The 56,478-nt window shown below is 70.0% G+C and carries 54 protein-coding genes, 1 rRNA gene and 1 pseudogene (1 of these 56 only partly in view); 29 read left to right on the top strand and 27 right to left on the bottom strand.

All coding sequences use genetic code 11. The features are described 5' to 3' along the window. From qcrA to ctaE, 3 genes are all read right to left on the bottom strand, one after another. Positions 1-132, bottom strand: the beginning of a protein-coding gene (gene qcrA / locus E1202_RS05140; protein WP_132681396.1) for a cytochrome bc1 complex Rieske iron-sulfur subunit. It extends 999 nt beyond the left edge of the window; only the first 132 of its 1,131 coding nucleotides appear in the window; the start codon lies at positions 130-132; its stop codon lies off the left edge, out of view. Next, the gene (gene qcrC / locus E1202_RS05135) at positions 129-935 is read right to left on the bottom strand and encodes a cytochrome bc1 complex diheme cytochrome c subunit (RefSeq protein WP_132681395.1); all 807 of its coding nucleotides are present in this window, start codon (positions 933-935) and stop codon (positions 129-131) included. The genes qcrA and qcrC overlap by 4 nt, the downstream gene beginning before the upstream one ends. A gap of 88 nt (positions 936-1,023) precedes the next feature. Next, a complete protein-coding gene (gene ctaE / locus E1202_RS05130) occupies positions 1,024-1,635 on the bottom strand; it encodes an aa3-type cytochrome oxidase subunit III (protein WP_132672553.1) in 612 nt (203 codons plus the stop codon). Between the two features lie 86 nt (positions 1,636-1,721). Between ctaE and E1202_RS05125 the strand changes: the two genes are divergently transcribed. From E1202_RS05125 to trpD, 3 genes are all read left to right on the top strand, one after another. Continuing rightward, entirely contained in the window at positions 1,722-2,159 is a 438-nt protein-coding gene (locus E1202_RS05125) for a hypothetical protein (RefSeq protein ID WP_408006086.1), read from the top strand. A gap of 119 nt (positions 2,160-2,278) precedes the next feature. Then, complete coding sequence (locus E1202_RS05120) at positions 2,279-2,686, top strand: hypothetical protein (protein ID WP_132681394.1); 408 nt, start codon at positions 2,279-2,281, stop codon at positions 2,684-2,686. A gap of 202 nt (positions 2,687-2,888) precedes the next feature. Continuing rightward, a complete protein-coding gene (trpD, locus tag E1202_RS05115; RefSeq protein ID WP_207918471.1) occupies positions 2,889-3,923 on the top strand; it encodes an anthranilate phosphoribosyltransferase in 1,035 nt (344 codons plus the stop codon). 230 nt (positions 3,924-4,153) lie between these two features. Here trpD and E1202_RS05110 read toward each other — a convergent pair whose 3' ends face one another. The 3 genes from E1202_RS05110 to ctaC form a co-directional block, all read right to left on the bottom strand. Beyond that, positions 4,154-4,438, bottom strand: a complete 285-nt coding sequence (locus E1202_RS05110; RefSeq protein ID WP_132681392.1) for an Lrp/AsnC family transcriptional regulator — start codon at positions 4,436-4,438, stop codon at positions 4,154-4,156. Positions 4,439-4,537: 99 nt separating this feature from the next. Next, positions 4,538-4,936: a cytochrome c oxidase subunit 4 gene (locus tag E1202_RS05105; protein ID WP_132672549.1), complete on the bottom strand. Its 399-nt coding sequence runs from the start codon at positions 4,934-4,936 to the stop codon at positions 4,538-4,540. 42 nt (positions 4,937-4,978) lie between these two features. Continuing rightward, positions 4,979-5,917, bottom strand: coding sequence for an aa3-type cytochrome oxidase subunit II (gene ctaC, locus E1202_RS05100; protein ID WP_207918470.1), 939 nt, complete (start codon positions 5,915-5,917; stop codon positions 4,979-4,981). Positions 5,918-6,358: 441 nt separating this feature from the next. On the opposite strand from ctaC, the gene asnB reads away from it, so the two are divergent. Next, positions 6,359-8,287, top strand: a complete 1,929-nt coding sequence (asnB, locus tag E1202_RS05095) for an asparagine synthase (glutamine-hydrolyzing) (RefSeq protein ID WP_132681391.1) — start codon at positions 6,359-6,361, stop codon at positions 8,285-8,287. Between the two features lie 75 nt (positions 8,288-8,362). Here the strand turns inward: asnB and E1202_RS05090 are convergent. The 3 genes and pseudogenes from E1202_RS05090 to E1202_RS05080 form a co-directional block, all read right to left on the bottom strand. Continuing rightward, positions 8,363-8,872 (bottom strand): annotated as a pseudogene (locus E1202_RS05090) (M23 family metallopeptidase); the annotation flags it as partial. Positions 8,873-8,939: 67 nt separating this feature from the next. Further along, the gene (locus E1202_RS05085; RefSeq protein WP_132681389.1) at positions 8,940-10,520 is read right to left on the bottom strand and encodes a glycoside hydrolase family 13 protein; all 1,581 of its coding nucleotides are present in this window, start codon (positions 10,518-10,520) and stop codon (positions 8,940-8,942) included. A 62-nt stretch (positions 10,521-10,582) separates the two neighbouring features. After that, positions 10,583-11,602 (bottom strand): LacI family DNA-binding transcriptional regulator, encoded by a 1,020-nt coding sequence (locus tag E1202_RS05080; protein WP_132681388.1) that lies wholly within the window; start codon positions 11,600-11,602, stop codon positions 10,583-10,585. 191 nt (positions 11,603-11,793) lie between these two features. On the opposite strand from E1202_RS05080, the gene E1202_RS05075 reads away from it, so the two are divergent. The 5 genes from E1202_RS05075 (at position 11,794) to E1202_RS05055 (ending at position 16,678) form a co-directional block, all read left to right on the top strand. Continuing rightward, positions 11,794-13,029: an extracellular solute-binding protein gene (locus E1202_RS05075; RefSeq protein WP_132681387.1), complete on the top strand. Its 1,236-nt coding sequence runs from the start codon at positions 11,794-11,796 to the stop codon at positions 13,027-13,029. 2 nt (positions 13,030-13,031) lie between these two features. Then, positions 13,032-13,949, top strand: a complete 918-nt coding sequence (locus E1202_RS05070) for a carbohydrate ABC transporter permease (protein WP_132681386.1) — start codon at positions 13,032-13,034, stop codon at positions 13,947-13,949. Further along, positions 13,949-14,845 (top strand): sugar ABC transporter permease, encoded by an 897-nt coding sequence (locus E1202_RS05065; RefSeq protein WP_132681385.1) that lies wholly within the window; start codon positions 13,949-13,951, stop codon positions 14,843-14,845. Before E1202_RS05070 ends, E1202_RS05065 begins: the two co-directional genes overlap by 1 nt. 125 nt (positions 14,846-14,970) lie before the next feature. After that, the gene (gene mmuM / locus E1202_RS05060; protein ID WP_132681384.1) at positions 14,971-15,864 is read left to right on the top strand and encodes a homocysteine S-methyltransferase; all 894 of its coding nucleotides are present in this window, start codon (positions 14,971-14,973) and stop codon (positions 15,862-15,864) included. A 52-nt stretch (positions 15,865-15,916) separates the two neighbouring features. Continuing rightward, positions 15,917-16,678: a class I SAM-dependent methyltransferase gene (locus E1202_RS05055; RefSeq protein ID WP_132681383.1), complete on the top strand. Its 762-nt coding sequence runs from the start codon at positions 15,917-15,919 to the stop codon at positions 16,676-16,678. 46 nt (positions 16,679-16,724) lie between these two features. Here E1202_RS05055 and E1202_RS05050 read toward each other — a convergent pair whose 3' ends face one another. From E1202_RS05050 to E1202_RS05040, 3 genes are all read right to left on the bottom strand, one after another. After that, positions 16,725-17,900: a YncE family protein gene (locus tag E1202_RS05050; protein ID WP_132681382.1), complete on the bottom strand. Its 1,176-nt coding sequence runs from the start codon at positions 17,898-17,900 to the stop codon at positions 16,725-16,727. Positions 17,901-18,022: 122 nt separating this feature from the next. Further along, positions 18,023-19,471: an alpha-amylase gene (locus E1202_RS05045; protein WP_132681381.1), complete on the bottom strand. Its 1,449-nt coding sequence runs from the start codon at positions 19,469-19,471 to the stop codon at positions 18,023-18,025. A gap of 145 nt (positions 19,472-19,616) precedes the next feature. Then, positions 19,617-20,552 carry a carbohydrate kinase family protein gene (locus E1202_RS05040; protein WP_132681516.1) on the bottom strand — a complete coding sequence of 312 codons (936 nt, stop codon included), beginning with the start codon at positions 20,550-20,552 and terminating at the stop codon, positions 19,617-19,619. Positions 20,553-20,707: 155 nt separating this feature from the next. On the opposite strand from E1202_RS05040, the gene E1202_RS05035 reads away from it, so the two are divergent. Further along, positions 20,708-20,923, top strand: a complete 216-nt coding sequence (locus tag E1202_RS05035) for an RNA-binding S4 domain-containing protein (protein ID WP_132681380.1) — start codon at positions 20,708-20,710, stop codon at positions 20,921-20,923. Between the two features lie 59 nt (positions 20,924-20,982). Here E1202_RS05035 and E1202_RS05030 read toward each other — a convergent pair whose 3' ends face one another. Further along, positions 20,983-21,348: a HesB/IscA family protein gene (locus E1202_RS05030; RefSeq protein WP_132620441.1), complete on the bottom strand. Its 366-nt coding sequence runs from the start codon at positions 21,346-21,348 to the stop codon at positions 20,983-20,985. Between the two features lie 211 nt (positions 21,349-21,559). Between E1202_RS05030 and E1202_RS05025 the strand changes: the two genes are divergently transcribed. Together E1202_RS05025 and E1202_RS05020 are read left to right on the top strand one after the other, a co-directional pair. Then, positions 21,560-22,198, top strand: coding sequence for a DUF3043 domain-containing protein (locus tag E1202_RS05025; protein WP_132681379.1), 639 nt, complete (start codon positions 21,560-21,562; stop codon positions 22,196-22,198). Positions 22,199-22,347: 149 nt separating this feature from the next. Next, positions 22,348-23,487: a glycerol dehydrogenase gene (locus E1202_RS05020; RefSeq protein WP_132681378.1), complete on the top strand. Its 1,140-nt coding sequence runs from the start codon at positions 22,348-22,350 to the stop codon at positions 23,485-23,487. 4 nt (positions 23,488-23,491) lie between these two features. On the opposite strand, the gene E1202_RS05015 is transcribed toward E1202_RS05020, so the two are convergent. Beyond that, positions 23,492-23,911 (bottom strand): cytidine deaminase, encoded by a 420-nt coding sequence (locus tag E1202_RS05015; RefSeq protein WP_132681377.1) that lies wholly within the window; start codon positions 23,909-23,911, stop codon positions 23,492-23,494. A 214-nt stretch (positions 23,912-24,125) separates the two neighbouring features. On the opposite strand from E1202_RS05015, the gene cobU reads away from it, so the two are divergent. Genes cobU through cobS form a run of 3 tightly spaced genes read left to right on the top strand, consistent with a single transcriptional unit; the run spans position 24,126 to position 26,519 of the window. Beyond that, complete coding sequence (gene cobU, locus E1202_RS05010) at positions 24,126-24,665, top strand: bifunctional adenosylcobinamide kinase/adenosylcobinamide-phosphate guanylyltransferase (RefSeq protein WP_235877715.1); 540 nt, start codon at positions 24,126-24,128, stop codon at positions 24,663-24,665. A gap of 49 nt (positions 24,666-24,714) precedes the next feature. Beyond that, entirely contained in the window at positions 24,715-25,788 is a 1,074-nt protein-coding gene (cobT, locus tag E1202_RS05005; protein WP_132681375.1) for a nicotinate-nucleotide--dimethylbenzimidazole phosphoribosyltransferase, read from the top strand. Continuing rightward, positions 25,785-26,519, top strand: coding sequence for an adenosylcobinamide-GDP ribazoletransferase (gene cobS / locus E1202_RS05000; protein ID WP_235877713.1), 735 nt, complete (start codon positions 25,785-25,787; stop codon positions 26,517-26,519). Before cobT ends, cobS begins: the two co-directional genes overlap by 4 nt. Positions 26,520-26,523: 4 nt before the next feature. Here the strand turns inward: cobS and E1202_RS04995 are convergent, their stop codons facing one another. Further along, positions 26,524-27,444, bottom strand: coding sequence for an AraC family transcriptional regulator (locus tag E1202_RS04995; protein ID WP_132681374.1), 921 nt, complete (start codon positions 27,442-27,444; stop codon positions 26,524-26,526). Positions 27,445-27,526: 82 nt separating this feature from the next. Between E1202_RS04995 and E1202_RS04990 the strand changes: the two genes are divergently transcribed. Then, positions 27,527-27,943 carry a pyridoxamine 5'-phosphate oxidase family protein gene (locus E1202_RS04990; protein ID WP_132681373.1) on the top strand — a complete coding sequence of 139 codons (417 nt, stop codon included), beginning with the start codon at positions 27,527-27,529 and terminating at the stop codon, positions 27,941-27,943. A 52-nt stretch (positions 27,944-27,995) separates the two neighbouring features. On the opposite strand, the gene E1202_RS04985 is transcribed toward E1202_RS04990, so the two are convergent. Further along, complete coding sequence (locus E1202_RS04985) at positions 27,996-29,099, bottom strand: branched-chain amino acid aminotransferase (RefSeq protein WP_132681372.1); 1,104 nt, start codon at positions 29,097-29,099, stop codon at positions 27,996-27,998. 135 nt (positions 29,100-29,234) lie between these two features. Between E1202_RS04985 and E1202_RS04980 the strand changes: the two genes are divergently transcribed. After that, a complete protein-coding gene (locus E1202_RS04980; protein WP_132681371.1) occupies positions 29,235-29,531 on the top strand; it encodes a hypothetical protein in 297 nt (98 codons plus the stop codon). A 192-nt stretch (positions 29,532-29,723) separates the two neighbouring features. Here the strand turns inward: E1202_RS04980 and E1202_RS04975 are convergent, their stop codons facing one another. Next, a complete protein-coding gene (locus tag E1202_RS04975) occupies positions 29,724-30,389 on the bottom strand; it encodes a DUF402 domain-containing protein (RefSeq protein WP_235877711.1) in 666 nt (221 codons plus the stop codon). A gap of 7 nt (positions 30,390-30,396) precedes the next feature. Continuing rightward, on the bottom strand, positions 30,397-31,653 hold the full coding sequence (locus E1202_RS04970; RefSeq protein ID WP_132681370.1) for an APC family permease: 1,257 nt from the start codon (positions 31,651-31,653) through the stop codon (positions 30,397-30,399). A 191-nt stretch (positions 31,654-31,844) separates the two neighbouring features. Between E1202_RS04970 and E1202_RS04965 the strand changes: the two genes are divergently transcribed. Further along, positions 31,845-33,332: a leucyl aminopeptidase gene (locus E1202_RS04965; protein ID WP_132681369.1), complete on the top strand. Its 1,488-nt coding sequence runs from the start codon at positions 31,845-31,847 to the stop codon at positions 33,330-33,332. A 180-nt stretch (positions 33,333-33,512) separates the two neighbouring features. Beyond that, on the top strand, positions 33,513-34,013 hold the full coding sequence (locus E1202_RS04960) for an OsmC family protein (protein ID WP_132681368.1): 501 nt from the start codon (positions 33,513-33,515) through the stop codon (positions 34,011-34,013). A 76-nt stretch (positions 34,014-34,089) separates the two neighbouring features. Here E1202_RS04960 and E1202_RS04955 read toward each other — a convergent pair whose 3' ends face one another. Then, entirely contained in the window at positions 34,090-34,440 is a 351-nt protein-coding gene (locus E1202_RS04955) for an oxidoreductase (RefSeq protein WP_132681367.1), read from the bottom strand. Between the two features lie 238 nt (positions 34,441-34,678). Here E1202_RS04955 and lpdA point away from each other — a divergent pair, with 238 nt between their 5' ends. The 6 genes from lpdA to E1202_RS04925 all read left to right on the top strand — a co-directional run bounded on the left by lpdA (position 34,679) and on the right by E1202_RS04925 (position 41,373). Then, positions 34,679-36,049 carry a dihydrolipoyl dehydrogenase gene (gene lpdA, locus E1202_RS04950; RefSeq protein ID WP_132681366.1) on the top strand — a complete coding sequence of 457 codons (1,371 nt, stop codon included), beginning with the start codon at positions 34,679-34,681 and terminating at the stop codon, positions 36,047-36,049. A 66-nt stretch (positions 36,050-36,115) separates the two neighbouring features. Further along, positions 36,116-37,894 carry a 2-oxoglutarate dehydrogenase, E2 component, dihydrolipoamide succinyltransferase gene (gene sucB, locus E1202_RS04945; protein WP_132681365.1) on the top strand — a complete coding sequence of 593 codons (1,779 nt, stop codon included), beginning with the start codon at positions 36,116-36,118 and terminating at the stop codon, positions 37,892-37,894. A gap of 177 nt (positions 37,895-38,071) precedes the next feature. Further along, complete coding sequence (locus E1202_RS04940) at positions 38,072-38,959, top strand: TIGR01777 family oxidoreductase (RefSeq protein ID WP_207918469.1); 888 nt, start codon at positions 38,072-38,074, stop codon at positions 38,957-38,959. A gap of 45 nt (positions 38,960-39,004) precedes the next feature. Beyond that, positions 39,005-39,751 carry a lipoyl(octanoyl) transferase LipB gene (gene lipB, locus E1202_RS04935; protein ID WP_132681363.1) on the top strand — a complete coding sequence of 249 codons (747 nt, stop codon included), beginning with the start codon at positions 39,005-39,007 and terminating at the stop codon, positions 39,749-39,751. A gap of 57 nt (positions 39,752-39,808) precedes the next feature. Next, positions 39,809-40,891, top strand: coding sequence for a serine hydrolase (locus E1202_RS04930; RefSeq protein WP_132681362.1), 1,083 nt, complete (start codon positions 39,809-39,811; stop codon positions 40,889-40,891). A gap of 14 nt (positions 40,892-40,905) precedes the next feature. Next, the gene (locus E1202_RS04925; RefSeq protein ID WP_207918468.1) at positions 40,906-41,373 is read left to right on the top strand and encodes an ArsR/SmtB family transcription factor; all 468 of its coding nucleotides are present in this window, start codon (positions 40,906-40,908) and stop codon (positions 41,371-41,373) included. 6 nt (positions 41,374-41,379) lie between these two features. Here the strand turns inward: E1202_RS04925 and E1202_RS04920 are convergent, their stop codons facing one another. The 3 genes from E1202_RS04920 to E1202_RS04910 all read right to left on the bottom strand — a co-directional run bounded on the left by E1202_RS04920 (position 41,380) and on the right by E1202_RS04910 (position 46,014). Beyond that, positions 41,380-44,214 (bottom strand): FAD-binding and (Fe-S)-binding domain-containing protein, encoded by a 2,835-nt coding sequence (locus E1202_RS04920; protein ID WP_207918479.1) that lies wholly within the window; start codon positions 44,212-44,214, stop codon positions 41,380-41,382. 209 nt (positions 44,215-44,423) lie between these two features. Beyond that, on the bottom strand, positions 44,424-45,368 hold the full coding sequence (locus tag E1202_RS04915; RefSeq protein WP_132681361.1) for an LLM class F420-dependent oxidoreductase: 945 nt from the start codon (positions 45,366-45,368) through the stop codon (positions 44,424-44,426). Positions 45,369-45,411: 43 nt separating this feature from the next. Continuing rightward, positions 45,412-46,014, bottom strand: a complete 603-nt coding sequence (locus E1202_RS04910; RefSeq protein WP_132681360.1) for a TetR/AcrR family transcriptional regulator — start codon at positions 46,012-46,014, stop codon at positions 45,412-45,414. A 110-nt stretch (positions 46,015-46,124) separates the two neighbouring features. Here E1202_RS04910 and E1202_RS04905 point away from each other — a divergent pair, with 110 nt between their 5' ends. The 3 genes from E1202_RS04905 to E1202_RS04895 all read left to right on the top strand — a co-directional run bounded on the left by E1202_RS04905 (position 46,125) and on the right by E1202_RS04895 (position 48,828). Beyond that, entirely contained in the window at positions 46,125-46,616 is a 492-nt protein-coding gene (locus tag E1202_RS04905) for a hypothetical protein (protein WP_132681359.1), read from the top strand. A gap of 164 nt (positions 46,617-46,780) precedes the next feature. Beyond that, complete coding sequence (gene lipA, locus E1202_RS04900; protein ID WP_132681358.1) at positions 46,781-47,782, top strand: lipoyl synthase; 1,002 nt, start codon at positions 46,781-46,783, stop codon at positions 47,780-47,782. Between the two features lie 317 nt (positions 47,783-48,099). Further along, positions 48,100-48,828, top strand: coding sequence for a DUF4191 domain-containing protein (locus E1202_RS04895; protein ID WP_132679602.1), 729 nt, complete (start codon positions 48,100-48,102; stop codon positions 48,826-48,828). A gap of 62 nt (positions 48,829-48,890) precedes the next feature. On the opposite strand, the gene E1202_RS04890 is transcribed toward E1202_RS04895, so the two are convergent. Further along, positions 48,891-49,361 (bottom strand): RDD family protein, encoded by a 471-nt coding sequence (locus E1202_RS04890; protein WP_132681357.1) that lies wholly within the window; start codon positions 49,359-49,361, stop codon positions 48,891-48,893. Positions 49,362-49,580: 219 nt separating this feature from the next. On the opposite strand from E1202_RS04890, the gene glnA reads away from it, so the two are divergent. After that, positions 49,581-51,005 (top strand): type I glutamate--ammonia ligase, encoded by a 1,425-nt coding sequence (gene glnA / locus E1202_RS04885; RefSeq protein WP_132681356.1) that lies wholly within the window; start codon positions 49,581-49,583, stop codon positions 51,003-51,005. Between the two features lie 133 nt (positions 51,006-51,138). Here glnA and E1202_RS04880 read toward each other — a convergent pair whose 3' ends face one another. The 4 genes from E1202_RS04880 to rrf form a co-directional block, all read right to left on the bottom strand. Beyond that, the gene (locus E1202_RS04880; protein WP_132681355.1) at positions 51,139-51,999 is read right to left on the bottom strand and encodes an SMP-30/gluconolactonase/LRE family protein; all 861 of its coding nucleotides are present in this window, start codon (positions 51,997-51,999) and stop codon (positions 51,139-51,141) included. A gap of 361 nt (positions 52,000-52,360) precedes the next feature. Continuing rightward, on the bottom strand, positions 52,361-55,393 hold the full coding sequence (locus tag E1202_RS04875) for a bifunctional [glutamine synthetase] adenylyltransferase/[glutamine synthetase]-adenylyl-L-tyrosine phosphorylase (RefSeq protein ID WP_132681354.1): 3,033 nt from the start codon (positions 55,391-55,393) through the stop codon (positions 52,361-52,363). A gap of 51 nt (positions 55,394-55,444) precedes the next feature. Then, positions 55,445-56,191 (bottom strand): type 1 glutamine amidotransferase, encoded by a 747-nt coding sequence (locus E1202_RS04870; protein ID WP_132681353.1) that lies wholly within the window; start codon positions 56,189-56,191, stop codon positions 55,445-55,447. A 169-nt stretch (positions 56,192-56,360) separates the two neighbouring features. Then, a 5S ribosomal RNA gene (gene rrf, locus E1202_RS04865) occupies positions 56,361-56,477 on the bottom strand. Position 56,478: the final 1 nt, after the last annotated feature.

Genomic DNA, 56,478 nt, shown 5'->3' with positions numbered 1-56,478 from the left:
GCTGACCGGGAAGTTGTCCCGGTACTCGACCAGCTCGACGTCGTCGAGCGCCAGACCGAGCCGCATCTTCTCGTCGCGGCTCATCTCGGCCAGCTCGGCCTCGGTGTAGTCCTTGTTCTCTTGCTCACTCATGCCCTGGCTCCGATCCACAGGGTGAGGCCGATCAGCGCTCCGAGTCCGACGACCCAGGCGATCACCGTTTCCGGGCCGGGGCCGTAACCGCCGAGGGAGTTGCCGCCCGGGTTGTTGTTGCCGTTGGTGACGGACTTGACGTAGGCGATGATGTCTTTCTTCTCTTCCGGCGTGAGCTGCCGGTCCGAGAACTTGGGCATGTTCTGCGGCCCGGTGAGCATCGCGTGGTAGATGTCCTGCTCGGTCGCCTGGTCCAGGTTCGGCGCGAACTTGCCGGAGGACATCGCGATGCCGCGTCCGGTGAAGTTGTGGCAGGACGAGCAGTTGAGGCGGTAGAGCTCGCCACCGCGCGAGGGGTCGCCGCCCTGCAGCGCCTGACCGGACTGCTTCTGGGCCTCCGGCCCACCGCCGTAGGTCTGCACGTACGCGCCCAGCGCGTCGATCTCCTCCGGGGTGAACTTCGGCGGCTTGCGCACCGCCTGAGCTTCCTGGCGGACCATCGGCATGCGGCCGGTGGAGACCTGGAAGTGCACCGCGGCTTCGCCGACGCCCGTCAGGCTGGGTCCACGGTCCTGCACGCCCTGCAGGTTGGATCCGTGGCAGCTGATGCAGGCGTTGTTGTAGAGCTGCTCGCCCTGCCTCACCAATGCCGGGTCCGCTGCGGCGTGCGCGGTCTGCGGCTCGGGAGTCAGGACGGTGTACAGCCCACCGGCACCCACCAACGCGATGCCCAGCGCCAGTACACCGGAGATCCGCCGCTTGAGCTTCGAGCCCGCGCGGTTCCGTTTCTTAGTGGTGGTCATGAGTGCGGCAACCCTTGCTGTCCGGTTCGGGGTGTTCGTTTCGGCCTCGTTCGTGCCAGGCGATCGAGGTTCCTCGCTGGAGGAGCGATCACGGGACGAGGTAGATCACGGCGAAGAGGCCGATCCACACGATGTCCACGAAGTGCCAGTAGTACGACACGACGATCGCTGCGATGGCTTGAGCCGGCGTGAACTTGCTGAGCTTCGTCCGGATGATCAGGAAGACGAACGCGACCAGTCCGCCGATGACGTGCAGCCCGTGGAAGCCGGTCGTCATGTAGAAGACCGTTCCGTAGGCCGACGACGCGATCGTGGTCGCGTGCTCGGTGACCAACTGGAAGTACTCACCGGCCTGCCCGAGCACGAAGACCGTGCCCATGATCAGCGTGATCACGTACCACCGGCGGAGACCGAAGACGTCACCCCGCTCCGCCGCGAACACGCCCCACTGGCAGGTGAACGAAGACGCCACCAGGATGACCGTGAACGGGAGGGCATACGGGAGGTTCAGGTGAGTGGGCGGTGGTGGCCACGCGCCCTCGTTCTGCGCCTTCACCGTGAAGAACATGGCGAAGAGTCCAGCGAAGAACATCAGCTCGCTGGCCAACCAAACGATGGTGCCGACGCTGACCATGTTGGGTCGGTTCAGCGAGTGCACGCGTTGACTGATTGAGGGCGCTGCCGTTGTCACGCGACGCATTATGTCTTGCAGCTTTTCACCTCGCGCCCTCGGGTCCTCCCCTACGCCCGCGAGGTGATCGGATTGCGATCTGGAGGTCACTCAACGTGAAAGCTCTTCGGTCCGCTCTGGCCGCGCTGGGACTCCGCCGGACCGACCGCGACAAGCCCGTGATCAGCATCGATGACCCCGGACTGCAGGTGGTGGTGTGGTCCTACGACGACACCGAGGCCGCGTCGACGGCACTGGCCAGAGCCACCGTGTGGCAGCCCGACGACCCGGCGGTGCTGCGCCACCACCTGGCACTTCCCGGTGGCGTGGTCGACACCGCGAGGGCCTTGCTGGCCTCGGATGAGTGGACCTTGCGCCCCGGCGGCCGCGGAGTTGACCTCAGCGTGTCCGGATTGACCCCGTTGGTCGCGCTCCGTGTGCAGCGATTGGATGCGTTGCATTGCTCACAGGAGGCCTCCCGGATGGCCGGTCTGGCGCAACGGCACGGCGGCGAGAGCTTCGGCTGGGACGCCCTGCAGCCCGGGGCGGAATGATCGAATCCGGCCGGGTGGCTACTGTCACACCCGCTCGGGCGGCTAGCATTCGGACCTGTTAATGCCCCGTGCTGCGCAGATCGGGTGCGGGTGTCCGCAAGCTCGCCGAGGAGCCAGTGATGAGCACCGCAACAACGAACGTTCTCGTGTTCAGCCACCGCGCCGAGGTCCGGGAGGCGATCATCAACGCCGTCGGGCGACGCCCGGCACCCGATCTGGACCGGCTGCACTACACCGAGGCGAGCACCGTCGCCGACGTCCTCAGCGAGGTCGACGCGGGCAAGGTCGACCTGCTGATCCTGGACGGCGAAGCGCAACCGACCGGCGGCATGGGCGTGTCCCGGCAGCTCAAGAACGAGATCACCCAGTGCCCGCCGGTGGTCGTGGCGGTCCGCCGCAAGGACGACCGATGGCTCGCCACCTGGTCGCAGGCCGACGCGGTCCTGGTGCACCCGCTGGACCCGCTGGCCTCCGCCGAGACCGTCGCGGAGGTCCTGCGCACCCAGGGCAAGTCCGTCCCGGCCTGATCCCGCCACGCCCGTGAGTGCGGCGAGGCGACTCGGTCTGCGCAGGCGCCGACCGGACCGCAGCGGAATTCCGCTTTCCGGTTTCCGCTGAGATCCGGTCGGTGCCTGCGATCCATGCCATATCGGGCAGATCAGGAGGCGTGCGCGGCGGCACGATAGTTTTCCTTGGACAGCCGAACCGACGGAGTAGATCGTGGGAACCATGGCGGGAAGTTGGGCAGGGCTGCTGGGCAGCCTGGTCGCGGGTGCGGACCTGTCCGCGGAGGACACCGCCTGGGCCATGGACCTGATCATGTCTGGCGAGGCGACACCGGCCCAGGTGGCGGGCTTCGTGGTGGCGCTGCGCGCCAAGGGCGAGACGTCCGCCGAGGTGCGCGGCATGGCCGACGCGATGCTCCAGCACGCCCGCACGCTGGACATCACCCAGCGCGCGGTGGACATCGTCGGCACCGGTGGTGACCGCAGCGGCAGCGTGAACATCTCCACCATGGCCTCGATCGTGCTGGCCGCGTCCGGGGTGACCGTGGTCAAGCACGGCAACCGCGCGGCCTCGTCGAAGTGCGGCACGGCCGACGTGCTCGAAGAGCTCGGCGTGGCGATCGACCTGCCGCCGGCCGCCGTGGCGCGCTGCGTGGAGGAGGTCGGCATCGGCTTCTGCTTCGCGCCGGTGTTCCACCCCGCGTTCAAGCACGCCGGGGCCCCGCGGCGCGAGATCGGCATCCCGACCGCGTTCAACGTGCTGGGCCCGCTGACCAACCCGGCCCGACCGGCCGCGGGCCTGATCGGCTGCGCGGACCGCCGGATGGCGCCGGTGGTCGCCGAGGTGTTCGCCGCGCGCGGCAACGCGGCGCTGGTGGTGCGCGGCGACGACGGCATGGACGAGATCACCACCACGGCCGCCAGCACGCTCTGGGTGGTCAACGACGGCATGGTCCGCGAGGACGCGCTGGACCCGCAGGACTTCGGCATCGCCCGCAGCCGCCCGGAGGACCTGCAGGGCGGCGACGCGAAGGACAACGCCGAGGTCGTCCGCGACCTCCTGGCGGGCGCCACCGGCCCGGTCCGCGACGCGGTCCTGCTCAACGCGGCAGGCGCCTGCGTCGCCTACGACAGCCCGGGAACGGACCTGCGGCCCCAGTTCGAGGCCGGCCTGACCCGAGTGGCCGAAGCCATCGACTCGGGCGCCGCAGCAGCCCTCCTGGACCGCTGGACAACCCTCTGCGCAGAACTCCGCTGAAGGAACAGCTGCTCGCTTTGCTCAGCGGCGGCCGAGGCACCGTCAGGCAAGCGACGACGTCGCCTTCTCAGTACCCCACCTGAGCAGTTTGCACCGCTGCGGGTTCTGACACGTCTTCTGAAGAGCACAGCCGCAGCGCCGCGTATTCGACATACGCAAGTCGCGGATCCCGGAGCCAGAAGGCGTGTCAGGCTCCGCCACCCGCACCGCCACGCAGAAGGATCAACCCACTACTCCTCTTCAAGACCGATGGAGAAGGCTGCTTCCGTGTCCCTGCGGGAGTAGGAGCGGAAGGCGATGTGGGTGTCGGTGTCCTGGACGCCGGCGACCTTGTTGATCTTGCCGGGGACGATGTCCGCGAGGTGCTCGTGCTTGGCGACGCGGAGCATCGCGATCAGGTCGACATCACCCGCGCAGGAGTAGACCTCGTCGACGCCGTCGATGTCGGCGATCTCCTGGGCCGCCTCGGTGAGGCGGTCGGCGGCGGTCTGGATCAGCACGATGGCCGTGATCACGAGGGAGAACCTCCTGCTGCGTGGTTGTTCGTCGGACGAGATCCTAGATGCGAAAAGGCCCCTCGGTCGCGACCGAGGGGCCTTTCACGTTCTCTTGCGTCAGTGGCTGCTCTGACCGGTGTGGTACTCGAACACCAGCCCGGCGACCATGATCAGCAGGAAGCCGACCGCGAGCACGATCATCCAGACGTGGAAGAACGCCAAGGCGATGCCCGCGAACGCCGCACCGGCAGCCAGGCCGACCGGCCAGTAGCTGCCCGGGCTGAAGAAGCCCAGCTCACCAGCACCGTCGCTGATCTCCGCGTCCGGGTTGTCCTCGGGACGCTCCTCGATCCGGCGAGCCACGAAGGAGAAGTAGCTGCCGATGATCAAGGACAGACCGCCGACCAGGACCAGCGCCACGGTGCCCACCGGCTCCTTGGCCCAGACGCCGTAGACGACTGCGGACAGGAAGAAGAAAACGGTGATGATGTTGAAGATCTTCGATTCGACCTTCATGGAGTCCTCGCTCTCACGCCGTACGCCCTGTCGAGGGCACCCCTAGCTGTTCGTCCCGATGCCGGAGGGCACGCCACCGGTGCGGTCGGTGTTGAACGGAACACCGGTCACCGCGTGCGGCGTGCACAGCTCACCGCAGTTCATCGCGCCGAGAGCCTCGGCAGCGGTGTAGGTCTGCCCCGTCTGCGGGTTCACCTGGGTGCGCAGCTGCATGTACCGGTCGAACTTGTCCGGCGACAGCGCCCGGACCTCGAAGTTCATCATCGCGTGGTAGGTGCCGCACAGCTCGGCGCACCGGCCCACGAACGAGCCTTCCCGCTCAACGGTGTTCTGGAAGACGTTGTCCTGGTTGTTCTTCTCCGGGTACGGGAAGGTGTCCCGCTTGAAGTGCCACTCCGGGACGAAGAACGAGTGGATCACATCGGTGGACCTGATGTGGTACTCGACGCGCTGCCCGACCGGCACGACCAGCAGCGGGATCTCGCTGCTGCTGCCGACGGTGCGCACCGGCTGCCCGTCCGGCGTCTTGTAACCGGGGTAGTTGAACTCCCAGTTCCACTGGAACGAGATCACGTTCACGGTCTGGTCCGGCTTCGCCGGTTTGGCCAGAACCGTGTTCTGCGTGACCGCCGTGAAGTAGAACAGCACGACCACCAGCACGAACGGAATCGCCGTGTAGATGAGCTCGAGCGGCAGGTTGTACTGGAACTGACGCGGCAGTTCCTCGTCGTTCTTCTTCTTGCGGTGGAAAGCGACCGACCAGAAGATCAGTCCCCACACCAACACACCGACCGCGAGTGCTGCGATCACCGACCAGGTCCACAGGTTCCGCATCGCCTCGGCCTGCGGGGTGACACCCTCTGGCCATCCGAACCGCAGGACCTCGTCGGTCGTGCAGCCAGTGGCCGCGACACCAACCAGGCCGATCAGACCAGCGACCTTGACCAGCCGTGGCACTCGGGTCCCCTCCTTCAGGCCCACTGCGCGACGCCTCCTCGTGCAAAACTCACCGAAGCGGCTTGGTCGATCCCCGTTCGCCCGCAGGCAACCGCAGATCCGCCGCCGGAATCCTGGGCAGAGCCTAGCCCAGGTGTAGCCGCGATACTGCTCCGGGGGCGTCGATCGCTCGCTCAGGGCTCGTCTCGAAGCGGCGGAGCCGCTTTCTCCTTCTGGCGACCACCTGAGCAGCCTGCACCGCCGGGGGTTCTGAGCGGCTTCGTGGCGAGCACGCCGCGACGCCGCGTATCGACATACTCAAGGAGTGGCGCGCGGAGTCCACGGAGCCGCTCAGGTTCCGCCACCCGCACCGCCACGCACAACGACCACGAACCGCTCCCCACCACGCGCGTGCAGCGCGCGGGCCAGGGTTCTGCATACTGGAGCCAGCCTTTTCCCCCCGACTCGGAGAGGTGCACGAGACGCGTGTGCGGCCTGCTTGGACTCATCTGTCCCACTGAAGAATCTGCCGGTTACAGCGTGAACGCCGTGGCCAACGCGCTGCCCTGTCAACGACACCGGGGACCGGACGAGAGCGACACGTGGCAGGGCGGTGAAGTCGTCCTCGGCTTCAACCGGCTGTCCATCATCGACCTTGAGCACTCCCACCAGCCGTTGACCTGGGGACCGCCGGAGAACCCGCGGCGCTACACCATCACGTTCAACGGTGAGATCTACAACTACCTGGAGCTGCGCGCCGAGCTCATCGAGCAGTACGGCGCCCGCTTCGCCACCGACGGCGACACCGAGGTCATCGTCGCCGCCTACCACTACATGGGACCGCACTCGGTCGGCCGGCTGCGCGGCATGTTCGCGTTCATGATCTGGGACAGCGAGCGCAAGGTGGTCTACGGCGCGCGCGACCCGTTCGGCATCAAGCCGCTGTTCTACGCCACCGGACCCGGCGGCACGGCCTTCGCCAGCGAGAAGAAGAGCCTGCTCAGCCTGGCCAACACGCTCAAGATCGGCGAGGAGCTCGACCACAAGGCGCTGCAGCACTACTTCGTGCTCCAGTACGTGCCGGAGCCCGAGTCGCTGCACCGGCAGATCCGCCGGATCGAGTCGGGCACCTCGTTCACCGTCTCGCCGGGCGGGCAGCTGGTGACCGAGCGGTACTTCCAGCCGAACTTCCGGCCGCGCCCGGCCAACACCGACGCCGACGTGCGGCGGCTGCAGAACGAGATCGTCGATGTGATGCGCGACTCGGTCGCCAAGCACATGCGCGCGGACGTGACCGTCGGCTCGTTCCTGTCGGGCGGCATCGACTCCACGGCGATCGCGGCGCTGGCCAAGGAGCACAACCCGAACCTGATCACCTTCACCACCGGCTTCGAGCGGCAGGGCTACTCGGAGGTGGACGTGGCCGCCGAGTCGGCCGCGGCGATCGGCGTCAAGCACGTGGTCCGCACCGTCTCCGCCGAGGAGATGATGGAGGCGCTGCCGCTGATCATCTGGTACCTCGACGACCCGGTGGCCGACCCGGCGCTGGTCCCGCTGTGGTTCATCGCCCGCGAGGCCCGCCAGCACGTGAAGGTGGTGCTCTCCGGCGAGGGCGCCGACGAGCTCTTCGGCGGCTACACGATCTACCGCGAGCCGCTGTCGCTGGCACCGTTCGAGAAGGTGCCGGGCGCGCTGCGCAAGGCGATGGGCAAGGTCTCCAGCCGCATCCCGGAGGGCGTGCGCGGCAAGGACCTGCTGCGCCGCGGTTCGCTGGACCTGGAGGAGCGCTACTACGGCAACGCGCGCATCTTCCGGGACGACCAGCTGCGCAACATCATGCGCGCCTTCGACCCGGGCGTGTCGCACAAGGACGTCACCGGTGGCCCGTACAGCCTGTCGAAGGACTGGGACCCGGTGACCCGGATGCAGCACGTGGACCTGTTCACGTGGCTGCGCGGCGACATCCTGGTCAAGGCCGACAAGGTGACCATGGCCAACTCGCTGGAGCTGCGGGTCCCGTTCCTCGACAACGAGGTCTTCCGGGTGGCCAGCACGGTGCCGCTGGAGCAGAAGATCACCAGCGAGACCACCAAGTACGCGCTGCGCCAGGCGCTGTACCAGGTCGTCCCGGCGCACGTGCTCAACCGGCGCAAGCTCGGCTTCCCGGTGCCGATCCGGCTCTGGCTCAAGGACGAGATGCACGACTGGGCGCGCAACATCATCCAGCAGTCCCAGACCGATCACCTGCTGGACCGCCGAGCGATCCTGCAGCTGCTGGAGGAGCACCGCTCCGGCGTCCTCGACCACAGCCGCCGCCTCTGGGCCCTGCTGGTCTTCATGCTCTGGCACGCCATCTTCATCGAGGGCCGCCTCTCCCCCGAGGTCCCCGAACCCCACTACCCCGTGCGCCTCTGACCACGGATCCACGAAACGGCCGGTTCACCTCGCTGGAGGTGGACCGGCCGTTCTCATGCCCCCAGGGGGAAATCAGCAGTTGTTCTTGCTGGTGAAAGGGGTGTGGTCGTAGTACGGGACGGCCTTGCCGTTGAGGACGACCTTGCGGTCGGCGCCGTCGAGGATCTGCTCGTAGTGCAGGTGGGGGCCGGTGACTCCGCCGGTGGCGCCGGCCTCGCCGATCTTGCCGCCCGCCGACACCTTCTCGCCGACCGAGACGGCCTGGCTGGACAGGTGGGCGTAGCGGGTGCGCCAGCCGTTGCCGTGGTCGAGTTCGATCCACCGCCCGTAGCTGGTGTCGCCTTCGCTCTCCGACCTGGTCACGGTGCCTCCGGCGGAAGCGAGGACGGCCATGCCGGTGATGCCCTCGCGCTGGAAGTCGACCGAGTTGGCCGGGCTGTGCCCGCTGAAGGTGGCGGCGGTGACCTCGACGCCGCACTTGAAGGGCACCTGGAAGTTCGGCGCGGCGGACGCCGGCGCCTGGGAACCGACCACGGCGACGGCGGACAGCGCCGCCGCTGCCATGGTCGTTGCTAATCGTCGCATCATGCGAGTCACCTCCGTGTCGTTGGTCTCACATGCGACCACGGTCGTTCGGGCCGAAATAGACCCACTAGGACGATTCTTGGTTACTTCTTCCCGAACTCCCGAACTCCAGCCACGCGGTGGTGTTCGGCGGCAGCTCTCCCGTCCAGACCTCGGCGCCGTCGCTGCGGAGCAGCAGGTCACCGGGGAGGTCGAGGTTGACCGGGGTTTCGCCGAAGTTGGTGGCGCACGCGAAACCCGGCTCGCGGGCGAACGCCAGCACCTGGTCCGGAGCGTCCAACCAGGTCAACTCCCCGTCACCGAGCACGGCCAGTTCGCGGCGCAGCGCCAACGCCGAGCGGTAGAGGCTCAGCACCGAGCCCGGGGCGGCGCGTTGGGCCTCCACCGTGGACGACGCCCACTCCCGCGGCGCGGGGAGCCAGCTCCCGCCGGGACCGAAGCCGAACGGCGGCTCGTCACCGGACCACGGCAGCGGCACGCGGCAACCGTCGCGGCCGACATCGGTGCCGCCGGACCGGGTCCAGATCGGGTCCTGGCGAACCTCGTCTGGCAGGTCCAGCACCTCGGGCAACCCCAGCTCCTCGCCCTGGTGGACGTAGACCGAGCCGGGGAGAGCGAAGCTGAACAGCGCCGCCGCGCGGGCGCGCGACAGGCCGGGCTCGCCGTCGCCGTAGCGGGTCACCGGGCGCTGGACGTCGTGGTTGCCCAGCACCCACGTGGTGGTCGCACCGACTCGAGCGGTGGTGGCCAGGGATTCGGTGACGACCTTCCCGAACTCCCCCGCCGACCAGGGCGCCTCCAGCAGCGCGAAGTTGAACGCCTGGTGCAGCTCGTCGGGCCGGACGTAGCGGGCCAACCGCTCCTGGGTGGACGCCCACGCCTCGGCGACGCCGATCCGCCCGCCAGGGTAGGTGTCGAGCAGCGCGCGCCAGTCGCGGTAGATCTCGTGCACCTCGTCCTGGTCGAAGTACGGCAGTTCTCCCTTGCCCAGCAGGGAGATCTGCTCGCTGCGACCGGTGTCGGGCAGGTCGGGGTGCTTGATCATGCCGTGCGCGACGTCGATGCGGAACCCGTCGACGCCGCGGTCCAGCCAGAACTCGAGCACCTTGCGGAAGTCCGCGCGCACCTGCGGGTTCCGCCAGTTCAGGTCCGGCTGTTCGGGTGCGAACAGGTGCAGGTACCACTGCCCGTCGGGCAGCCGGGTCCAGGCCGGGCCGCCGAAGATCGATTCCCAGTCGTTCGGCGGCTCGTCGCCGCGGCCCTCGCGGAACAGGTAGCGGTCGCGCTCGGCCGAACCCGGTTGGGCGGCCAGAGCTTCGGCGAACCACGCGTGCTGGTCGGAGGTGTGGTTCGGGACGACGTCGACCAGCACGCGCAGACCGGCGTCGTGGGCCTGGGCGAGCAGGGCGTCGAAGTCGCCGAGGTCGCCGAAGAGCGGGTCGACGCCGCAGTGGTCGGCGACGTCGTAACCGCCGTCGGCCATCGGCGAGGGGTAGAACGGGGTCAGCCAGATCGCGTCGACGCCCAGCTCCACGAGGTGCGGCAGTCGCTCCCGCGCTCCGGCGAGGTCGCCGATCCCGTCGCCGTCGCCGTCGGCGAAGCTGCGCACGTAGATCTGGTACACCACGGCGTCACGCCACCAAGACATGCTGCTCCCTTTCCGGAGTGCGGGCGGTTCTGGTCTGAACCGGCCGGGCAGGACTTCGAGCGTCAACGCTCCCGAGTGGACTCCCGGACGATCAGGCTGGGCCGGAACATCCGGCTGAAGCTGGTCGAGCCGCGCTCGTCGCCGTCGGGGTCGAGCTGGCGCACGAGCTCGTCGACGGCGGCGACGGCCATGTCGCGGATGGGCTGGGCCAGGGTCGTCAGCGCCGGTTGGCAGTAGGCGGCCAGCGGGATGTCGTCGAAGCCGACCACCGAGATGTCCTCCGGCGTGCTCAGCCCGCGCCTCTTGGCCTCCGCCATCGCGCCCAGCGCCATCACGTCCGACGAGCACAGCACCGCCGTGGGCTGCGGACCGCCGAGCAGCCGCGACATCGCCTCGGCACCGCCTTCGGCGGAGAACGAGCCGTGCGCGACGAGTTCGGCGGCCGGTTCGACGCCGGCTTCCTCCAGGGCCGCGGCCCAGCCCGCGCGCTTGAGCCGGGACGGCAGCGCGCGCGACGGGCCGCTCACGAAGCCGATGCGGCGGTGCCCCAGCTCCAGCAGGTGCCGCGCGGCGGTGTGGCCGGCGAGGTGCTCGTCGACGGTGATGTCGGGGACGTCCAAGCTCGGGGCGCCGCCGTTGACGAACACCATCCGGACGCCCTCGGCCAGCTCCTCGTAGTAGCCGCGGGTGCGGCGCTCATCGTTGTCCGGGTTGGCGATCTCCGGCGACACGAAGATCATGCCCTCGACGCCGCGCGCCTGGAGCATCTGGACGTACTCCCGCTCGCTCATCGCCGCGCGCGTGTTGCACAGCAACGAGGCGTAACCCGCTTGCGAGGCACGGCTTTCCAGCGCTTCGGCGAAGGCGGGGAACACCGGGTTGGACAGCTCCGGCACCAGCAGACCGATCACTCCCGTGCGCCGCAGGGCGCCGACGCCCCGGGCGGTGTGCGGCAGCTGGTTGAGCACGTCGAGCACGCGTTGCCGGGTCTCCTCGGCGATGCCGGACTTGCGGTTGAGCACGCGGCTCACCGTGGACACGCTCACCCCGGCCGCTTCCGCGATCTCGGCCAGACCCGCCAACGCCGGACTCCTCCCACTCCGATGGTTCTCGACACGATACTGCACGGCTTAGCAACAATTTGCAATGAGTTGCCGGTACCCGTTGCCGGAATCTGTCCACTTCTGCTCGAACACCTTGACTGGCATCACGATCTGGGTATGCAATCTAATGCCAGTCGTTTGCAAAAAATTGCACAACAGGAGGTCTGGAAATGAGACCCAAGGCCACGGTCATCGCTGCCCTGGGCCTGGTCGGAGCCCTCACACTCACCGGGTGCGGCGGTTCGACGGGCGATGCGAACCAGGTCGTGTACTGGGACACCAGCGGATCGGCGGAAAGCGCGGTGTTCAGCGAAGTCGCCCAGGAGTGCGGCCGCACCGGCGGCTACCAGGTACGAGTGGAGACGGTGTCCTTCGACCAGGCGCTGAACAACTACAAGACCGCGGCGCAAGGCGGGCAGGGCCCGGACGTGCTGCGCGCCGACGTCGGCTGGGTCTCGCAGCTCGCGCAGGCCGGCCTCATCCAGGACCTCTCCGGCACGCCGCTGGCCGCCGGCACCGACGACTTCCTGCCGAACACGCTGGAATCCACGAAGTTCGAGGGCAAGACCTACGCCGTTCCGCAGGTCACCGACGCGCTCGCGCTGTTCTACAACAAGCGCAAGCTCGACGCCGCCGGCGTGGAACCGCCGCAGAACTGGGACGAGCTCAAGGCCATCGCCCCGAAGCTGGGCGGCGAGAACGCCCTGTTCCTCAACAACGACGAGTACTACGCGCTGCCGTTCGTCTACACGCACGGCGGTGACCTGGTGAACCCCGACGCGCGGATGATCACCGTCAACTCCCCGGAGACCGTGCGCGGCGTGCAGGTCGCCAAGGACCTGCTCGACGCCAAGGCCGCCCGCACCTCCCTCGACCAGCCCAACTCCTACACCAGCATGAAGACCGCGTTCACCACCGGCGAGACGGCCATGGTCATCGACGGCCCGTGGGCGGTCTCGGAGTTCACCGCCTCCCCGGAGTTCGCCGACCCCGCCAACCTGGGCATCGCACCGGTTCCCGGCTCGGCGACCCCGTCGCCGGTGGGAGGCCACGACTACGTGATCCGGCAGGGCAGCGACGCGCCCGAGGCCTCGCAGAAGTTCGTCGCCTGCATGAGCAGCACCGCCGGACAGGCGAAGATCGCCGCGGAGCTGGGTCTGCTGCCCACCCGCAAGTCCGCCTACGACGACCCGGCGGTGGCGGCCAACCCGATCGTCACCGCGTTCCGCCCGCTGGCGGCGACCACGCACAGCCGCGCGTGGATCCCGCAGAACAGCGAGCTGCTGGAGCCGCTGCAGACCGCCTACGGCGACGTCCTGTCCGGCCGCAAGCAGACCCGGGCGGCGCTGGACGAGCTGGCGCAGACCTACCAGTCCACGATCCTCACCGACTACGCGAAGCGCTGATCATGCGGGACTTCCTCGCCCGGTACCGGTTCGGATACGCGATGGTGCTGCCGGTGGTCGCGGTCCTCGCGCTGCTGGTCGTGCTGCCGCTGCTGCAGGGCGTGTACTTCGGGTTCACCGACATCAACGACACCACCATCGCCAACCCGGTCCTGGACCGCGAGGCGCGCTACTCCTTCGTCGGCTGGGACAACTACCTCAACGTGCTGTCCGGCTCGGCGGCGTTCGGCTCGTTCTGGGCGACGCTGGTGCGCACCGTGATCTGGACCTTCGCGTGCGTGGTCTGCCACTACGGCATCGGCCTGGGCCTGGCGATGCTGCTCAACCGGCGGATGCGCGGGCGCGGGCTGTACCGGGTGCTGCTGATCCTGCCGTGGGCGGTGCCGGTGTTCATCAGCGCCTTCGCCTGGCGGTACCTGCTCAACGCGGACTACGGCCTGGTCAACTGGGTGCTGGAGACCCTCGGGCTGCCCGGTCAGGTGTGGCTCGGGCAGTCGGACCTGGCGCTGGTGTCGGTGATCGCGGTCAACGTGTGGCTGGGCGTGCCGTTCATGATGGTCGCCCTGCTCGGCGGGCTGCAGGCCATCCCGTCGGACCTCTACGAGGCCGCCGAGATGGACGGGGCCACGCCCTGGCAGCGGTTCGTCAACGTGACGATGCCCGGCCTGCGCCCGGTGTCGAGCAGCGTGGTGCTGCTCGGGGTGATCTGGACGTTCAACATGTTCCCGGTCATCTACCTGATCACCGGCAACAACCCGCACACCCGGATTCTGGTGACCTACGCCTTCGAGCGGTTCTTCTCCGGCGCGACCAGGGATTACGCCATCGCCTCCACCTACGGCGTGCTGATCCTGTCGGTGCTGCTGGTCTTCGCCGCGATCTACCGCCGCGCGATGGCGCGGCAGGGAGAGGAGCTCTGATGAGCATCGACGCAGCGTCCCTGCGGGCGTCCTCGGCCGCCGCTCGCCCGCGCGGCCGGGGCCGCCGCTCGACCCTGGCGAGCATCGGGTTGCACGGCGCGCTGAGCGCGGCGTCGCTGATCGCGGTGTTCCCGGTGTTCTGGGTCGTGGTGGTGTCGTTCAAGCCGGACGCGAAGGCGATCGAGGCGACGCCGTCGCTGGTCAACGACTCCAGCCTGGACAACTACGCCGACGTGCTCACCGGCGCGAAGGGCTCGTTCCTGGCGTGGTTCGGCAACTCGGTGCTGATCGCGGCGCTGACCACCGTGCTCGGCGTGCTGCTGGCGGCGACCACCGCCTACGCGCTGAGCCGGTTCCGGTTCCCCGGCAGGCACTGGCTGCTGCTGTCGTTCCTGGTCGTGCAGATGTTCCCGTTCGCGGTGCTGATCGTGCCGCTCTACAACATCCTGCTCAAGCTGGGGTTGCAGGGCAGCGCGCTCGGACTGGTGCTGGTCTACTGCAGCACCGCGATCCCGTTCTGCACGTTCATGCTCAAGGGTTACTTCGACGGCATCCCGGCCGACATCGACGAGGCCGGGCGGGTCGACGGGCTCTCACCGCTCGGCGTGTTCTGGCGGCTGGTGCTGCCGCTGGCCCGCCCGGGCCTGGCGGTGACCGGCTTCTACTCGTTCATCGTCGCCTGGAGCGAGGTCGCCTTCGCCTCGGCGTTCCTGTCGGCCACCGACGAGTCCAAGACGCTCGCGGTCGGTCTGCAGGTCTTCGTCCAGCAGAACCGGGCGGAGTGGGGTCACCTCGCGGCGGCGTCGGTGCTGGTCGCGATCCCGGCGGTGATCGTGTTCTACGCCGTGCAGCGCTTCCTGGTCTCCGGGCTGGCGGCGGGCAGCGTGAAGGGCTGAGCCGTTCGAACTTCGCGCGAAGTTCGAGTCCGGAGTTCCGGGGTCGAACTTCGCGCGACATTCGGATCTCCCCACGCCGGGTTTCAAGGGGGTCCGCCCTCCGGAACACCACTACGCTGGACGGCATGCAGGGATTCAGGGTCGATCGACCGCTGGTGCTCGACGGCGGGTTAGCCACGGAGCTGGAGGCGATGGGGCACGAGCTCACCGACGCGCTGTGGTCGGCACGCCTGCTGGCCGATGCCCCGGAGGAGATCGTCGCCGCGCACGCCGCCTTCTACCGGGCGGGCGCCGACATCGCCACCACCGCCAGCTACCAGGCGTCGTACGAGGGCTTCGCCGAGCGCGGTCTCGACCGCGCCGGTGCCGAGCGGCTGCTGCGCCGCAGCGTCGAGCTGGCGCGGCTGGCCGGTGAGGTCGAGCCCGGCGAGCACCGGTGGGTCGCCGCCTCCATCGGCCCGTACGGCGCGACCCTGGCCGACGGCTCCGAATACCGGGGCGACTACGGGCTGACCCAGCACGAGCTGCGGGAGTTCCACCTGCCGCGCTTGGAGACGCTGGCCGATGCCGCCCCGGACATCCTCGCGCTGGAGACCATCCCGGACGTCGAGGAAGCCGAGGTCCTCGTCGAAGCCGTCGCCGGCCTGGGAGTGCCGGCGTGGCTGTCGTTCACCGTCGACGGCGACCGCACCCGCGCCGGCCAACCGCTCGCCGACGCCTTCGCCCTGGCCGGATCCGACGCGATCCACGCGATCGGCATCAACTGCTCGAATCCCGAGGACGTCCTGCCCGCGCTCGAAACCGCCCGGGCCGCAACGGGAAAGCCGCTCGTCGCCTACCCCAACAGCGGCGAGGGGTGGGACGCCGAGCACCACGCCTGGACCGGCGATCCCCGCCTGTCTCCGCGCCAGGCCCGCCAGTGGCGCGCAGCCGGCGCCATGCTCGTCGGCGGCTGCTGCCGGGTGCGCCCCGAAGACATCACCGCAGTCGCGGAAGCCCTCCTCGACCCGGAGAGCTGACCCGGCGCCAAACCGGTGGTGCTCCGGCGCGGTGTTGGGCACCGTGGTCGTCATGAGTGATGTCGGAATCACCGACGACGAACCGGAATTCGATGCCGAGGGCCTGTTCGACGACGACTACCTGCACTTCTACGGCCCGCTGATCGACGAGCGCACCCAGGCCGAATCGGAGTTCGTGCGGCGGCTGCTCGGGGTCTCACCGGGCGATGAGGTCCTGGACCTGGCCTGCGGGCACGGCAGGCTGTCCAACCGGCTGGCCGCGATGGGCTGCCGTGTCACCGGCTCGGACAACTCCGCCACATTCCTGCGACGCGCCCGCGCGGATGCCGCCGAGCTCGGCGTGGAGGTCACCTACGTCGACGGGGACATGCGAGAGCTTCCCTGGCAGGAGCGCTTCGACGCGGTGCTGAACTGGTTCACCGCCTTCGGCTACTTCTCCGACTCGGGCAACCGCCGGGTGCTCTCGGAGGTCCATCGCGCGCTGCGGCCGGGCGGGCGATTGGTGATGGAGCTGAACGACGTCGTCGAACTGCTCCCCCGCTACCGTTCCCAGGTGGTGCACGAGGTCGGCGACGACATGATGATCGACCACCACCGCTTGGACCCGCTGACCATGCGCTCGATCGTCGAGCGGGTGGTGGTCCGGGGCGGCCGGGTTCGCCACGTCCCGCACGCTGTGCGCATGTTCACCGCGCCGGAGCTGCGCGGCTGGCTGCACCAGGCGGGTTTCACCGACGTCGCGTTCCGCGGTGAGGACGGCGAAGCCCTCGGCACCGGGCACCGCCGCATGATCGCGCTCGCCACCCGGGCATGAGGGCGGGGGTGGAAGTCCCTGTCGGCACCTCCACCCCCTTCCACGCTCAGCCGTGCAGGACCGAGGTGGGGACCGCGTAGCCGCGGACTCGTTGCGGGTGGTCACCGACGGGGATGCGGGCCGTCTCCTCGGTGCCGTTGAAGTCGACCACCGAGATGTCGTCGCTGTCGCTGTTGGACAGGAAGCAGTACTGGCCGTTGGGGCTGGTCGCGGCCCAGTACGGCTTCTTGCCGACCGGGACGATGGCGTCGGTGGTCAGCGACGGGACCGACACGATGGCCGCGTAGTCCGAGATCGTGCCCGCGTCGCACAGCTTGGTGCCGTCGGCGTTGGCGCTGAGGCCGTGGTGCGCGGAGTCCAGCGGGTAGTCCTCGCGCTTCATCTGCTGCGCGTCCTCGGACAGCGGCAGGTGCACGGTGCGGGTGACCCGCTTCTCCTCGAGGCTGTACTCGACGAAGCCGTTGTGGAACGACAGCTGCGCGTACATCGTCTTGCCGTCGGGGGTCACCAGGAACGGGCGGATGCCGACGCCGAAGTCGATGGTGTCGCGGACCTGCTGGGTCTCGGCGTCCACGATGGTCAGCTGCCGCTTGCCCTTGAGACCGTCCAGCGCCGGGTCGTCGGGCATGACCACGCGGCCGATGGTGGCGTTGTACAGCGTCTTGCCGTCGGCGGAGTAGCGGTTCTCGTGCGGGAAGTCGCCGGTCGGGAAGCTGCCGGTGACCGAGCCGTCGGCGGGGTTGAGCAGCTGCACGATGTTGGCGGTGGTCGCCGAGACCGCCAGTTCGGTGCCGTCCGGGGACAGCGCCATGTGGTCGGATCGGTAGCCCTCGACGGGAGTGCGCCAGACCTGCTCGCCGGTGGCGATCTCGTAGGCGGCCACGTCGCCGAGGCTGGGCCGCGAGACGTACATGGTCTTGCCGTCCGGGGAGACCGCGATGTCGTCGACCAGCTGGTCATGACCCTCACCCGCGGTTTCGCGGATGATCAGCATCGCCGCGTGCTGGTCCGGGGTCATCTCGCGCACCCGCTGGTCGAGGTCCGGGACCACATTGATGCGCTGGTACTTGTCGAAGTCGGCGGCGTCGAGAAGATCGACGGTGCCGTCCCAGTTGTTGCCGACGAACATCACGTCGCGCCGCTCGTCAGCGGTCGCGGAGGCCGGTACCGCCGCGAGCGCGATGAGCGCTGCCGCGCCTATCGCCCAAATCCTGTGTCGCATCCGAATCGCCCTTCCTGCCCACGTGGGATCAACCCCCCCAACGAACATGAGATCAATTCGGATATGCCCGGCGCGCAGGAGTTCGGCAAATGCAGCCGAACAGCCCACGTGCCGGGCATCGATCAGCCGAGCTTTGCTCCGGCGTGCAGCGCGACACCGGAGTTCGCCGGCACGGTCGCGGTGAACTTCCCGTCCTCACCGACCTCGACGGTCTGGCCGGTGCAGGAACCGTTCGAGAGCTCACCCGACATCACGTCGCAGTAGCTGCCCGCGGGCAACGAGGTCTGGAAGGCCTGCGAGAGCTCCCCTCCTTCGCGGTTGATCGCCACGAAGCCCTTGTCCTGACGACCGAACGCGATCTGGCCGCCGCCGTTGTCCCACCAGTCGGTGAGCGGGGCGCCCTGGACCGCGTTGTGGAACCCGGTCATCCCGGCGATGATCGGCCGCCGGTGCTCGCACACCCACGCCGGGTCGTCGCAGCTCGCGGGCTTGGTCGTGCCATCGGCCTCCGCGGGCGGGCCCTGCTCGGAGTTGTCGAAGGCGAAGCTCGAGATCAGCTGCGGCGTGCCGTAGGGGTAGGCGAGTTCGAAGCCCACCGCCAGGTCGTAGGCCGTGCCGTCCTTGTAGGTCAGCGTCGGCGAACTGCGCTGGGTGTCGTGGTTGTCGATGAACACCACGGCCTGATCGGCGGGCAGCGGCATCTCGTCGGTGAAGCCGTCGAGCTGCTCCAGCGAGCCGTTCTTGAACGCGTCGCTGACCTTGCCCTGGTAGGCGAACTCGGTGACGTCACCGTTGCCGGCGTACTCCCCCGCCGTGGTCGTGGAGTCGGCGATGACCTCCTGGAACACGTAGGGCTTCTGGCCCGTTCCGGGAACGGTGTTGAGCCCGCCGAAGATCGCGCCGATGTCCTCCGGCGGCATGTGCTTGACCCCGTCCACCCGGAACCCGGACACGCCCAGGCTGATCAGGTCGTTGAGGTACTTGATCTCGGACTGGCGGACCCAGTCGCTCTCGGTCTTGAGGTCGGCGAGCCCCACGAGCTCGCAGTTGCGGACCTCCCACTTGTCGTTGTAGTTGGCGATGTCCCTGCGGCAGTCGTGGAAATCAGCGTCCGAATAGGTCCCGGGGTAGTCGTACTTGGTGAACTCCGAACCCGCGCTGCCCGGGTGGTCGCCGTCGGAACCGGCCATGTGGTTGACCACGGCGTCGGCGTAGATGTGCACGCCTGCGTCGTTGCAGGTCTTGACCATGTTGGCGAACTGCTCGCGGTTCCCGCGGCGGGTTTCGAGCTGGTAGCTGACCGGCTGGTAGTCCTGGTACCAGGGGTGACCGGCCTCGGGGAGCACGACGTGCTCCTGCGGCGGCGACACCTGGACCGCGCCGAACCCCTTCGGACCCAGGAAGTTCGTGCACTCACTCGCGACCGAATCCCACGGCCACTGGAACATCTGGATGATCGGCCCGGCCACGGGGGCGGTGGCCGGCGCCGGAGCGCGTTCCTGGCCGAACGCGGCGGGCACCAGGGCGGTGCCGACCACGGTCGCGGCCAGCGCTAGCACCGTTAATCGCATCGACATTCTCCTTCGCATCTCCTGCGATGAGCGAACGCCTACGATCACATTTTCTTGCGCAGGTAAAGTCAATACGCCAACGGAACCAGCAATTCACCAGCAATAACACTTCGCAATTTTTTGCAAGAATTGCGACTCGCGGGGCCTATCCGAGCGGTAGCGCGGCGGTGACCTCGGCCGCGGCGTCCTCTCCGTAGGTCTCGGCGAAGCGCTTGCGGGCGCGGCCGTGGTCGAGGGTCCACTCCTGCGTCCCGGTCACCTCGAGCACGTGCACCGCGATCAGCGAGCCGAGCTGCGCGGCCCGCTCCAGAGACAGCCCGCTCTCGACGGCGGCGAGGAAGCCGGCGCGGAAACCGTCACCGACACCCGTCGGGTCGGCGCGGGCCACCTCGGGAACGGCGGGCACCTCCAGCCGCTGACCGTCGCGCTCGACGACCTCCGCCCCGTCTGCTCCGAGCGTGGTGACGCGGACGCCGACCACCGACCGCACGTCGTCCTCGCTCCAGCCGGTCTTCTGCAGCAGCAGACCCCACTCGTAGTGGTTGGTGAACAGGTAGTCCGCGCCCTCGACCATCCGCCGGACCTCCTCGCCGCTCAGCCGCGCGAGCTGCTGCGACGGGTCGCTGGCGAAGCGGTAGCCGCGGTGCCTGCACTCGTCGGCGTGCCGCAGCATGGCCTTGGGGTCGTTCGGGCTGATCAGCACCAGGTCGACGTCGCGCTCGGCGAGCACCGGAGCCAGTTCGATGTTGCGCGCCTCGGACATCGCCCCCGCGTAGAAGGAGGCGATCTGGTTGAAGGCCTGGTCGGTGGTGCACACGAACCGCGCGGTGTGGGCGTACTCGGAGACGTGGACACCACCGCAGTCCACCCCGTTGCGCTCCAGCCACGACCGGTAGTCGGCGAAGTCCTCGCCCACGGCACCCACCAGCACCGGACGCCTGCCGAGCACTCCGAGCGCGAAGGCGATGTTGGCCGCCGCACCGCCCCGCCGCACCACCAGGTCGTCGACGAGGAAGCTCAGCGAGACCTGCTGCAGGTTGTCGGCGACGAGCTGGTCGGTGAACTTGCCGGGGAAGTGCATCAGGTGGTCGCTGGCGATGCTTCCGGTCACTGCGACTGACACAGCGCGCCTCCAATTCACTACGGACGGTGACGGAAAATTCGAGAGTAGCGCTCTCGACGACCACTGGTCGTGCCCCCACGCCGCGACCGGGGGCGGCGGCAGACAATGGGGGCATGCGCGAAGTGGAGATCTCCGACGACATGATCCGGCTGGGTCAGCTGCTCAAGCTGTCCGGGCTGGTCGAGCACGGCGCCGAAGCCAAGGACGTGCTCGAAGAGGGCCTGGTCATGGTCAACGGCGCGGTGGAGACCCGCCGCGGCCGCCAGCTCGTCGACGGCGACGAGATCGTGCTCGACGACGAGATCGTCCGCGTCGTCAGCGCGGCCTGAACAGCAACGAGGCCGGCACCCGAGCGGGTGCCGGCCTCGTTGTCAGAACGGGTTGCTCGTCAGTGGAACGAGTCGCCGCAGGCGCACGATCCGCCGGCGTTGGGGTTGTCGATCGTGAAGCCCTGCTTCTCGATGGAGTCGACGAAGTCGATGACCGCGCCCTCCACGTACGGGGCGCTCATCCGGTCGACGACCACGCCGAGGCCCTCGAAGTCGCGGCGCGCGTCGCCGTCGAGGCTGCGCTCGTCGAAGAAGAGCTGGTAGCGCAGACCGGCGCAGCCACCCGGCTGCACGGCGATGCGCAGGTGCATGTCGTCGCGACCCTCCTGGTCCAGCAGGGCCTTGGCCTTCTGGGCAGCAGAGTCGGTCAGCGTGACACCGTGGGCAGGCGCCTCGGTCTCGGTAACAGTGTTCGGGGCGGTCATGGACACTCCCTCGTGGTCTCGCTCTCCGATTCCGGCGTGACGTTCAACCACGACCGGATCCGGGGTATTCCCGCGGGCGAACCCGGGGACGTTGTTGTCTCCTCCCTACATGGTGGCACAAGCACGGCCGGATCAGGTGTGACGTGGTAGGCGCGGGACGAACCGGACGGTCTCCTGCAAGCCCGTTCGACGCGTCGAATAACCTGGAGGGGTGAGGTTCCTTCGCCGCAGCAACGCTGAGCAGACCGCAAGCACGGACTCCGAGAACGACGCAGAGCAGTCCGCGGAGGAGCGCGCGCAGAATCACACCCCCAAGAAGGGGAAGCCGACGCCCTCGCGGCGCGAGGCCGAGGGCAGGCGGCGCGGCCCGGTCCCGCCGCCGCCGATGACGCAGCGCGAGGCGGTCAAGCGCTCCCGGGGCAACAAGGACGAGCGCCGCAAAGCCGCCACCGAGCGCCGCGAGCGCATGATGCAGGGCGACGACCGCTACCTGATGCCGCGCGACAAGGGCCCGGTCCGCGCCCACGTCCGCGACCTGGTCGACACCCGCAGGCACCTGATGGGCCTGTTCATGCCGCTGGTGCTGATCGTCTTCGCCACCACGCTGGCGCAGAACATGCTCATCCAGCAGTACGCGACGCTGTTCTGCCTGGCCCTGCTGATCATGATGGTCGTCGAGGGCACGCTGCTGGGCCGCTACGTCAACAAGCGGGTCCGCGCCAAGTTCCCGGACCACAAGGACCGGCCGTTCTCGCTGGGCTGGTACGCCTTCACCCGCGCCATGCAGATCCGCAAGCTCCGCGTCCCCCGCCCCCGCTACACACCCAAGGACATCGCCAAGATCGGCTGATCCCGAGCTTCGAGAAGCGCCTCGCTCGTTCGTGAGCGAGGCGCTTTTTCGTGCCGTCTCAAGATGAGACACGCTCACCCTGCAGCCGCGCGTGCACCGCTCCTACGCTCGGCCGATCCATCGCCTCGTGGCCCGAAGGAGCGGCAACCATGACGATCCGCACGATGATCAGCCCCGGCCGGTACGTCCAGGGCACAGGAGCGATCCACCAGCTCGGTCACCACCTCGCCCAGCTGGGTTCCACGCCGCTGCTGGTCGCCGACGGCGTGGTGTGGGGGTTCGTCGGCCACGACGTCGAGGCATCGCTGACCGAGGCCGGGCTCCCGGTCGACCGGCGGGACTTCGGCGGGGTGCCGAGCGCGAAGGAGGTGGACCGGCTCGTCGGCGAGATCACCTCGTCCGGCGCCGACGTCGTGGTCGCGATCGGCGGCGGCAGCACGATCGACGCGGTGAAGGCCGCCGGGCACCTCGCGGGGATCCGCTGGGCCAACGCGCCCACCGTGGCCTCGACGGACGCCCCGTGCAGCGCCCTGTCCGTGATCTACACCGAGGACGGCGAGTTCGAGGCGTACCGGTTCTTCCCGCGCAACCCCGACCTGGTCCTGGTCGACTCGCAGGTCGTCGCCAACGCCCCCGCGGAGTTCCTGATCGCCGGTGTCGGCGACGCGCTGGCCACCTGGCTGGAGGCGCGCGCCACCTCCCGGTCGGGCTCGAAGACGATGGCCGGGGGCCTGCCCACGCTCACCGGCACCGCGCTGGCGAAGCTCAGCTGGGACGTCCTGTGGGAGAACGCGCTGCCGGCCATCGACGCGGTCCGCGACCACCAGGTGACCCCGGCGGTGGAGAAGGTCATCGAGGCCAACACGCTGCTCTCCGGCCTCGGCTTCGAGTCGGGCGGACTCGCTGCGGCCCACGCGATCCACAACGGCCTGACCTCGGTCGCCGCCACGCACGGCCTCGCACACGGCCAGAAGGTCAACCTCGGCTCAGTCGCCCAGCTGGTCCTGGAAGGCGCCACCCCGGGCGACCTGCGCGAATTCATCGAGTTCACCACGGCCGTCGGCCTGCCCACCACCCTCACCGAGGTCGGCATCCGCCCCGACGACACCGACTCGGTGCGCGCCGTGGCCACCGCAGCAACCGCCGAAGGCGAAACGATCCACTCGATGCCCTTCGAGGTCACCGCGGACGACGTCGCCGCAGCCCTCACCTCCATCGACCGCCACGCGACCCGAATCCGCGAGAACGCCCACCTCCCCGCACCAGTCCCCTACACCGCGAAGCACTAGCGGTTCAGGTCCAGCCGGGCACGTCCTCCGGGAAGGCGCTCGCGACCCAGTAGTGCGGTAGCGCCTCCCGCAGCGTCACCCACCGGATCGCGGTCGGGACCGAGGACGCGGGGACGGCCACGAGCACGTCGGGGCCGTGACCCGCGAGGCGCTCGCGGCAGATCCCGCACGGGCTGAGGACGAGGTGTCTGCCGTCCTCGGCCCGGTGCAGGCACACCGAGGCCACGATCCTGCGATCGAGCCGGAACGCCGCGCAGTAGGGCTCCACCTCGTGGCACAGCGTCGCGCCGGCGTTGAGGAAGTCGGGGCTCGACCCGGTCAGGATCGCGCCGTCGTCCAGCAGCACGGCGGCGGCTCCCCTCGCCTCACCCGCGATGAGCCGCCGGCACTCCCCCGCGGTCGCCTCCAGATCAGCGCTCAGCATCCCGGCACCCTCCTCGGCCGCGGCCAACCGCCTGGATTCTCGCCGACGACGGTCACCCGCGGGCGGTTGCGGTCCGAACCGTCCACGATCGACGTCCGATATGCCCGGTCAGTTCGGACCGAAACCGCCTCCGCTGAGCGCGGGCACCACTGGGCCGGCTGGGGCGGTTCCTCCTCCGGGTACGGTCTCGGCGGTTGTTGAGCGGGAGGTTTTCGTGCGGTCGTTGGTGCTGGGTGGGGCTCGGTCCGGGAAGTCGGCGCATGCCGAGGGGTTGGTGCCCGAGGACGCTGCGGTGACCTACGTGGCCACCGCGCGGCGGGATCCGTCGGACGGCGAGTGGAACGAGCGGATCGCCAAGCACGTGGCGCGGCGGCCGGACCGCTGGCGGACCGTGGAGGCGCCGGACTCCGATTCGCTGCGGCGGGTTCTGGCCGAGGCCGCCGCAGGCGACCCCGTGCTGGTGGACGATCTGGCCACCTGGCTGACCGGGGTGCTCGACGACGCGGGGGCCTGGGAGCGCGATCCTGCGGCGTTGGACGTCGTCGCATCGCACTGCGACGCGCTGGTCGAGGCCGTGGCGGCGAGCGCCGGGCGCGTCGTGCTGGTGTCGGCGGAGGTCGGCCTCGGCGTCGTGCCCGGAACCCGGTCTGGAAGGCTGTTCCGGGACGAGCTCGGCTCGCTCAACGCCCGGTTGGCGGCGGTGTGCGACGAGGTGCTGCTGCTGGTCGCCGGATGTCCGCTGCGGATCCGGTGACCGGCCACGAACCCTGCTGAGCTGCGGTTTTTGAACACGGAGGTTTCGCTTGCCCACCGAACAGAACGACCCCGGCACGATCGAGTTCCCGCCCGTTCCCGCACCCGACGAGCAGGCATCCCGGGAAGCCGTGGCGCGGCAGGCGCAGTTGACCAAGCCGGCCGGGTCGCTGGGACGGCTGGAAGAGCTCGGCGTGTGGTTCGCCGCGCGGCAGGGCGTGTGCCCGCCGCACCCGCCCGCGCGCGCCCGCGTGGTCGTCTTCGCAGGTGACCACGGCATCGCCCAGCACGGCGTGTCGGCCTACCCGCCCGAGGTGACCGGCCAGATGGTCAGCAACTTCCTCTCCGGCGGCGCGGCGGTCAACGTGCTTGCCTCGCACGCCGGAGCGACCGTGCGCGTGGTGGACATGTCGGTCACCGTCGACACCCCGCCGGTGGTCAGCGCGCACAAGGTGCGGCGCGGCTCCGGAGCGATCGATCGCGAGGACGCGCTGACCGACGAGGAGGTCCGGGCCGCCGTCCAGGCCGGGCGGACGATCGCCGACGAGGAGGTCGACTCCGGGGCCGACCTGCTCATCGCCGGGGACATGGGCATCGGCAACACCACCCCCGCCGCCGTGCTGATCTCGCTGCTCACCGGCACCGAACCGGTCGCCGTCGTCGGGCGCGGCACCGGCATCGACGACCAGGCGTGGATGCGCAAGACCGCCGCGATCCGCGACGCGCTGCGCCGGGCCCGCAAGGTGCACAACGACCCGATCGCGCTGCTGCGCACCGCCACCGGCGCCGACATCGCCGCGCTCGCGGGCTTCCTCGCGCAGGCCGCCGTGCGCAAGACCCCGGTGATGCTGGACGGAGTCGTCGTCGGAGCGGCGGCGCTGGTCGCCGAGGAGCTCGCTCCCGGGGCCAGGCAGTGGTGGCTGGCCGGGCACCGGTCCGCCGAACCGGGCGGCCCGCTGGTGCTCCAGCACCTCGACCTGGAGCCGGTGCTGGACATGCGGCTGCGGCTCGGCGAAGGTTCTGGCGCGCTCACGGCGCTGCCGGTGCTGACCGCCGCGGTGAAGGTGCTCGGCGAGATGGCCACGTTCGACGAAGCCGGCGTCGCCGGAGAGGCCGGGGCGTGACCGACGGTCTGCGGCTGGCGGTGTCCTGGCTGACGGTGCTGCCGTGGCCCGCGAGGCAGGTCGACGACCGCGCGTGTCGGCAGGCGATCTCCTTCGCACCGCTGGTCGGGGCGCTGGTCGGCGGCGCCGGGGCGCTGGTGCTGTGGGGGTTGAGCTCGCTGGGCGCTCCCCCGCTGCTCGCGGGCTTGCTCGTGGTGGCGCTGCTGGTGCTGGTCACTCGGGGCATGCACGTGGACGGCCTGGCCGACACCGTCGACGGGCTCGGCTGCTACGGGCCCCCGGAACGCGCGCTGCAGGTGATGCGGGACGGCGGCGCCGGACCGTTCGCGGTGGTCGCGCTGATCCTGGTGATCGGCGTGCAGGCGGTCAGCATCGGCGCGCTCGCTGAGATCCCGTGGGTGCTGGTGCCGGCCTGCGTCACCGGTCGCGCGGCGTTCGTGCTCTGCTGCCGCAGCGGCCTGCCGTCGGCTCGTCCGGAGGGCATGGGTGCGCTGGTCGCCGGGAGCCAGCCGCTGTGGCTGGTGATCGCCTGGTGGCTCGCGGCGACGCTGTCCGCCGCGCTGATCAGCCCGGCAGCGGCGGTGTCCGTCCTCGTCGCCGCGGGCGTGCTCGTGCTGTTCACCAGGCACGTCCGCCGTCGCTTCGGCGGGATCACCGGCGACGTCCTCGGTGCGGCCTCGGAGCTCGCGACGACCGTCGCCCTGGTGGGCACGACTCTCGGGCAGTTCTAGGCCCTCAGGTCGCGCGGCGGTGGGCGCTCGGCGTCGTGCCGCGGATGCGCTTGAAGGCGGCGCTGAAGGTGAAGGGATCGGCGTAGCCGACGACATGAGCGATCTCGCCGATGGTCGCCGCCTCCCGCTCGGTCAGCAGGTCCGCCGCGAGGGTCATGCGCCAGCGGGTGAGGTAGGTCAGCGGCGGTTCACCGACCAGATCGGTGAACCGCTTGGCCAGCGTCGAGCGCGACACCCCGATGCGCCCGGCGAGGCCCGCGACCGTCCACGACGTCGCCGGTTCCGCGTGCAGCAGGCGCAGCGCCTCGCCCGCGACCGGGTCCCGCTGGGCCTCCCACCAGGCCGGGGGTTCACCGCCGGGCCGGTCGAACCACTCGCGCAACGTGCAGACGAGCATCCAGTCCAGCAGCCGGTCGAGCACCAACTGCTGGCCCGGCGCGTCCACCGCCACCTCGGCGGCGAGGTGGTCGAGCACCGGATCACCCGTGCCGCCCGACTCGACGCGCAGCACGACCGGCAGGGCCTCCAGCAGCCGGCGGCTGATCTCGCCGCGCAGCGGGTAGGCGCCGACGATCAACGTCGTCCCGCTCCCCTGACCCGGGTCGTGCCAGCCGATCCGGTGCCGTGTGCCGCCCAGCTCGGGAGTCGCGCAGAACTCGCCGCACGCCAGCGGTCGTGCCGAGGTCCCGATCTCGTCGACGAAGGTGAACGTCTCAGGTCCGCGGACCACGACCGTGTCGCGGTCCCGCAGCGGTTCGGGCTCGCCGCGCTCGGGCACGATCCAGCCCTGCCCGTCGAGGACGGTGCACAGGGTCAGCGGTGCTCCGTCCACGAAGTGCAGCGACCACGGCGGGGTCAGCGTCGAGCTGCCGAACAACGAGCCCTGGGCCCGCAGCCCTCGGAAGAGGTCACCGAACGCGTCCACGCCATCGACGTTAGACGATGACGCAGGTGGTCCGGCTTTTCACCCATGGATGCGTCCAGGATCGCAGCGTTGAATCGACGGCATGAGCACGCTGAACGCCCAGGACCTCGAACTCCTCCGCCGCCCGCTCCACGGCTTCCTTTCGGTGGCCGCCGGCCCGACCCCGCCGCAGCCCCGGCCGGTGTGGTTCGAGGTCACCGTCGAGGGCACGATCGAGCTGTTCACCGACCCGGCCTCGCCCAAGGTCGAGCGCCTGCGACGCGATCCCCGGGCGTCGCTGATCGTCGCCGCTCCCGCGACCGAGCGCGAACGCTGGGTGTCGATCGCCGGCCGCACCTCGGTGGAAACCGGCGGGGCGCCCGAGCTGGTGGAACGCCTCGCCGACCGGTACTGGGACCTCGACGACCCGGCCCGCGCGCACGACCTCGCCGGACTCCGCGCCGGGACCTGGTTCCGCATCGTCCTGCACCCGGACAAGGTCACCCGCCTCGACTTCTAGGCACGACGACGCCCCCTGCGTCAACCGCAGGGGGCGTCGGTCGATCAGGTGCTCAGCCGAGCTTGGTCATCCAGCCGTGGGTGTCCTCGACCGTGCCGTACTGGATCGCGGTCAGGCGCTCGCGGAGCTTCATCGTGACCTCGCCGGGGCGGCCGTCGGCGACGCCGAACTCGCCGTCGCGGTGCTTGACGTGGCCGACCGGGGTGATCACCGCGGCGGTGCCGCAGGCGAAGACCTCGGTGAGCTCGCCGGAGGTGGCCGCCTTCTCCCACTCCTCGACGGTGATCTTGCGCTCCTCGACCTGCATGCCGAGCTCCTTGCCCAGCTCCAGCAGCGAGGACCGGGTCACGCCGGGCAGCAGGCTGCCGCTCAGCGCCGGGGTCACCAGCTTCGCGTCGGCACCGGAGCCGAGCACGAAGAACAGGTTCATGCCGCCCATCTCCTCGACCGTGTGCCGGTCGCAGGCGTCCAGCCAGACGACCTGGTCGCAGCCCTGCTCGACGGCCTGCGCCTGCGCCAGGAACGACGCCGCGTAGTTGCCCGCGAACTTGGCGGCGCCGGTGCCGCCGGGAGCGGCGCGCACGTACTCGTGGCTCAGCCACACCGTCACCGGCTTCACGCCACCGGCGAAGTAGGAGCCGGCCGGCGAGGCGATCAGCGAGTACAGGTAGGTCTTCGACGGGTGGTTCACGCCCAGGCCGATCTCGGTGGAGACCATGAAGGGCCGCAGGTACAGCGAGCTCTCACCAGTGCTGGGCACCCAGTCGCGATCCACCGCGACCAGCTCGCGCAGCGATTCGAGGAACAGCTCCTCGGGCAACTCCGCCATCGCGATCCGGTTCGCGGAGCTGCGGAAACGGCGGGCGTTGGCGTCCGGGCGGAACGCCGCGATCGAGCCATCGGGCTGGCGGTAGGCCTTGAGCCCCTCGAAGATCGCCTGCGCGTAGTGCAGGACCGACGTCGCCGGGTCGAACTCCAGCGTGTGGTACGCCTCGAGGCGGGCGTCGTGCCAGCCCTGGTCCTCGGACCACTTGATCGTCACCATGTGGTCGGTGAAGAACTTGCCGAACCCGGGATTGCCCAATACCTCCGCGCGGCGCTCGGCTGAGGCCGGTTGCGGGTTGGGGGTCCGGGTGAAAGACAGTTCTCCGTTCATGCGCGTACGGTATCGCGTGCGCTGGAGCAGTGAAAACCGGCTTGGCGTCAGTTGGTCATCCAAGTATCCGGCCGTTGCCAAACGGACGCGGAGATTCTGCTGATTCCTCCGCGGCGCGCGACATATGATGGGGCCATGACGCAGGCCCAGAACACCCCCGCGCCGCAGCCCACCTCGGTCCCGCAGGACGTCCGCGCAGGTGTGCTGGCCGGCCTGATGCCGTTCGGCGCGGGCATGTTGCTCACCCTCGGCTACGCCTGGATCGGCGTGTTCGGGGTCGTCCTGGCGGCGATCGGGGCCGCGGGCTGGGCCTTCTGGTGGCGCAACAAGTACCAGCAGTGGTTCCCGCAGCAGGTGACCACCGGCTCGGTGGTCGGCACGACCGTCGTGGTCGCGGTGATCACCCTTCTGCTGTTCATCTCGATCAGCTGACTTTTCGTTCGTTCCAACCATCTTGCTGAGCGGTGCGAGCAGGGGAACCTGAGCGGCTCCGTGGACTCCGTGCGCCGCTCCTGATGTGCCAATACACGGCGTCCCGGTGTACTCGCCACGAAACCGCTCAGAACCACCGGCGGTGCAAGCTGCGAGGGTGGTGACAGGAGAAAGCGGCTGACGCCGCTTGAATCAGCTGAGCAGGTGCGCGGGGAGCTTCGGGACGGACCAGGACGGGTCCGGGCGGGCGTCGCAGTAGGTGCCGTCGAAGGGGAACGCGCCGTCCTTGGCCAGGGAGATCATCTCCTCGCCTTCAGCGCGCAGCTTCGCCAGTTCGGCGTGGTCGAAACGGCCTGCGGCCAGCGCGTCATCGAGCTCGTCCTCGTCCTTCCAGGACCAGCTGCCGTCCGCCATGACCTCGACGTCCAGGACGCCGTCGACCCGCCGCACGCCGTATTCATCCCGGCCGCGCGGGATTTCGAGATTGACGTACCAGTTCCGGAATTCCCCGCTCGGCTTGAAGAACCACCACACCGACGACCACCGGCTCTCGTGGACCAGCCGCAGCGTCGAGGTGCCGCGCCAGGTCGACAGCGCGGGCACGCGCGGTCCGGAGAACCGCTCCGCGAGCGGCAATTCCCGCGGGTGCCGCCCGTCCGGGGAGGTCGTGGTCCGGACCGGGGTGTCCGGCAGCACCCAGCACAGCAGCTCATCGCCGTCGTCGGAGACGACGCGAGCCGGGTGCACGTTCCCGAGCGAGCCGTCCAGGCGCCAGAAGCTGTAGAGCACCTCGTCGCCCGAGGACCACTGGTAGCGCTGAGAATTCCAGGTCATCTCGTCCACAATCGAGTTGGGCATGACCGCCTCATTTCCACCGGCGCGAAACGACTCCCGCCAGCAAAGGACCGACAACAACCACTCCGAGCGTTGTCAGCATCGCAGAAACCGGCATGCTCATCGCCAGCACGACCGACAAACCCATCCCAAGGCATGCACCCCGCATGGGCCAAGTGGGTCCATCGGAGAGCAGCAAACGGGCGCCTGCGTTGGCAAGAGCGTAGTGCAGGAGCAGCGCGCAGGCCGCGAAGGACATCAACGCGATCGGGTCGAACAGCTGGGAGACGATCACCGCCGCCACCCCGGCGATCAGGTCCAGCAGGTACGGCGTCCCGGACGGACCGGTGCGGCCCAGGACTCGCGGGAGCTCACCGTCGCGCACCATCGCCAGCCCCGTCGAGCGCAGCGATTCCAGCGCGCCCAGCAGCACCGGCAGCAGCGCGACGGCCGCCCCGACGCACACCAGCGGCACCAGGTCGGCGGCCGCGGCGGCGGTGAGCACGTCGCGGATCGGCATCGGCGACAGGGCCAGCCGGTCCCAGCCGAGCTGGTAGGTCAGGGCCGCGATCATCACCGCCAGCAGCACCGCCACCGCGATCAGCGAGATCGTGGTCGCGCGGCGGGTCGCCGCCCAGGGCGCGCGGTCGGCGTCCTCGGCGGGCGCGGCGAGTCGCTCGACACCGGTGAACGCGAAGAACAGCACCCCACCTGCGCCGATGATCCCCACGGCGCTGTCGTTGGAGGCGCCGGGTTCGAGGTGGGCGGGCACGCCTCCGACCGGGTCGATGGCGAAGCAGATCGCCACCACCAGCACGATCACCGCCAAGCTCAGGGCGACCCACGTCCAGGCCGCGGCACCGCGGATGCGCAGCCCCGCGGTCGCCGAGAGCACCACGAGCAGGGTCGCCGCCCCCGCCACCAGGGCGCCGGCCGACGGCAGGAAGAACTCGCCGATCACGCGGGCGATCGCGGCGATCGCGGCGACCTGCGCGGCCAGGTGGGCCGAGGCGCCGATGCGGGCGGGCAGCAGGCCCATCCGCTCGCGCACGCACGCGTAGGTCGCGCCGGGCCCGCGGTGGGCCCGGGACTGGTAGGCGACAGCCGAGGACGCGCACACCGCTGCCAGCAGCGCGACCAGCAGTCCCAGCGGCGCCCACGGGCCGGCCGCCGCCGCTGCGGGCGCGGGCCCGAGCAGCACGCCGATGCCGACCATGCCGCTGAGCGCGAGCGGTAACGCGTCGCGGCCGGTCGTCAACCGGCTGTCCGTTTCCACCTGTCGGGTCACCGGACCACCCTTGCAGACGAGTGCGGGCACTTCAGCCTCCTGTCGGCCGACTCATGGCGGGAGACCGCCGGTGAGCGTATGACGGACGTGTTGACCACTGCCCTCCCGCCACGCTCACGGTGAACACGCCGATCACCGGCGGACCCGGCGTTCTAGAGTGCGGGAAAGGCACCGATCCGGAGGATGACCACGTGACGACCCCGAAACTCGCCCTCACCGACACCGCGGTGGCCAAGCTGAGCGTGGACGCGCTCGTCATCGGCACCGTCTCCGGCGGCGACGGCCTGCAGCTCGCACCTGGTGCCGAGCCGGTCGCGACCGCCTTCGACGGCGACCTGGTCAAGGTGCTCACCTCGCTGGGCACGAGCGGGAAGGCCGATGAGGTCGTCAAGCTGCCCGCCCACGGGCTGGCCGCGACCGTGCTGGTGGCCGTCGGCCTGGGCAAGGCCGGCGAGGACGGCCCGAGCGCGGAGGCCGTCCGCCGCGCCTCCGGTGCCGCCGCACGCGCGCTGTCCGGTGTGGAGCACGCCGCGACCACGCTGCCCGCCGCCGACCTGCCCGCCGCGGTGCAGGGCACCGTCATGGGCGCCTACGGCTTCACCGAGTACAAGTCGAGCAACGGTGACGGCCCGGTGGCCGCGGTGGACTTCGTGGTCGCCGACGCCAAGGCCGACACCGCCACGCACGCGCTCAAGGGCGGCACGGCGATCGGCGAGGCGGTCAACACCGCCCGCGACCTGATCAACACCCCGCCGAACGACCTGTTCCCGGCCTCCTTCGCCGAGCGCGCCACCGAGCTGGCCAAGGCCGCCGGCCTGGAGGTCGAGGTCCTCGACGAGGCGGCGCTGCGCAAGCAGGGCTTCGGCGGCATCCTCGGCGTCGGCGCGGGCTCGTCGCGCCCGCCGCGCATGGTGCGCCTGCGGCACAAGGGCCCGAAGGCCGCGAAGAAGGTCGCGCTGGTCGGCAAGGGCATCACCTTCGACACCGGCGGCATCTCGCTCAAGCCGGGCGCGGGCATGGAGAACATGACCTCGGACATGTCCGGTGCCGCTTCGGTGATCGCGACGATGGTGCTGGCGGCGAAGCTGAACTACCCGCTGGAGATCACCGCGACCGTGCCGATGGCCGAGAACATGCCGTCGGGCACCGCCTACCGCCCCGGTGACGTGCTGAAGATGTACGGCGGCAAGACCGTCGAGGTGCTCAACACCGACGCCGAGGGCCGGCTGATCCTGGTCGACGCGATGGCCCGCGCTTGCGAGGACGAGCCCGACTACCTGATCGAGACCTCCACGCTGACCGGCGCGCAGGTCGTCGCGCTGGGCAACCGCACCCCGGGCGTGATGGGCGAGGACGGCTTCCGCGACCGGGTCGCCAGGCTGTCGCAGGCCGTCGGCGAGGGCGGCTGGCCGATGCCGCTGCCGGACGAGCTGCGCGCGGACCTGGACTCCAAGCTCGCCGACCTGGCCAACGTCACCAACCACCGCTGGGGCGGCATGCTGGCCGCGGGCATCTTCCTCCGGGAGTTCGTGGCCGAGGGCGTGCAGTGGGCGCACATCGACATCGCGGGCCCGGCCTACAACACCAACTCGCCGTGGGGCTACACGCCCAAGGGCGGCACCGGTGTGCCGGTCCGGACCCTCGCGGCGGTGCTCGCCGACATCGCCGAGAACGGCTGAGCCCGCACATCGCCGGTCAACCCGGAGCCGACCGATCAACCGGTCGGCTCCGGGCGGAACCGGCGAACCGCCCACGATGCGGAACGAGAAGTTCAACCCGGGGTGACCTCGGCCCTGTCTTTGTGATCCGGGTCACGAAAAGGTCACCACTGCGGGGTGCGCCGATGTCACGATGGGTTTATGACCGAATCGCAACCGGCCACGCTGACCGCGACCAGGCACGGCTATCAGGTCGATGTGGTGTGGACCGGCAACACCGGCCAGGGCACCAGCTCCTACCACAGCTACGAGCGCACCCACGAGGTGCGGGCCGTCGGCAAGGACTCCATCGACGCCTCCGCCGACCCGGTGTTCCTGGGTGACGCCGACCGCTACAACCCCGAAGAGCTCCTGGTCGCCTCGCTGTCGCAGTGCCACATGCTCTGGTTCCTGCACCTCGCGGCCGACTCCGGCGTCGTGGTCACCGGCTACCACGACCACGCGCGCGGCGTCCTGGCCGAGAACTCCGACGGCACCGGTCAGTTCGAGGCCATCGAGCTGGCACCGGAGGTCACCGTGTGCGACCTGGCGACCGTCGACGTCGCCGAGGCGCTGCACGAGCGCGCCCACGAGCTCTGCTACATCGCCAAGTCCGTCACGTTCCCCGTGCGGTGCACGCCGACGACGCGCGTCGCGAACTGATTCACCGACGAATCGATTCAGCCTTCACCTGCGGCCCTGCGCGCGGCGAATCCGCGAAGAACTGCGACTCGCGCGTTCACGGCCGTTCGTCGGCGGCGCGCTGCGCGCGCTTGCGGAGAATGCGCTGCCGGGCCTGGTAATCGCGCATTCGTTGCGGATACCCGACCTTGGCGACTTCGTAGAGCGGAATGCCGAGCCGTCTGGTGAAGCGCCCGGCCGCCGAAGGCGACTCCACACGTCGACGCGTCCATTCGCCGTCGTGCGCGATGAGCAGCAGCGTCGTCTCGGTGACCAGCGTCTGCGGTTCGAGGTAACCCTCGACACCGCGCCGTTGCGCGGCCCAGTTCCGGAGGTGGTCGGTGTCCGCGGGCGTGGCGCGTCGCCCGGTGCCGGGACGGCGGTTGCGGAACCGGTCGAATAAGCCCACCGAACTCCCCTCCCCAATCCCGATTCAGGCCGGCTGCATTCGATTTTGCCACCGCGAACATGTGCGGAGTGTGAAAACGAGCTGAGAATGCGCGGCGCCCAGGTGATGAATGCAGCACAGATCACCCGGCCCACCGCGCATCGGCCGGTCGGGTGGTGACAAGATGGCTGGTGGTGTGCATGACCACCAGGTCACGCGACCAACCGCAAGTCAATGACGCCCTGTCGAGGAGTGCGAAGTGACCGACACGTCCGCCGATCTGGTCATTCTCGGCGGCGGTTCGGGCGGCTACGCCTGCGCTTTCCGCGCGGCCGAGCTCGGCCTGTCCGTCGTCCTCATTGAAAAGGACAAGCTCGGTGGGACCTGCCTGCACCGAGGTTGCATCCCGACCAAGGCCCTGCTGCACGCGGCCGAGGTCGCCGATTCCACCCGAGACGCCGACCAGTTCGGGGTGCGCGCAGCCCTCGAAGGCATCGACATCGACGGTGTCAACAAGTACAAGGACGACATCGTCTCGGGCCTGTACAAGGGCCTGCAGGGCCTGGCCAAGGCCCACAAGGTGACGATGGTCGAGGGTGCGGGCACCCTCGTCGACGCCAACACCGTCGAGGTCGACGGCACCCGCTACACCGGCAAGAACGTGGTTCTGGCCACCGGTTCCTACTCCAAGACGCTGCCCGGCCTGGAGCTCGGCGGGCGCGTCATCGCCAGCGAGCAGGCGCTGAACCTGGACTTCATCCCGAACAAGGTCGTCGTGCTCGGCGGCGGCGTGATCGGCGTCGAGTTCGCCAGCGTCTGGGCCTCCTTCGGTGCCGAGGTCACCGTCGTGGAAGCGCTGCCGCACCTGGTGCCCAACGAGGACGAGTTCGCCTCGAAGCGCCTGGAGCGCGCCTTCCGCAAGCGCGGCATCAAGTTCAAGACCGGCGTGAAGTTCACCGGCGCCACCCAGAGCGACGACGGCGTGTCGGTCAGCCTGGAGAACGGCGAGACCTACGACGCCGACCTGCTGCTGGTCGCCGTCGGCCGCGGCCCGAACACCGCCGGACACGGCTTCGAGCAGGTCGGCGTCACCATGGAGCGCGGCTTCGTGCGCACCGACGAGCGCCTGCGCACCAACGTCCCCGGCGTGTTCGCCGTCGGCGACATCGTGCCGGGCCTGCAGCTGGCGCACCGCGGCTTCCAGCAGGGCATCTTCATCGCCGAGGAGATCGCGGGCCTGAACCCGCAGCCGATCGACGAGGCCGGCATCCCGCGCGTGACCTACTCCCACCCCGAGGTCGCCTCGGTGGGCCTGACCGAAGCCGCCGCCAAGGAGCAGTACGGCTCGGTGGAGACCTTCACCTACGACCTGGCCGGCAATGGCAAGAGCCAGATCCTCAAGACCCAGGGCGCGGTCAAGCTGATCCGCGCGACCGACGGCCCCGTCGTCGGCCTGCACATGGTCGGCGACCGCGTCGGTGAGCTCATCGGCGAGGCGCAGCTGATCTACAACTGGGAGGCGCTGCCGGAGGACGTCGCTCCGCTGGTCCACGCCCACCCCACCCAGACCGAAGCTCTGGGCGAGGCCCACCTCGCCCTGGCCGGCAAGCCGCTGCACGTCCACGGCTGACAGCCGCACGCCGCAGCAGCGAAAAGACAGCCGCACCCCGCCACACCCACGAGGAGTCAGCAACCGATGGCCTTCTCCGTTCAGATGCCGGCGCTCGGCGAGAGCGTCGCCGAGGGCACGATCACCCGGTGGCTCAAGCAGGAGGGCGAGACCGTCGAGGTCGACGAGCCCCTGCTGGAGGTCTCCACCGACAAGGTCGACACCGAAATCCCGTCCCCGGCCGCCGGTGTGCTGCAGCGCATCGTCGCCCAGGAGGACGACACCGTTGAGATCGGCGGCGAGCTCGCGGTCATCGGCGACGCCGGCGAGGCCTCCGCCGCCCCGGCCGCGGCTCCGGCCGCCGAGCCGGAGCCCGAGCCTGAGCCCGCTCCCGCCGCCGAGGCCCCCGCCGCTCCGGCGGCCGAGTCCGCTCCGGCCCCGGCCGCGCCGGCCGCCCCCGCCGGTGGTGGGCAGGGCACCGACGTCACCATGCCCGCCCTGGGCGAGAGCGTCGCCGAGGGCACGATCACCCGGTGGCTCAAGCAGATCGGCGAGTCGGTCGAGGTCGACGAGCCGCTGCTGGAGGTCTCCACCGACAAGGTCGACACCGAGATCCCGTCGCCGGTGGCCGGCACGCTGCTGGAGATCAGCGCCGGTGAGGACGACACCGTCGAGGTCGGCGCCAAGCTGGCCGTGATCGGCGCCGCCGGTGCCGCCGCGCCCGCCGCCTCGGCTCCCGAGCCCGCGCCGGAACCGCCTGCCGCTCCGGCCGCCCCCGCCGCCGCTGCTCCGGCTCCGGCTCCGGCCGCCCCGGCGCCCGCGGCTCCGGCGGCTCCCGCTGCGGCCCCGGCCCCGGCCGCTCCGGCTCAGGAGGAAGAGGCTCCGGCGAACAACGGTGGCGCTCCGTACGTGACTCCGCTGGTGCGCAAGCTGGCCAACGAGCACGGCATCGACCTGACCTCGATCAAGGGCAGCGGCGTCGGCGGTCGTATCCGCAAGCAGGACGTCCAGGCCGCGATCGACGCCAAGCAGGCCCCGGCCCAGACCGCCCCGGCCGCTCCGGCCGCTCCGGCCGCCGCGGCCGGAGCGGCGACGAGCTCCGCCCCGGTCACCGCGGTCGAGCCGTCGGACGAGGCCAAGGCGCTGCGCGGCACCACGCAGAAGATGTCGCGCCTGCGGCAGCTGCTGGCCCGCCGCATGGTCGAGTCGCTGCAGACCGCGGCTCAGCTGACCACGGTGATCGAGGTCGACGTCACCCGGATCGCCCGGCTGCGCGACCGCGCCAAGGGCAGCTTCGAGGCGTCCGAGGGCGTCAAGCTCTCGTTCCTGCCGTTCTTCGCCAAGGCCGCGGCCGAGGCGCTGAAGCTGCACCCGAAGCTCAACGCCTCCATCGACGAGGAGAACTCCTCGGTGACCTACCACGGCGCCGAGCACCTCGCGATCGCGGTGGACACCGAGCGCGGCCTCGTCTCGCCGGTGATCCACGACGCCGGGGACCTCAACCTCGGCGGGCTGGCCCGCAAGATCGCCGACCTGGCGGCGCGGACCCGCAACAACAAGATCAAGCCCGACGAGCTCTCCGGTGGCACCTTCACCATCACCAACACCGGTAGCCGGGGCGCGCTGTTCGACACGCCGATCCTGAACCCGCCGCAGGTGGGCATGCTGGGCACCGGCACCGTCGTCAAGCGCCCGGTCGTGGTGGCCGACGAGAACGGCGGCGACACGATCGCCATCCGCTCGATGGTCTACCTGGCGCTGTCCTACGACCACCGCCTGGTCGACGGCGCCGACGCCGCCCGGTTCCTCACCACGCTCAAGCAGCGCCTGGAAGAGGGAGCGTTCGAGGCCGACCTCGGCCTCTAGGGAGGGTTCGTACTCACCCTGCTCAGCTGTGCGGGTAGCGGAACCTCAGCGGCGGAGCAAACTGAGTCCCGCACCTGGACCGACAAGAAGCGGCCGCTCACCGGTTTCGGTGGGCGGCCGCTTCTTTCGGACCGGAAAGGTTCGCGCGGGCCTCACCGGTGCGAGACGATGCCGGGCATGCGCGTCGTCGTCGCCGGATCGTCAGGGCTGATCGGTACGTCATTGGTGGCCGGGCTCCGCCAAGGTGAGCACGAGGTGGTGCGGCTGGTCCGCCGCGCTCCCGCCGCTCCGGACGAGCGGAGCTGGGACCCCGATGCCGGGAAGCTGGACGCCGAGGCGCTGGAGGGCGCGGACGCGGTGGTGAACCTGAGCGGGCCGGGCATCGGCGACAAGCGCTGGAGCCCGGAGCGCAAGCGCCACCTGCTGCAGGCCAGGGTCCGCTCCACCGAGGTCATCGCGAAGGCGGTCGCCGCGGCAGGCGTCCCGGTCCTGGCCAACGCTTCGGCGGTCGGTTTCTACGGCGACACCGGTTCGCACCCGGCCACCGAGACCTCCCCGCCGGGCACGGACTTCCTGGCCTCACTGTGCCGCAGGTGGGAGGCCGCGACGGCGCCCGCGGCCGATGCCGGCACCCGGGTGGTTCTGGTGCGCACCGGGCTGGTGATCTCGCCCTCGGGCGGTCTGCTCGGGCAGCTCCGGCCGCTGTTCTCGCTGATGCTCGGCGGCAGGCTCGGTTCGGGGACCCAGTACATGCCCTGGATCTCGCTGGACGACGAGATCGCCGCGATCCGGTTCGTGCTGGAGAACCCGGACGTCTCGGGTCCGGTGAACCTCACCGGACCGGCACCGGTGACCAACGCCGAGTTCACCCGCGCGCTCGGTGAGGCGCTGGGCCGCCCGGCTCCGTGGATCGTGCCCGGTTTCGCGCTGCGGATCGCCATGGGCGAGCTCGCCGACACCGCGCTGACCGGGCAGCGCGCGATGCCGACGGTGTTGGAGGCCCACGGTTTCACCTTTCAGCACCCGACGCTCGGAGCGGCGCTGGCCGCGGCTACCGGGAGGTAACCGACCTTCGGCTGCCGACCTGTTCAGGGGGCGTAGCCTGGCGCCGTGAGTCGTGCCAATTCTTCGTGTCGCGAGTCGTCCGAGCCGATGGCCGTGCGGCACCTGGGAACCATCGATTACCTGGACGCCTGGGACCTGCAGCGCGAGCTGGCCACCGGCCGCGTCGAGGGCCAGAACCCCGACACCCTGCTGCTGCTGGAACATCCGTCGGTCTACACGGCGGGCAAGCGGACGCAGCCGGAGGACCGCCCGTCGGACGGCACGCCGGTCATCGACGTGGACCGCGGCGGCAAGATCACCTGGCACGGCCCCGGCCAGATCGTCGGCTACCCGATCGTGCAGCTGTCGGACCCGATCGACGTCGTGGACTACGTGCGCCGCCTGGAGCAGGCGCTGATCCACGTGTGCGACCAGTTCGGCCTCGACGCGGGTCGGGTGGAGGGCCGCAGCGGCGTGTGGCTGCCCGCGGTCGACGGACGCCCGGAGCGCAAGATCGCCGCGATCGGCATCCGCGTGCAGCGCGGCGTGACGATGCACGGCCTGGAGCTCAACTGCAACGCCGACCTGCGCGAGTTCGACCGCATCGTGCCGTGCGGCATCGCCGACGCGGGGACCACGTCGCTGTCGGACGAGCTCGGTCGCGACGTCCCGGTCGACGAGGCGTATCCGCTGGTGGAGCAGGCCGTGCAGGACGCGCTCGACGGTCACCTCGAACTCGTCGAGCGCAACATCCCCCGCCACCAGCCCGCCGCTGCGGGCGTCACGCTGGCACTGGACCCCAGCCTCCGCTGACACCACCGAGTCCACTCCTCTAGTATTCCGGAAATGCGGAACAACTGGAGGAGTGGCATGTCGCTGTCCCGTCGGAGCCTGCTCGTCGCGACCGGAGCCGCGACTCCCCTGCTGCTGGCCCGCCCCGCCCTCGCGGCACCGCCCGATCTGGCGGCGCCCGAGGGCTGGTTGAACTGGATCGCCGCCCACCGCGACGGACTGGGCCTCGTGCTCGACGACGGACGCGGAAACCGCCTGACCCACCGGGCCGACGCCGCGCAGCCGCTGGCCTCGGCCGTCAAGGTCGTGCACCTGGCCGCCTACGCCGACGCCGTCGAGTCCGACCGGCTCGATCCGGGCGAGCTCGTGCGGGTCGGCGACTGGGAGCGCTACTACGTGCCCACCGACGGAGGCGCGCACGCTGCGAGCCTGCGCCACCTCGGCGTGCCCACCGACGAAACCGGGCTCCACGCGGCCGATCCCGAGCACCGGGTGGCGCTGGACGACGTGGTCGCGATGATGATCCTGTTCAGCGACAGCGCCGCACCGGATCTGCTGCGCGACCGCCTGGGCGCGGACGCGGTCACCCGAGCCGCCGCGGCGCGCGGCTGGCCGGACGCGGACGTGCGATCGCTGTGCGCGGAGTACCTGTTCCTCGTGATGCCGGAAACCGCACCGCCCGCCGGACTTCCGGTCACCGCCCGCCGGACCTGGGGCTTCGCCCTGGAACGGCGGCACCGCGACGATCCCGCGCTGCGCCGGGAAGTGCTGCGGCGCCTGCGGTCCGGCCTGCCCGGGTATCGCGAGCAGGTCTCGTGGGCGTCGACCACGGCGGCGGGTTCGGCGGCGAAGCTGGCCGCGGTGCACAGCGCGCTCAGCTCCGAGGGCGGTCTCGCGCGCGAGCACCTGGAACGCCCCTTGGCGGGCTCGCTGCCACCGGGCGTGGCCGGTGTCGGGATCAAGGGCGGCAGCCTCCCCGGGGCGCTGACCAGCGGGATCTCGGTGCGCCGGACGGACGGGTCGCTGGGTTGGGGCGCGCTGCTGGCGCACGGCGACATCAGTGCCGAGCAGCTGAGCACCGGCGATCCGGGACTGCCGCTGCTGCTGGCCATCGAGGACTCGCGTTGGCGGGACCGGCTGATGGCCGCGCTGAACGGCTGAGGCAAGCTCGTCGCGTGGACTTGCAACAGCGCGTCGAAGCCCTCGAAGCCCGCGTGGCCGCCCTGGAGTCCGAGCGCTCCGCCGGTTCGGAACCCGCCGCCGAGCCCAGCGGCGGCCACCTGCGCTACGAGGGCCACCTGGCCGAGCCCGCCGAGCTGGACTGGAGCATCCAGGTCGATCCCGCGCGGGTGCTCGAACTTCCCGACGGGCCGCGCACCGACGTCCTCGCGGCCCTCGGGCACCCGGCCCGCGCGGCGATCGTCCGATTGCTGGCCACCCAGGGCCCGCAGCCGGCCACCGCCCTCCAGGAGGCCGCCGAGCTGGGCTCGACCGGCCGCCTCTACCACCACCTCAAGTCGCTGACCGCGACCAACCTCGTGGAACAGGACAAGCGCGGCTCCTACCGGCTCCGGCCGAAGGCCGCGATCCCGGCGCTCGTCCTGCTCACGGCGGCCTCCGACGTCGCCGACCAGCTCCGCTGACCGCCGTCAGCCGCTGCGGAGAGCCGCCCGCAGCACCTCGGCGAGGTGGGTCGCCCGGCGGGAAGTCCCCTGCGCGATCTGGGTGCGGCAGGAGAAGCCGTCGGCCAGCACGAGCGCGTCCGCGGCGGCCTCGCGAACCTTGGGGTAGAGCTCGCGCTCCGCGCACGCCTGGGAGACCTCCCAATGCCCGCGTTCGAAACCGAAGTTGCCCGCCAGGCCGCAGCATCCGGTGGAGATGACGTCGGGCTCGACACCGAGGCGTTCGAGCAGCTCCCGATCCGGTTCCCAGCTCCCCTTGGCCTCCTGGTGGCAGTGGACCTGGGCGATCGCCTCGACGTCGAGCCGCCCGAACGGCAGCGGACCGTCGTGAGCCGCCACGAACTCGCCGAACGTCCTGGTCTGAGCGGCCAGGCGCGTCGCGCGCGGGTCGTCGGGCAGCAGCTCGGTGGCCTCGTCGCGCAGCATCACGGTGCAGGACGGTTCGAGCCCGATCACCGCGCGTCCGGCCGGTAGGTGCGGGGCGAGGACCTTCAACGAGCGGGCCAGGGCCTTCCGGGCCGTGCCCAGCTGACCGGTGGAGTGCCAGGTCAGGCCGCAGCACACGAATCCCTCCGGCAGCACCACCCGATACCCCAGCGCCTCCAGCACCTCCACCGCGGCTTCGCCGACCTCGGGGCTGAGGTGGTTGGTGAAGGTGTCCGGCCACAGCACCACGGTCTCGCCGCCGCCAGGTTCGCGCCGCCGCAGGCGCCGGACCAGCGATCGGGGCGCGAAGCGGATCATCTCCCGCCGCCGCTCGATCCCGCCCAACCGAGCGACCAGCTGCGACACCGGCCGCGCGGCCAGCACCCGGTTCACCGCGGCGGCCGCACCGGGCACCGCCGACATCAACCGGGTCCACACCGGCAACCAGCCCATCGAGTAGTGCGCCCTCGGCCGCGGCCGGCCCCGGTAGTGGTGGTGCAGGAACTCGGCCTTGTAGGTGGCCATGTCGACGTTGACCGGGCAGTCGCTCGCGCACGCCTTGCAGGACAGGCACAGGTCGAGCGCCTCCAACGCTTCGGCGGAGCGCCATCCGCCCTCGACGGACTCCCCGCGCAGCATCTCGGCCAGCACCCTGGCCCTCCCCCGCGTCGAGTGCACCTCGTCGCGGGTCACCTTGAACGACGGGCACATGCTCCCGGTGTCGAGGTTGCGGCAGGCGCCGACGCCGACGCAGCGGTCGACGGCGGCGGCGAACGAACCCCGGTCGCGGCTGAACGCGTGCACCGGGGTGACCTCCAGCGCGCGATGCCCCGGCCCGGGCCGCACACCGGCGTCGAGGGGTGCGGGATCCACCAGGACCTCGGGGTTGAGGACCCCGCCGGGATCGAAGATCCGCTTGAACTCGGCGAAGCACTCTCTCGCTCGGAGGGAGTACATGTGCCGCAGCAGTTCCGAGCGCGCCCGCCCGTCGCCGTGCTCCCCGCTCACCGAACCACCGTGGGAGGCGACCAGCCGGGCGGCTTCGGTGATGAACGACCGGTAGGCCGCCAGCCCCTCCTCGGTGCCCAGCTGGAAGTCGACCCGCAGGTGCAGGCAGCCTTCGCCGAAGTGCCCGAACGGAACACCGCGCAGGCGGTGGGAGTCCAGCAGCGCGTACAGATCCCGCAGGTAGGCGGCCAGGTTCTCGGGAGGGACGGCGGAGTCCTCCCAGCCCGGCCAGGCCTCGCCGCCGTCGGACAGGCGCGTGACGATGCCCGCCCCGGACTCCCGGATCCGCCACAGCTCCCGGCTCCGGACCGGATCGGTCACGACCACCGAGCGAGCGCCCGGGATCCGCGACGTCGCCAGCCGCGCGAGCTCACCGGCCCGGCTCTCGGCTTCGTCGGGCGCGTCCGCCCCGGCTTCGCAGTAGAGCCAGGCATGACCGTCCGGCAGCGCCTGGCCCGCGCTCTCGCGACCGGGCCGGGAACGCAGCGCCGCGAGCAGGTCCGCGCCCATCCCCTCGACGGTCATCGCTCCCGCCGCGGCGAGCTCCGGCGCGACCTCCGCGGCCAGGTAGACGTCCGGGAAGCCGATCACCGCGAGCGCGCGAGCGGTCGGCGTCGGCACCAGCCGCACGGTCGCCTCGGTGACGATGCCGCAGGTGCTCTCGCTTCCGACCAGGGCCTTGGCCAGGTCGAATCCCCGCTCCGGGAGCAGGTGCTGGAGGCCGTAGCCGGAGGCCTGCCTGCTGAACCGGCCTAGCTCGGTGCGCAGCAGCGCGAGGTCGTCACCGACGAGCTGCCGCAGTCGCCCGTCCAGCTCCGGGTCGTCGCTGCCGGTGGCGGTGGCGGTGAGCGCGCTGCCGTCGGCGCGGATCATCCGCAGCTCGACGACGTTGTCGGCCGTGGTCCCCCAGACGACGGAGTGCGCACCGCAGGCGTTGTTGCCGATCATCCCGCCGATCGTGCAGCGGGAATGGGTGGACGGGTCGGGCGCGAAGGTCAGCCCGTGCACCGCCGCGGCCACGCGCAGGTCGTCGAGCACGACGCCCGGCTGCACCCGCGCGGTGCGGGCCTGCGGATCGATCTCCAGGATCCGGTCCATCCGCCGCGAGAAGTCCAGCACCACACCGGATCCGATGGCGTTGCCCGCCACCGAGGTCCCGCCGCCCCGCGCCGTGACCGCGACCCCGGCATCAGCCGCCGCCCGCACCACCAGGGCGACGTCGGCGTCGTCCTCCGGCTCGACGATCGCCAGCGGCACCCGCCGGTAGATGGACGCATCGGAGGCGTAGGCCGCGCGGGCGGTCCGGTCGGTCCGCACCTTCCCGGGCAACGCGGCGTCGAGTTCCCGCTGCAACGAGACGGTTCCCACCTGCGACAACACGACCTCCCGCAAAGCCCGCCGAAACCGGGACCTGATTTCCACTGAAACCCGCGATCGGAGTTCCACTGAAATCGTGGGCGAGGTGTGGAACCGGGTCCCCGGCAGGGACTCTAGATTCGCGTTCGGGGCTGGGGAACCCGAGCGTGCGGTGTGGACTGCCGCGGGTGACCGGAGCCTGCCGGCCACCCGCGGTGGGGTCACAGCTGCGGGGCGACCTGATCGGCGACGACGTCGAGGTGATCGAGGTCGGCGAGGTCGAGGACCTGCAGGTAGAGACGGGTGATGCCGGTGCGCTCGCGCCAGGAGCCGATCTTGTCGACGACCTCGTCCGGCGTGCCCGCCAGACCGTTGTCGCGCAGCTCGGCGACCTCGCGCCCGATGGATTCCGCGCGGCGGGCGAGCTCGCCCTCGTCCTTGCCGACGCACAGCACCATCGCCGCGGACCGCACGATCTCACCGCTGTCCCGGCCGATCACCTCGCAGGCGGCGTCGACGCGCTCGAACTGCGCGGCGGCGGTCTCGACGTCGACGAACGGCAGGTTGAACTCGTCGGCGAACCGGGCCGCCAGCGCCGGGGTGCGCTTCTTGCCCGCACCGCCGATCAGCACCGGCGGGCGCGGCCGCTGAGCGGGCTTGGGCAGCGCCGGGGAGTCGGTGAGCTGGTAGTGCTCGCCGTCGAAGGAGTACGTCTCACCGTCCGGCGTCTCCCACAGGCCGGTGATGATCTCCAGCTGCTCGGCGTAGCGGTCGAACCGCTCCTTCAGCGACGGGAACGGGATGCCGTAGGCGGTGTGCTCCTCCTCGTACCAGCCGCTGCCCAGACCGAACTCGACGCGACCGCCGGACATCTGGTCGACCTGCGCGACCGCGATCGCCAGCGGGCCGGGCAGCCGGAAGGTCCCGGCCGTCATGAGCGTGCCCAGCCGCAAGCGGCTGGTCTCGCGCGCGAGTCCGCCGAGAGTCACCCAGGCATCGGTCGGGCCGGGCTCGCCGGTGACGGACCCCATCTTCAGGTAGTGGTCGGAGCGGAAGAACGCGTCGTAGCCGGTGTCCTCGGCGTGCGTGGCGACGCGCAGCAGGTCGTCGTAGGAGGCGCCCTGCTGGGGTTCGGTGAAGATCCGCAACTGGAATTTCTCTGTCACGATCTCCGAGATTAGTTGCCCGAACCACCGGGCGCCGTGGCGGTCAGCCCACGCGGAGACCGTTGAGCACCCGCTCGATGCACACCGCGATGTCGGCGCGTTCCTGCATCGGCGAGGAGGACGCGGCGATCGCGGTCGCACCGGCCGACAGCGCGCCGAACATGATCCGCGCCAGCGCGTCGACCGGCAGCGCATCACCGATCTCGCCGGAGGCGATCAGGTTGGACACCACGGTGCGCAGCACGCCGAAGGTGTAGGCCTCCTCGGCGTCCCGCCAGCGGCGCCAGCCCATCACCGCGGGTCCGTCCTGCACGACGATGCGCTGGTAGGAGGGTTCCAAGCAGACCTCCAGGAACGCCCGCAGCCCGGACCGGGTGGCCTCCCACGGGTCGCCGGGATCCGAGACGACCTCCGATAGCCGCGCCACGACACCGGATTCCACCGCGCTGAAGGCGGCTTCGAACAGCGCCTGCTTGCCGCCGAAGTGGTGGTACAGCGCGCCCTTGGTGACCCGCGCCCGCTTGGCGATCTCCTCGAGCGGGGTCTGCGAGTAGCCGTGCTCGGTGAACAGGTCCACGGCCGAATCCACCAGCGCCTGCCTGGTGGCTTCGGAGTACTCGACGCGCCGCGGACGTGCTGTAGCCATGCTCACAAGCCTATGACATACCGACGGTACGACGCCGTGCTACCGCGATACAGCGACATACCAAGGGTATGTCGCTGCACCTCGGGTATCCCCGACCCCTGGAGAGCGCCATGAGCTGGAACGACTTCCACCAGAGGCAACAGGCGTTGGCCGAGGTACTCGACAGCGCTCGTCGAGACCTCACCGCGGCCTTCGACACCGTGCCGAGCCCCTTCCGCGACACCGACGAGCTGCTCACCGCGCTGCACCACAAGTGGATGCAGCAGCTGACCGGCCGCGTCGAAGTCGCGCTGATCGACACCGAGAACGGACCGCACGACGACCGCGTCAAGGCGGTCACCATGGCGTGGCGCCGCACAGCCGGTGCGAATCCGGGCCTGCGCGCCGCGCTGGACGTCCACTCCGCCAACCCCGCGCTGTCCGAGGCCACCGAGCGGGAGCACCGGCTGCTGGCCATCGCCGCCGGCCTCGCCGACGAGCACGAGCCGCCGCACGAGGTCGCTCGCGTCGGCCGCACGTTCGTCCAACTGCTGCGCGCGACCCCGATCACGAACCGCGAGGACCGACGGAGCCCGCTCCGCAAGCTCATCCCGAGCCTGTAGAGGCGAGCCCGAACTGTGCAGCATGCCCGGTTTCCGACCGGCGCTCGCAGCATTCCGCACAGCTTCCGAGCTCGAGGTGACAGCCATCACCACCTGCGAAAATCTTCCCAGCTCAGCCCGACTCCCTTGACCAACACCGGGGGTGGAGGGCGTAGCCTGGGCGCGTGACTGTGGCGCCTGAGGGTCGCAAGCTGCTGCGGTTGGAGGCCCGCAACAGCCAGACTCCGATCGAGAAGAAGCCGTCGTGGATCAAGACCCGCGCGCGGATGGGTCCCGAGTACAAGGAGCTCAAGGGACTCGTCAAGCGCGAGGGGTTGCACACCGTCTGCGAGGAGGCGGGTTGCCCGAACATCTTCGAGTGCTGGGAAGACCGCGAGGCCACCTTCCTCATCGGTGGTGACCAGTGCACCCGCCGCTGCGACTTCTGCCAGATCGACACCGGTAAGCCTGCCGCGCTGGACACCTCCGAACCGCGCAAGGTCGCCGAGTCGGTGCAGGCCATGGGCCTGCGCTACTCCACGGTCACCGGTGTCGCCCGAGACGACCTGGACGACGGCGGGGCCTGGCTGTACGCCGAGACCGTCCGCCAGATCCACGAGCTCAACCCGGGCACCGGCGTGGAGCTGCTCATCCCGGACTTCAACGCCGAGCCCGACCAGCTCGAAGAGGTCTTCGGCTCCCGGCCGGAGGTGCTCGCGCACAACCTGGAGACCGTGCCCAGCGTGTTCCGCCGGATCCGCCCCGGCTTCCGCTACGAGCGGTCGCTCGAGGTGATCACCAAGGCGCGCGACGCGGGCCTGGTCACCAAGTCGAACCTGATCCTCGGCATGGGCGAGACGCCCGACGAGGTCCGCCCCGCGCTGCAGGACCTGCGCGACGCGGGCTGCGACATCATCACGATCACCCAGTACCTGCGGCCGAGCCCGCGGCACCACCCGGTGGACCGCTGGGTGAAGCCGGAGGAGTTCGTCGAGCACACCCAGGCCGCCGAGGAGATCGGCTTCCCGGGCGTCATGGCCGGCCCGCTGGTCCGCTCCAGCTACCGAGCAGGCCGCCTGTTCGCCAAGGCCACCGTCCACCGAGGCATGCCCCTCCCGGACAACATGGCCCACCTCGCAGAAGCAGGCACAGCAGCACAAGAAGCCAGCAGCCTGCTCAACCGCTGAGAAGAAGAAGAGGGGGCGCTTCCGACAGGAAGCGCCCCTCTTTTTCGACAAAGGCCCACGTCACGCAACCGGCGAAGCCGGTTTCTCAGTACCCCACCCGAGCAACCGGCACCGCCGCGGGTTCTCAGACGTCTAGCCATACATCAGCCTCCGATCCCGGAGCCAGAAGGCGTCTGAGGTTCCGCTACCCGCACCGCCAGCACCACGACCACAGAGTCGTGTCAGTGGACGAGACCACCCCCGATCGCGACACATCTCGATCACGGCACGAGGGACGCAACTACAACCTCCCAAAAGAGAGCCGTATCCTGAGGAGCATGGCCAAGCAGGACAAGGCCGCTAAGAAAGAGGCGGCCAAACAGCGACGTCAGGCTTCGGTAGGCCGCGTCAAGCAGATCTTCGAGGCGTTCAAGATGCAGCGCCGGGAGGACAAGCTCCTCCTGCCGCTGATGCTCGGGGCGTTCCTCGGCGTGACCGTCGTGGTCTTCCTGCTGGGCATGATCTGGGGTCTGCACTGGGTGTTCCTGCCCGTGGGCCTCGCGTTCGGCCTGCTCGCGGCCGTGATCATCTTCGGCCGCCGGGTGCAGGCGACGGTGTTCCGCAAGGCGGAGGGGCAGCCCGGGGCTGCCGGTTGGGCGCTGGACAACCTGCGGGGACGCTGGGTCGTCTCCCAGGCGGTGGCCGGCACCCAGCAGCTCGACGCGGTGCACCGGATCATCGGTCGGCCGGGCATCGTGCTCGTCGGCGAAGGCTCGCCGGGCAGGGTCAAGAACCTGGTCTCGCAGGAGAAGAAGCGCGTGTCGCGCCTGGTCGGCGAGACCCCGATCTACGAGATGATCGTGGGCAACGAGGAGGGCCAGGTCCCGCTGCCGAAGTTGCAGCAGCGGATCATGAAGCTCCCGCGCAACATCGGCCCGGCCCAGATCGACAACATCGAGAACCGCCTGTCGGCTCTGGCCAGCCGCGGCAACGCGATGCCCAAGGGCCCGGTTCCGCAGGGCGCCAAGATGCGCAACGTGTCGCGCGCGATGCGCCGCGCCAAGTAACGCGAAGCGAACGAGAACGGGCCCGGGGAAGCTTCCCCGGGCCCGTTCTCGTTCGTCAGGTGTCAGCGGCGGAGGACGATGGTGCCGCTGATCCGGTCGTGCCACGAGCGGCCGTCGAAGTTCCAGATCACGGCCGGGATGATCAGGACGGTGAGCAGACCGCGCAGCACGGCGCGCAGCGGACCGACCATCTTGGGGGCGTCGACCCGAGCCACCCAGATCTTGGTCAGGGCCATGCCGGGGGTCGCGCCGAAGAACGACACCGGCACCACGGTGATGACCAGCCAGGTCAGCAGGCTCCAGTCGCCCGGGTAGGCCGGTGCGGTGAAGGCGGCGGTGATCAGCGCGGCGAGCACCAGGTCGACCACGAAGGCCAGCAGCCGCTTGCGCAGCGGCGCCGCCGATCCGGGCCCGGACTCGGGCAAGCCGAGCTTCTCGCCGCGGAACGCAGGCCGGTTCTCGCTGGCCTGTTCACGCGCCTGGTTCATTGCGCTCTTCGGGCCGTCCAGCCACGAGCCGAGGACGTTTCGCACGTCATCCAGGGTACGCACCGGCTCCACCAGGCCGCTCGGAGCATCGGCTTCCACCGCGATCTGTAACCGGCGTCACCCGTTCGGATGGCCGTTAACGCCCGCGAAACATTCAGGAGACGCCGGGGCAACACCGGTGACATACCGTCATTGACGAGCCGGCGGCGACCAGAACTACGTGGCACCGGTGAGCTGTACGACTGCGTGAAGGAGCCACCGAGCTTGTTCAAGAATCCAGACGAGGTCCTCCGCTTCATCGCCGATGAGGACGTGAAGTTCGTCGATGTCCGGTTCTGCGACCTGCCGGGCGTCATGCAGCACTTCACGGTGCCCGCCGGTGCGTTCGACGAGGACTCGTTCACCAACGGTCTCGCTTTCGACGGTTCGTCCGTGCGCGGCTTCCAGTCGATCCACGAATCGGACATGCTGCTGCTGCCGGACCCCTACACGGCGCGCGTGGACCCGTTCCGCACCGAGAAGACGCTGATCCTGAACTTCTTCGTGCACGACCCGTTCACGTTGGAGCCCTACAGCCGCGACCCGCGCAACATCGCGCGCAAGGCGGAGCAGTACCTGACCGAGTCCGGCGTGGCCGACACCGCGTTCTTCGGTGCTGAGGCCGAGTTCTACATCTTCGACTCGGTCAAGTTCGGGGAAGCTCCGAACAAGACCTTCGCCGAGGTCGACTCCATCGAGGGCTGGTGGAACACCGGCCGCGACGAGGAGGGCGGCAACCGGGGGTACAAGACCCGGATGAAGGGCGGCTACTTCCCCGTCTCGCCGTACGACCACTTCGCCGACCTGCGCGACAAGATGGTCGTGCAGCTGCAGGGCTCGGGCTTCGAGATCGAGCGCGCCCACCACGAGGTCGGCACCGGTGGCCAGGCCGAGATCAACTACAAGTTCAACACGCTGCTGCACGCGGCGGACGACTTGCAGCTGTTCAAGTACGTCATCAAGAACACTGCGTGGGAGGCCGGCAAGACCGTGACCTTCATGCCGAAGCCGCTGTTCGAGGACAACGGTTCGGGCATGCACAGCCACATGTCGCTGTGGAAGGACGGCAGCCCGCTGTTCTACGACGAGGCCGGTTACGCGGGCCTGTCGGACATGGCGCGCCACTACATCGGCGGCATCCTGCACCACGCCCCGAAGCTGCTGGCCTTCACCAACCCGTCGGTGAACTCCTACCACCGCCTGGTGCCCGGCTTCGAGGCTCCGGTGAACCTGGTGTACTCGCAGCGGAACCGCTCCGCCTGCATGCGCATCCCGATCACCGGCTCGAACCCGAAGGCCAAGCGCGTCGAGTTCCGCTGCCCGGACCCGTCCGGCAACCCGTACCTGGCGTTCGCCGCGATGATGATGGCCGGTCTGGACGGCATCAAGAACAAGATCGAGCCGGCCGAGCCGATCGACAAGGACCTCTACGAGCTCCCGCCGGAAGAGGCCAAGAACGTGCCGACCGTCCCGAGCTCGCTGGCCGAGGCGATCGACAACCTGGAAGCCGACCACGACTTCCTGCTCGAGGGCGGCGTCTTCACCCCGGACCTGATCGAGACCTGGATCCGGTTGAAGCGCGAGGAGGAGATCGACCCGATCCGCCTCCGCCCGCACCCGCACGAGTTCTCGCTGTACTTCGACGTGTGAGTCGATGACCAGCTGCAAGCGGCCCCGCCGGTCCCCGGACCGGCGGGGCCGCTTCATCTCCGGGGTCACCCGGGGAGATGCGAACGGCTATTAGCACTGGGTGATCAACATCAGCGATAGTCGTCGATGTCGATCAGATCCCCTGCCAGGGAGGCAGCGGGGTACCCGTGGCACCGGGCCGGAAGCGCAGGAGGGAGCCCGCGTAGGGATCGGCGTTGAAGGCCGGTTCGTCGTAGCCGAAGCAGGCCGAGGTCACGTAGAGCTCCTCCAGGCGGGAACCGCCGAAGGCCAGGCCGCTGACGCGCCTCGTCGGCGCCCACAAGATCGTCTCCAGGTCGCCGGAAGGCGCGTAGCGATGTATCCGGCCCGTCCAGTGCATCGCCACCCACACGCACCCCTCCGAGTCGACCGCCAGCCCCTCCGGACTGCCATCGGACTCCGCGCACACCACCCACTTGCGACCGGCGTACGCGCGGGCGCGCTGCGCGTCGTAGTCGTAGATCCAGATGGTGCGCACGTCCACCACGTACATGCGAGTCCCGTCCGGGCTCCACGCCACACCGCCCGGCCCGGTCAGCCCGTCGATCAGCAACCGCGCCCGGTTGCTCTCCAGGACGTAGCAACCGCTGGCCCGCAGGTCCGAGGCGTGCGTCCGGGTGCAGGCCACGAACCGGCCCGCCGGATCGCAGCCGCCGATGCTCATCCGGTCCCCGTTGCGCACCTGCACCACCGGTTCCAGCCCGGAACGGCCGAGGTGAACCCGGGCGAACCCGCCGTTGGCCGCGGCGATGAGCTGCCCCTGCCGCGTGGCCCCCAGCGCGGTGACCTTGCCCGGCAGCACCCGGACCTCGTCGACGCCGGTATCGCGGTAGAAGGTGTGCAATTCCCTGCGCAGCAGATCCACCCAATACACGCAATTCTGGGCGGACATCCACAGCGGGGCGCTTCCACATAAGGCCTGTCGGTCGACGAGCAGCTCGAAGTCCTCGGACATTTTCCAGTCCCCTTATCCCAGACCGCGGTGCATTGATCAGGTTAGGGATCGATTCACCCCCGAAGCGACCGCCGACCGGCGGGTTTCGGCGTTCGCCTGGTCTAACCCGATTCGAGGGCGAAACGGACGCGAGCACCATCGCGACCGTTGTCATCGCAGATCACGGGGATGCCATCGATTTCGCCATCACCGCCGGAGGACGCCGAGGCCCGTGCACCGACGGAATTCGATCGACCCCGTGCTTTTCTCCGGTGAGGTGATCGCGTGAGCCTCTGTTCGTCCGGTGAACGAAACGGTTTCGAAGAATTCGGCCCGGAACCGGTGGGCGAGCCAGTTGCCGATCAACCGGGAGGAGCCTGGGTCACGCCTCGTAGAAGATCCTCTCCACGACCGTTCTGGCGTGGCGGGTGACCCGGAGGTAGTCGTCGACGACCTCACCGGTGTCGACCTCCGCCGAATAGCCCAGGGCGGCCGCCACCGCGAGCCGTTCCTGCACGTGCTTGGGCAGCTGATCGCCCGGCTTGCCGCGGACCAGCATGACCGCGTTGCGGAAGCGGGTCACCAGCATCCACGCGTCGATGAGGTCCTGCGCGTCGGACTCGCTGAGCAGTCCGGCCTCGGCCGCCGCGCGCAGACCGTCCAGCGTCGAGGTCGTGCGCAGCTGCGGTGTCTCGTGAGCGTGCTGGAGCTGCAGCAGCTGCACCGTCCACTCGACGTCGGCCAGCCCTCCCCGGCCGAGCTTGGTGTGCGTCGCCGGGTCCGCACCTCGCGGCAGGCGCTCGGCGTCCACGCGAGCCTTGATCCGCCGGATCTCGCGCACCTTGGTCTCGTCGAGACCGCCCTCGGGGTAGCGGATGGGGTCGATGGCACGGCAGAACCGCTCCCCCAGGTCCGGGTCACCGGCCACCGCGCGGGCCCGCAGCAGCGCCTGGAACTGCCACGCCTCGCCCCACCGCTGGTAGTAGGAGAGGTAGGAGTCCAGCGTGCGCACCAGAGGCCCCTGCTTGCCCTCCGGCCGCAGGTCGATGTCGACCTCCAGCGGCGGGTCCTGGCTCGGTGCGCCCAGCAACGTGCGCACCCGCTCCACCACCGTGCCCGCGAACTTCAACGCCGTCGCCTCATCGGCCTGACCGATCGGCTCGCACACGAACAGGACGTCGGCGTCCGAGCCGTAACCGAGCTCCGCGCCGCCGAGCCTGCCCATCCCGATCACCGCGATCCTCGCCGGGATCTCGCCGTCCCACCGCGACGCGGTGTCCCGGACCGACACGTCCAGCGCCGACTCCAGCACCGCGACCCAGATGTTCGACAACCCCCGGCACACCGCGTCGAGCTCCACCAACCCCAGCAGATCCGCGCACGCGATGCGCAGCAGCTCGTGCCTGCGCAGCGAACGCGCAGCGGCCGCCGCCCGCTGCGGGTCCGCGTAACGACCGACCGTGCTGCGCAGCGAGATCGCCGCCTCGTGCGAACCGCGTTCCGCCAGCGCCGGGGTGTCGGCCAGCAGCCGCAGCACCTCAGGAGCGCGGATCAGCAGCTCCGGCACCAGCTTCGAGGTGCCCAGCAGCTGAGCGAGCCGCTCGGCCACCACTCCCTCGTCCCGCAACAGCCGCAGGTACCAGGGGGTTTCGGCGAGCGCCTCGGAAACCTTGCGGTAGGCGAGCAGACCACCATCGGGATCCGGGGTGTTGCCCAACAGGTCCAGCAGCACCGGAAGCAGCGCGCCCTGGATGCTCGCCCGACGCGACACACCCGAGGTCAGCGCACCGATGTGCCGCAACGCCCCCTGCGGCGAGGTGTAGCCCAGCGCGGCGAGCCGTTCGGCGGCCGCCGAGGTCGTCAACCGCATCGCCTCGGTCGGCACCTTCGCCACCGCCTCCAGCAGCGGGCGGTAGAACAGCTTCTCGTGCAGTCGCCGGACCCGCTTGGCGTGCCTGCGGAATTCGGCCACCAGCGCCTGCGCGGCCGTGTTGCGGCCGCTGGACCGGAACCCGGCCGCTCGCCCCAGCACGCCCAGCGCATCCGCGTCGTCGAACTCCGGGAACAGGTGGGTGCGCCGCAGCTGGCGCAGCTGCAGCCGATGCTCGACGGTCCGCAGGAACCGGTAGGAGTCGATCAGATCGGCGGCGTCGGCCCTGGCCACGTAACCGCCGTCGCCCAGCGCCCGCAGCGCCTCCAAAGTGGACGACGAGCGCAACGATTCGTCGCTGCGGCCGTGCACCATCTGCAGCAGCTGCACCGCGAACTCCACGTCGCGCAGACCGCCGCGCCCCAGCTTCAGCTCCCGCTCCGCCAGGTCCAACGGCACGTGGGCCTCGACCCGCCTGCGCATCGAGCGCACGTCGGCCACGAAGTCATCGCGCTCGGCGGCCGTCCACACCATCGGCCGCACCGCCTGGAGATAGCGCAGCCCCAGCTCCGCATCGCCGGCGACCGGCCGCGCCTTCAGCAGCGCCTGGAACTCCCAGGTCCTGGCCCAGCGCCGGTAGTAGCTGAGATGCCCGTCGAGGGTGCGGACCAACGCGCCGGCCTTGCCCTCCGGGCGGAGGTTCGCGTCGATCTCGAAGAACGCCGGGCCGACGGTGCGCATCATCAGGCTCGCCAAGCGAGTTCCAGTCGCGACATCGGCTTCGCTGTCGGCGACGAACACGACGTCGACATCGCTGACGTAGTTCAGCTCGCGGCCGCCGCACTTGCCCATAGCGATGACCGACAGCCGGGGCATCTCGTCGATCCCGGCCTCGGCCACCGCCACCGCGAGCGCCGCCTTGAGCGCCGCGACCGCCAGGTCCGAGAGCATGTCCGCGACCTCGTCGTAGGACAGCCCCGCGAGACCGGGTTCGGCGATGTTGCCCAGGTCGCGAGCGGCGACGTCCAGCAGCAGCGCACGGTAGGTCGCGCGCAGCTCGCGAACCGCCTCCTGACCTTGGAGCTTGGCGACGGGTCCCCCCGCGGTCCCCGGTTCCCCGTCGCCTTCAGCCCCCACAGCGGCCAGCAGCGCGGCGGTCCACTCGTCGACCGTCTCCGGCGGAGTCGCGTCCGAGGTCAGCCGAACCCAGTCACCCGGGTGAGCCGCGAGGTGATCCGCGAACGCCGTGGACTCCCCCAGCACGCTGAACAGCCGTCCCCGAAGACCCACGTCCTGCAGCAGCGCCGCGGCCAGCGCGTCCCACTCCCCCGGCGACGATTCCCGCATCCGCTCCAGCGAGTGCAACGCCAGATCCGGATCGGGGGTGCGCGACAACGCGGCCAGAATCGGTTCGGCCTCACCAGGACCGCGCGCCGACCACCACCCGGCACGCCTCAACTGGTCCTCGGCTCGTTCGGCGTCGCTGAACCCGTACCGGGCCGTCGACGGGACCGAACCAGACCTGGACGAGTTGCTGTTGGCCATATCCGAACCGTAGTCCGCAGCGGGCCCCTGTGTGGAGCCGCCTGCTCGAGGTCACGCGAGAGGGAGGAACCTGCTCGCCTTCCGCTCTTCCGGCGGCGTGCCGACGATGCGAACGAACCGCTCTGCGACGGGCTGCCAGGTTTCGGCGAGATCGGCGTGGAACTCGGCGAGGTGTTCAGGATCGAGCTGGCCGGCACGCGCGGTGGCCGCCATCTCCGGCGAGTTCCGAGCCCATTCCAGAACGACTTCCGGCGTGGTCTCGATGTGGAACTGCAAGCCGTAAGCGCAGTCGCCGAGGCGGAACGCCTGGTTGTCGCACTTCGGCGAGGAGGCCAGCAGCTGCGCCGACGGCGGCAGGCTGAACTCGTCGTTGTGGAACTGCACGACGTCCGGCGTCAGCGGAAGCGGACCGAGCAGCGGATCCTCGGCGGCCACGTCGCGCTTGGCGACGAGAAGAGTCCCAACCTCCGGGCCGTTCCGGATCGGCCGCACCTGTCCACCGGTCGCCGCGGCCAGCAGCTGCGCACCGAGACAGATCGCGAGCACCGGCATCCCCTTGGCCGCCGCACGGCTGAGCATCAGGCGGACGTCCGACAGCCACGGGTGATCGATGTCGTCGTAGGCGCCCATCTCCCCGCCGAGCACGACGAGCGCGTCGTACTCCTCGAGGTTGGGGAGGGATCGTTCCGCAGGCTGAACGACGTCCAGCTCGGCGCCGGCCTCCCTCAACCAGTCACCGAGACGCCCCAGGGGGTCAACAGACGACGGTTGCACGACCAAGATCCGAACACCGCTCATGGCACCGAGGTTACGGGCGGCGGGTCCACTTCCTCAACAACGAACTCCCACCGAACTCGGTGTTCGTGGGCCGGGGGACGATGAATTGCGGGATCGCGCGGGTTTTCCGGGCATGAAAAATGGGGTGGGCAGAAGAATTTCTTCTCCTGCCCACCCCATCTAAGGATTGTGTCGGCGGTGTCTTACTCTCCCACACCCTAGCGAGTGCAGTACCATCAGCGCTGGGGAGCTTAGCTACCGGGTTCGGAATGGGACCGGGCGGACCCTCCCCGCCATCGCCACCGACA

The organism is Saccharopolyspora karakumensis (assembly GCF_004349225.1).
In the GTDB taxonomy this organism is placed as follows: Bacteria; Actinomycetota; Actinomycetes; order Mycobacteriales; family Pseudonocardiaceae; genus Saccharopolyspora; species Saccharopolyspora endophytica.
This window is presented reverse-complemented; position numbering and strand designations above follow the sequence as displayed.

Excerpts from the sequence above, each read along its gene's own strand:
- qcrC (WP_132681395.1), bottom strand. The coding sequence starts at position 935 with ATGACCACCACTAAGAAACGGAACCGCGCGGGCTCGAAGCTCAAGCGG.
- ctaE (WP_132672553.1), bottom strand. The coding sequence starts at position 1,635 with ATGCGTCGCGTGACAACGGCAGCGCCCTCAATCAGTCAACGCGTGCAC.
- E1202_RS05120 (WP_132681394.1), top strand. The coding sequence starts at position 2,279 with ATGAGCACCGCAACAACGAACGTTCTCGTGTTCAGCCACCGCGCCGAG.
- trpD (WP_207918471.1), top strand. The coding sequence starts at position 2,889 with ATGGCGGGAAGTTGGGCAGGGCTGCTGGGCAGCCTGGTCGCGGGTGCG.
- E1202_RS05105 (WP_132672549.1), bottom strand. The coding sequence starts at position 4,936 with ATGAAGGTCGAATCGAAGATCTTCAACATCATCACCGTTTTCTTCTTC.
- E1202_RS05085 (WP_132681389.1), bottom strand. The coding sequence starts at position 10,520 with ATGTCTTGGTGGCGTGACGCCGTGGTGTACCAGATCTACGTGCGCAGC.
- E1202_RS05075 (WP_132681387.1), top strand. The coding sequence starts at position 11,794 with ATGAGACCCAAGGCCACGGTCATCGCTGCCCTGGGCCTGGTCGGAGCC.
- E1202_RS05070 (WP_132681386.1), top strand. The coding sequence starts at position 13,032 with ATGCGGGACTTCCTCGCCCGGTACCGGTTCGGATACGCGATGGTGCTG.
- E1202_RS05065 (WP_132681385.1), top strand. The coding sequence starts at position 13,949 with ATGAGCATCGACGCAGCGTCCCTGCGGGCGTCCTCGGCCGCCGCTCGC.
- mmuM (WP_132681384.1), top strand. The coding sequence starts at position 14,971 with ATGCAGGGATTCAGGGTCGATCGACCGCTGGTGCTCGACGGCGGGTTA.
- E1202_RS05055 (WP_132681383.1), top strand. The coding sequence starts at position 15,917 with ATGAGTGATGTCGGAATCACCGACGACGAACCGGAATTCGATGCCGAG.
- E1202_RS05050 (WP_132681382.1), bottom strand. The coding sequence starts at position 17,900 with ATGCGACACAGGATTTGGGCGATAGGCGCGGCAGCGCTCATCGCGCTC.
- E1202_RS05045 (WP_132681381.1), bottom strand. The coding sequence starts at position 19,471 with ATGCGATTAACGGTGCTAGCGCTGGCCGCGACCGTGGTCGGCACCGCC.
- E1202_RS05040 (WP_132681516.1), bottom strand. The coding sequence starts at position 20,552 with ATGCACTTCCCCGGCAAGTTCACCGACCAGCTCGTCGCCGACAACCTG.
- E1202_RS05035 (WP_132681380.1), top strand. The coding sequence starts at position 20,708 with ATGCGCGAAGTGGAGATCTCCGACGACATGATCCGGCTGGGTCAGCTG.
- E1202_RS05030 (WP_132620441.1), bottom strand. The coding sequence starts at position 21,348 with ATGACCGCCCCGAACACTGTTACCGAGACCGAGGCGCCTGCCCACGGT.
- E1202_RS05020 (WP_132681378.1), top strand. The coding sequence starts at position 22,348 with ATGACGATCCGCACGATGATCAGCCCCGGCCGGTACGTCCAGGGCACA.
- E1202_RS05015 (WP_132681377.1), bottom strand. The coding sequence starts at position 23,911 with ATGCTGAGCGCTGATCTGGAGGCGACCGCGGGGGAGTGCCGGCGGCTC.
- E1202_RS04990 (WP_132681373.1), top strand. The coding sequence starts at position 27,527 with ATGAGCACGCTGAACGCCCAGGACCTCGAACTCCTCCGCCGCCCGCTC.
- E1202_RS04985 (WP_132681372.1), bottom strand. The coding sequence starts at position 29,099 with ATGAACGGAGAACTGTCTTTCACCCGGACCCCCAACCCGCAACCGGCC.
- E1202_RS04980 (WP_132681371.1), top strand. The coding sequence starts at position 29,235 with ATGACGCAGGCCCAGAACACCCCCGCGCCGCAGCCCACCTCGGTCCCG.
- E1202_RS04975 (WP_235877711.1), bottom strand. The coding sequence starts at position 30,389 with ATGCCCAACTCGATTGTGGACGAGATGACCTGGAATTCTCAGCGCTAC.
- E1202_RS04960 (WP_132681368.1), top strand. The coding sequence starts at position 33,513 with ATGACCGAATCGCAACCGGCCACGCTGACCGCGACCAGGCACGGCTAT.
- sucB (WP_132681365.1), top strand. The coding sequence starts at position 36,116 with ATGGCCTTCTCCGTTCAGATGCCGGCGCTCGGCGAGAGCGTCGCCGAG.
- E1202_RS04940 (WP_207918469.1), top strand. The coding sequence starts at position 38,072 with ATGCGCGTCGTCGTCGCCGGATCGTCAGGGCTGATCGGTACGTCATTG.
- E1202_RS04930 (WP_132681362.1), top strand. The coding sequence starts at position 39,809 with ATGTCGCTGTCCCGTCGGAGCCTGCTCGTCGCGACCGGAGCCGCGACT.
- E1202_RS04910 (WP_132681360.1), bottom strand. The coding sequence starts at position 46,014 with ATGGCTACAGCACGTCCGCGGCGCGTCGAGTACTCCGAAGCCACCAGG.
- E1202_RS04905 (WP_132681359.1), top strand. The coding sequence starts at position 46,125 with ATGAGCTGGAACGACTTCCACCAGAGGCAACAGGCGTTGGCCGAGGTA.
- E1202_RS04895 (WP_132679602.1), top strand. The coding sequence starts at position 48,100 with ATGGCCAAGCAGGACAAGGCCGCTAAGAAAGAGGCGGCCAAACAGCGA.
- E1202_RS04880 (WP_132681355.1), bottom strand. The coding sequence starts at position 51,999 with ATGTCCGAGGACTTCGAGCTGCTCGTCGACCGACAGGCCTTATGTGGA.
- E1202_RS04875 (WP_132681354.1), bottom strand. The coding sequence starts at position 55,393 with ATGGCCAACAGCAACTCGTCCAGGTCTGGTTCGGTCCCGTCGACGGCC.
- E1202_RS04870 (WP_132681353.1), bottom strand. The coding sequence starts at position 56,191 with ATGAGCGGTGTTCGGATCTTGGTCGTGCAACCGTCGTCTGTTGACCCC.